The organism is Actinoplanes sp. NPDC051343 (assembly GCF_044455125.1).
GTDB lineage: Bacteria > Actinomycetota > Actinomycetes > Mycobacteriales > Micromonosporaceae > Actinoplanes.
Map to the genome: position 1 here is coordinate 1 of NZ_JBITEL010000009.1, position 56,443 is coordinate 56,443.

Sequence of the window (56,443 nt, forward strand, 5' to 3'; positions counted from 1 at the left end):
GGTCAACCTGGCGCCGACGGCATCAATACCGAGCCAAAATCAGCCACTACCAGCACCAACATCCATAACCATCACGATCTACGGCTGGAGTACTAGACGCCTGGAGATCAGGCGTCGTCGTCCCGCCGGCCGTCGGCCTAGCGAGGCAGTACCGCCGGTCCAGGCGGGGTTTGATCCGGCCGGCCCGGCGCGGTCCCGTGCTCATCGGCCGCGCCCGGGCTGGGCTTGCGCAGCTTGCCACCCCGGATCGCCGTCACCAACGCCGCCAGAGCCTTGATGCTCTCGGCAGTCGGTCCCGCCTTGGGGTCCTTGGCCTGATCGAGGACGAGTTTCTTGATTTCCTCGGCGTCGACCTTGAAGATTTTGCAGACGGTCGCGAGAAGAAGTATGCGGACGGGCTGAGCAAAAACAGACGCTGCCAGCAGAGCCGCCAAGGCGAACTCAATCCATCCCTTAGAGGGAGTAGCCACGTCGACCCCTCAGGTCCTGGAAACCAGATCAACGCTGAAGACTCGGCACCATGAATCTTCAGCCAATGGCTCAAGGTAGGTCGCACCGCGGTCGGCGTCCCCGCCTCAGAACGCCTTTTGACAATTTTTGACAACAAGCTCAGGCGGACGGCGGCTCGATGTCGAGGAACATTCTTGATCCATCGGCCACGCGCCTCACCAGGAGGTGGCCGGGGCCGAATCGCCGGCGCAGAGTGGACAGAATGTGGTCAACGGTCGGCGCCCCGCCGTCCTCCTCGTGCCGTGCCACCCGGTCGGCCGCAAATCCGGCCGCGGCGAACAGCGTGTCGAGATGGCCCTCGCCGAACAACTCGCGAGCGTCCGAATAGGCGCGACCCGACCACGACCACGCGGACACCGGATTGGACATGGCGGCCGCCGACGCGCGATTCACCGCCGCCACGACGGTGAACGGATGCCGGTCCCCCACCTGTTCGGCCAGCCGTTCGTGAGCGGAGCCGAGGATCTCCTCGGCCGCCTTCGCCTGCCCCTTGGCCAGGTGGACCGCGGCCGCATTGACGCGCGCCGCCTGCACGAGCGGGTTGTCCTCGCCGATCGCCCTCGCGTAGTCGTCGGCCACCTTCTCGCAGTAGTGCAGGGCGGTGTCGAACTGGCCGAGTTCGCGCAGCGCGTTGGCGTAACTCAGGCCGACCGCCAGAGTCAGTTCCCGGCGTTCGCCCAGCTGATTCAGGCACGCCTGGTAGCAAACACCCAACTGCTCCACCGCCGGGACGAGATGGCCCGTACGGCGGAAAGCGACGCCGGTCATCCGGCGCGCCCGATGCAGTTCCCGGCCGATCTCCTCGTCCAGGAGCGGGGCCAGCAGGTCCACCATCTCCTCGTAACGGCCGAGGCCGTACAGATCTTCGGCCAGTGCGTTCTTCAGACGCGACGCCCGATGGTTGCCGCCCAGGTCGCCCTGCAGGCGGTCGAGGCCGGCCCGGTCGGCCTCGGCCGACTCCCGGTAGCGGCCGAGGAAGCGCGCGCTGACCGACAGGTTGTAACGGCTGGCCAGGCGGCGCAGGTCGTTCTCGGCGAACACCGCCTCGTGCCGCCGATGCGTCACCTGATCGACGTCGTACGCCTCCTGGTACTTCCCGGCGATGCGCACGTCGTGCCCGCGGCTGCGCGCGAGGTCGAGCGCGATCGCATGGTCGGGGCGGTAGACCGGGTCGGCGCCGATCCGCTCCATCGCCTGCTCGGTCAGCCGGTACGCCTCGGCGTACTCACCGTCGGCGCGCAGGGCGTTGGCGAGGTCGCGTCTGATCTGGAGTACCAGTTCGTCGGTGCGGCCCAGCACGTTCTGCCCGCCCAGTGCCGTCTCGGCATCGCGGCCGAGCTGCTGGGCCCCCTTCAGGTCGCCGGACAGGAACAGGTAGCGGATCTGGTGGTGGACCGTGCGGTAGACCGACGCGCGGAAGAAGTCCATGAGGCCGGCCGGCCGCAGATGCGGAGCGATCGCCCGGTGCCGGTCGCGGGTGCGCCACTCCTCCGGATGGGCCGGATCGGCCATGACCAGGATGTCCGCCACGTCCCGGCGGTTGGCCGCCGCGCGTGCCTCGGGCACCAGTTCGCGCAGCGCGAGCCGGACGATCGCCGATATCTCGACCCACTCGCCACCGACGTGCCCGCGGGCCACGCCGGTGGCGACGAGCGTGTTCAGCCCCCGGCTCAGGCCACCCGGGTCACCGAGGACGCGGCGTACGCCGGCCGAGACGTCGCCGGCCGCGCCGGCCTGCAGCATCCACCGCCAGATCGGGCTCGGCCCGAATCCGAGCAGGAGCGTGAGCAGCGGCATCAGGCCGGGGCCGACGGTCAGCCAGGCACGCACGATCGCGCGCACATTCTCGATCGCCGGGGACGCCGACCCGGCGGGACCGGTCAGGAGACGGTTCGCCGGGTCGGTGAGACGGTCCGGCAGGTCCTCCCACGACAGAGCGCGTTCCGCCAAAAGGCGGCATGCCTCGGTGAGGCCGAGCGGGGACCGCCCGACGACCGCGATCAGGCGCGCCACCTGGTCCGGGTTCATGTCCGGGTGCTGCTTGCGCAGCAGCTGCGACGACTCTGACTCGTCGAGGTCGACGATCTCCAGCGCGTCGTGCGGGCTCTCCCGCGCCCACCCGGAGTTGCGGGTGGCGACCAGGACGTTGCCGCCCTGCGTACGGATCAGGGTGCGGATGTCGCCGCTGATCACACCGTCGAAGACGAGCAGGTAGGGGCCGGAGCGGGCGAGAAGCTCGAAGAGCTCCTCGAACGGATGCCGCCCGTTGTCGGCGGTGCCCACGCCGAGCTCGTGCGCGAGCCGGAGCAACGACCGGCGAGCCGATTCCACGTCGTCGGCCTGCACCCACCAGGTGATCGCGTAGTCGTCGCGGTGCTGACGGAGGTATTCGGCCGCCACCTGCGTCTTTCCGGAGCCGATCGGGCCGTACAGGATCAGAGGCGTCTCCGGTGAACGCCTCAACCGGGCCTCGATCTCGTCGAGGACGCCCTCGCGCCCGGTGAACAGTGCCGGCCGCTCGGGCAGTTCACCGTGGACGCGGGAGGTGACCCGCGGCGCCACCGCCGGTCGTCTCGGCGACTCGATCCGCGGCAACGGCGGCTCGTGCGGCGGTTCCTGCGGCTGGGAGGGCAGTTCGGGGCGGCCGGACTCCCGCCAGTCGATGCGGACCCAGATCGTGTTGAAGTCGACGAGTTCCCGCTGCTCGTCGGTCGGCTGCTCGGAATGGCGGCACAGCATCACGACGATCGACCTGAGTTTGGACCAGCTGCGGACCGGCCGGCCGCGGAGCGTGGCATTGATCGTCTCGTGCGAGACCGTGTCCAGCAGGCCCGACCGATCGGCGTTGATCCATTTACTGATCGTGCGGGTCGCGGGGCGTCCCGCCTGCCCGTACAGCTCGTGCAGCTTTACCAGGAGGTCACGATGGGGGCCCGCCGGCACCACGTTTGGGCCTGGCAAGGCGATGGGCACTCCGCACGCTCCGAGCCGCGTCGCAGATCCAATGTGTCAGACCACCAAGGATCGCATGTGGCCACCCCCCGGACAACTGACCGGACGCGCCGCGTGCCGGATCTTGGAATGGCGTTCGGAAACGGCGATCGACAGATCCTGTCAGACCGTGTGCGACCGATCGGGAAATGTTGTCAGACGAGCACCATAAGGGGTCAAGTATTCCCAGTTCAGAAGGGTCCCGGAGGGATGATTTCTTATCGCAGCCCACCCAACCGGTAATGCCGAGGGGAACTCCCGTCATGAACCAGCTGGACCCCACAATGATCGGAATTGCCATCATCATCTGGCCCTGTGCCAAATCGCTCATCCTCATGAGCGCCGCCGCGACCAGCATGTGGTCCCGCAACGAGCGCCGGCGCCGGGCAGCCGAACGCATTCTGCGCGCCTTCGGGAACTACGAGGATCCCAAGGAATAGCGACCCCCGGCCTCCCGGCCTGAAGTTGACCGGTCAGTGACCGCTGTGCTCGTAGATCTCCCAGGCGATCCCGTCGGGATCGCGGAAGTTGACCACGCCCGGTTCCCGGACGCCTTGGGTACGCACGCCCGAGCCGCGCAACACGGTGACCATCCGCTCGAGCTCGGCCCGCGTGCGCACGCCGAGGGAGAGGTGGTCGAGCCCGATACGCCGCTCGCTGAACCGGTCCTCGGACGGCGTGCCCGGCAACGGCGGATGCAGCACCAGCCGGGTGTAGGGGCCGAGCCGGAACCGCAGCTTCTCGCCCGGAAAGTCCTGGTCGGCGGCGAGGCCGAGCACGCCGGCGTAGAACGACCGTGACCGTTCCAGGTCGCTGACCCGGAGCGTGATGTGATGAACCCCGTCGATCTCGATGCCCACGGGACGCCATCGTAGGGCCACGCCTGCCTTCGGTCGCACCGCTTCACTCCTTCGCGCATTGTCAACGAAGCATTGACATTCTCCCGGCCGTGCGGTCTCCTCACCGGGTGACCGATGACGTCCTCGACTCGCTGCGCGGCATCCCGGCCTCGCGGGCCCGGCTCGACGCGACCGAGCTCGACCTGATCGACCGGGCCCGGCGAACCGGTGCGACCTGGGCCGACATCGCGTCAGCACTCGGTCTGGCCAGCCGCCAGGCGGCCGAGCAGCGACGCCTGCGGCTCGCCACCTCGGTCGGCCGACTGCGTCAACAGGCACTTGACGACGGGCTCTCGGCCGCGATCGCCGATCTCCGCGACGCGGTCGCCGAACTGGACCGCCGCATCGGCGCCGACCGCCGCTGGGACACCCGGTTCCCCCGGGCCGAACTCGTCCGCATGACTCTCGGCGCGGCTCTCACGGCGCCGCCCGGAGGGCTGTTTTCGCTGGCCAGCGACGCTGTGGGCGATCTGTCGGCGAGCGCCGCCACGTTTACCCGCCCGACCCAGGCGGCCGTGGACCGCCTGCTCGCCGCGCTGGAGGCCGCCACACCAACAGGTTGACAACTCGACACTCAACTTCCGAGGATGTGAGTCTCATCGGCTCAACTCGGGAGGCGCAGCGTGCGCAGAAACGCAACCCTGTTCGTTCTGATCTCGCTGCTCGACGGCTTCGGCAGCACCGCCATGGGCATCTCGGCCGGCCTGTGGCTGCTCGAGCTGACCCACTCGGTGCCGCTGGCCGCCCTGGCCGGCATCTGCACCTACGCCCCGGTCTTCCTCGGCCCGTGGATCGGCGCCGCAGTCGACCGCCTGCCCCGGCGCCCGCTGATGGTGACCACCGAGGCAGCGACGGCGATGCTGCTGCTCGCGCTGCTGACGGTCCACTCCGCGGGCACGGCATGGGTGGTCTTCGCCGTCCTCCTCACCAGGGGCATCTTCGCCGCCCTGGTCGACGCCGGAGAAACGGCGATGCTCCCGTCGGCGCTGCCCCCGGCCGCCCTGGGCAGCGTCAACGGATGGCGGTCAAGCGCCCTGGAAGGCACCAAGCTGGTGGCGCCGCTGGCCGGGGCCGGCCTGTACGCCTGGCGGGGCGCTACTCCGGTGATCCTCCTGTGCGCCGCGATCCCCCTGGTCACCGCGCTGTGTTACACCCTGCTCGACCTCCGCCGGCATGCCGCCCCGAGCGGCCTCTCGGCGCCTGTCGCGCGGGAGGAACCCATCGGGTCACAGCACAGCCGTCCACCCATGGCCGCCGCCCGCTCTACTGCCGGCGCTGAGGCGGCCGGCCCGCATCCCCTTCATCCGGCGGTCGCGGGTGTTTATGCCATGGATATCGAGAGCGGCGGCCCCATCGGCCCACGTCCGGTCGACCCCGCCGCCGCGCTGCCGGCGGACGCCCCCTCGTCATTCGTGCCCGCGACGACCGTTGCCTCGACCGGCGGGTCGCCGTCCGCTGCGCCGGCGGCCGATGCAGCGGTCGATTCCGTGGTCGATGACGATTCTGAGGGCGGACGTGGCGCCTGGGCCGGCGTGGCGCTGATGTTCCGGCTGCCGGCGGTTCGGATTCCGGTGCTGGTCGCCGCGGTGGCGATCTGCATGTCCGGCCTGACCAACGCGGCCGTCCTCGCCCACCTCGTCGATGACCTGCACCTGCCCTCGACTCGGCTCGGCATCGTCACCAGTGCGCAGGGCGCCGGTTCGATCCTCAGCGGACTGCTCGTCGGCCGCCTACTCACCCGGCTGGGGCCGACCCGGGTCGCGGTGCTCGGCGCGGCCCTCTTCGGTCTGGGCCGGCTGGCCTGGGCGCTCCCCTGGTTTCCGCCCGCGCTCGCCGGCAGCCTCGTGATCGGGCTCGGCCTGCCCTGGACCCTGATCGCCGGGATCACCGCCATCCAGACCGAAACCCCCGACCACCTGCTCGGACGCGTGGCCGCCAGCTCCAACACGGTGATGTTCGGCCCGGTCGCCCTGGCCATCCCCCTCGGCTCGGCGATGGTCCACCTGGGCGCGCTCATCCCGACCCTGATCGCCTCCGGCCTCGCCTTCGGCGCGGCACTTTTCGGAATCCGCGCCCGCCCACGGGCCAACGAAGGGCTGCCGGCCGCGGCAAGCAGCTGACCGGGCGCCTTGCGCCCGCGCAACATCCGCATTCCTCCACCACGGCCGGACCGATGCCGGGCCGGCAAGGGATGTCGGCCAAGGCCACAGCCCCTTACCGGCCTCGGCTGCGACGGATCGGTTGCGGGCCCGGCCCGCGGGCGGCTTCGGCCAATGTGGCCAGGGCCGTGGCGAAGGCGTCCGGGTCGCTGACTTCGGCCAGGGCGGAGGCGTGGATGCGGTCGGCGGTCCGCCGGCCCTCGGCGGCGGCGCGGCGGCCCTCGGCGGTGACCACGATGAGCCTCGCCCGCCGGTCGGTGGGGGACGGCTTTCGCTCGGCCAGGCCGAGACGCTCGAGCTCGTCGACGGTGCTGACCATGGTGGTCTTGTCGAGGTCGGCCAGGGTTGCCAGCTCGATCTGCGTGCGGTCCTCCTCAATCGCGTGGACCAGCACGGACTGCATCCGCGGCGTCAGGCCGACCTCGGCCAGCGCCGCGGCCAAGCGGTTGGACAGGGCGTGGCCGGCCGCGTTGAGCAGGGCGGTGAGATCGAGCACGAAAAATATCGTAGCCTCGGATCATCCGCTACCGGATGATCCGAGGCCAGGACGGTCGGTGGACACGCCCCGTGCCGGTCCACCGACCGCGTCTCAGACCAATGCCCAGGTCGGGGCGTACGGCGTCACCAGAAGCGGCATGCGCGCCTCGGACGGCGTACGGTCGCCCTTCCGGTTGTTGCAGCGACCGCAAGCGGCGACGGTGTTGCGCCATTCGTTGCCGCCGCCGCGTGAGCGCGGCACGACGTGATCGATCGTCGAGGCCGCGCCGCCGCAGTAACCGCACCGGCGCCCGTCGCGCACCAGCACACCGGCCCGCGACCACGCCGGCCCGCGGCTGTGCCGCCAACGGGTCACGACGTAGCTGACCAGCCGCACCACCGTCGGAATCGGATAGATGCCCATGCGGGCGTCCGGCTCGGCCTCATGCACCACCGCCACCTCGCGGAACAGCATCCGGATCGCGTGCCGGAGGCTGACCCGGTGCAGCGGCCCGCAGTCGGCGTTCAGAACGAGAACCGCGCTCATCGTGGCTCACCTCCCCCACCAAAACCGCCCGATCCCAGGCAGGAACGGACGGCCGGCGGCGGGACCAGTCACCCGCGTCGGCAGCCCTGCCCAGGCTCGCGACTCATTCCGTCTCCTCTCCGGCCGAGGACGCCCCTCGCCGGTGACACCACGGTAGAAGCGGCCTCCACCCCGGACAACCGAATAACGATCATCGATTGGGGGCGCCCGCGAGCAGCGGATCAGTCAAGAGAGCGCCGGATCGCGACCGCCAGCTGGGCGAGCCCGATCACGGCGAGCCCGAGCCACACGGCGGCGGCCACGGTCAGTACGAGCGGGGCGTGCCCGGCGATGCCCGCACCCAGCAAGCCGAACACGGCGATCAGGACCCGGGTCGGCCGCTCCCCCACCGTCACGGCGCCGATCTCGCTCATGCCGGCGGCGGTCGCGCGGGCTCGCGCGTACTCGTGAAGCCAGCTCGCGGCACCGGCCGCGACCACCACCCAGGCTTGCGCCCCGCCCACCCAGAAAGCCGTGAGCCAGGCGGCCTCGCCGACCCGGTCAGCCACCGAGTCGAGCACGTAGCCGGCCCGAGTCGCCCGGTCGCTGAGCACCGCGACCGCGCCGTCGAGCGTGTCGGCGAGGGCCGCCAGGAGCACCAGAGCCGCGCCGGGTACGAGCCCGGCGAAGGGTACGGCGAGGCAGATGAGCAGGCCGCACAGGGTGACCCAGCTCGGGCCGGCCCACGCCAGGCGGGACCCCAGGGTGAACGCCAGCCGCACCCACCCGCGCACGAAGACCGACCCGGTGCGGGGATCGAAACCCCCATGCAGCCGGGACCAGGCCGACGCGTACTCGTCCCAGGTCACGCGGCCGCGGCGCCGACGCCCGGGGCCAGCAGCTGCCAGACCTCGCGGGTCGCGGTCGAACGGTTGAGCGTGATGAAGTGCACGCCCGGCACACCCTCGTCGATCAGCCGCGCACACATCTCGGCACACACTTCGATGCCCAGCTCACGCACGGCGGCCTCGTCACCGGCGACCCGCTCGAAGCGGGATCGGAGCGCCGGCGGGAACGGCGCCCCCGACAGCTGGGTGGACCGCTCGATGGTCGCCATGCGGGTCACCGGCATGACACCCGGCACGATCGGCGTGTCGCCGCCCGCCGCCACGACCCGGTCACGCAGACGCAGGTAGTCGTCGGCGTCGAAGAACATCTGAGTGACCGCGAAGTCGGCCCCGGCGCGACATTTCCGGATGAAGTTCGTCGTGTCGGTCTCGATGTCGGGCGAGCGGGGGTGCTTGTAGGGGAACGCGGCCACCCCGACGCTGAAGTCGCCGGCCTCCTTGACCAGGCGCACCAGGTCGGCGGCGTAGAGCACGCCCATCGGGTGCTGCACCCACTCGCCCATCGGGTCGCCGGGCGGGTCGCCGCGCACCGCGAGCACGTTGCGGATGCCCGCCCCGGCCAGCCGCCCGATCACGTTGCGCAGCTCGGCGATCGAATGGTCGATCGCGGTCAGATGAGCCATCGGCAGCAGCGTCGTCTCGGCCGCCACGCGCTCGGTGACCGCGACCGTGGTGTCACGGGTGGTGCCGCCCGCGCCGTAGGTGATCGAGACGAAGTCGGGCCGCAACGACTCGAGCTCGCGGATCGCCTGCCAGAGCAGCCGCTCGCCCTCGGGGGTCTTCGGCGGGAAGAACTCGAACGAGAACGTCGGCGCGGCGCCCCGGATGAGCTCGCCGATGGCCGGCGTGCCGGGAAGACGCGAAGGGAGTCCGAGAGCCACGCAAAGACTCTACCGGGTGGTCGGCTAGCGTTTTCACCTGTGAACTGCACCGACCATGCCGGGCTGCGATCCCGGGTCGACAAGGCGCTCGCCACCTTCCTGGGTGGTCAGCGCGCGCTGCTGCTCGGCATCGACCCGGCGCTGGCCGAACTCTCCGACACCCTCGAGATCCTGGTGCTCGGCGGAGGCAAGCGGCTGCGGCCCTCCTTCGCGTACTGGGGGTACCGCGGCGCCGGCGGCTCCGACACCGACTCGGTGGTGACCGCGGTCTCCGCGCTCGAGCTGGTGCAGGCCAGCGCACTCATCCACGACGACCTGATCGACCGCTCGGACACCCGCCGCGGCGAGCCGTCGGTGCACCGGCGGTTCGAGACCCGGCACACGGCGGCCGGCTGGCGGGGCGGCTCGGCCGGCTTCGGCGACAGCGCGGCGGTGCTGCTCGGCGACCTGGCCATGGTGTGGTCGGACGAGATGCTGCACACCTCCGGCGTCGGCGCGGCCGAGTTGTCGCGGGCCCGGCTGGTCTTCGACGAGATGCGCACCGAGGTGACGGTCGGGCAATATCTCGACCTGCTCACCCAGGTCACGGCCGACACGTCGGTCGAGCGGGCGGGCAAAGTGGCCCGGTACAAGTCGGCGAAATATACGGTCGAGCGGCCTCTCCTGCTCGGCGCGGCCCTGGCGGGCGCGCCCGATGCCGTACGCCTGTCGTATTCGTCTTTCGGCCTGCCGCTCGGCGAAGCGTTCCAGCTCCGCGACGACGTGCTCGGCGTCTTCGGCGACCCGGCCCAAACCGGCAAACCGGCCGGTGACGACCTGCGCGAAGGCAAGCGGACCTACCTGGTGGCGGCCGCGTTCACGGCGCTCGGCGGCGACGGCCGGGCCACGCTCGACGCCGGCCTCGGCAACCAGGGCCTCGACGACGGGGGCGTGGCCGAGCTGCGGGCGCTGATCCGCGATTCGGGTGCGCTCGCCGCCACCGAGCGCCGCATCGACGAGCTGATGACGGCCGCGCTGGCCGCACTGGCCGAGGCCCCGATCGACGAGCCGGCCCGCGACGTACTCCGCGAACTCGCCGACGCCGCCATCCGCCGCACCGTCTGACCGACCCGCCGCGCCGACACCGCCACCCCGCCCGAGCGCGTCAGCGGAGCCCGCCGCGCCGCTGCCCATCAGCCGAGCGACCAGTCGACCTGGCGCAGGCTCAGGTGGGCCCAGCCTGGCCGGAGCCCGCCGCGCCGCTGCCTATCCGCCGAGCGCCTGGTCCGGGCCCGCTGCGCCGTCGGCTCCGAACCGGGCCGTGACCTCTTCCGGGGTGGCTCACCGCACCGCCATCACGGTCGGGGACGGATGGTGGCCACCCGCTCGTAGGTCACTGGATGCCGCGGCGGGCGATCGAGGCGGCGGTGCGGTCGAAGATCTCGGCGGCCAGGGTGGGGCGGGCCGCGGCCTCGGCGAGTGGGAGTTCGGTCTGCGGGTCGTAGCCGATCAGGCCGGTGTGCTGCTCGATGATGCGGCCGAGGTCGTAGATCTGGCGGACGATCGCGGTGGCCTCGGCGCCGCTGTACCGGTGCGGGACCGTGATGGCGGCGCTGTGCCGGTAGAGGTTGACCTGGATGCCGGTGGGCGCGTGGTCGAGCTCGCAGTAGAGCTCTCCTTCGTGGACGGTGATCTCGCCCAGGATGTCCCGCACGGCGGCCGTGACGGCGGCCCTGACGTCGGCGTCCAGCGCCTGCGCACCGTCGTCCCCGGTGGCCAGACTCTCCTCGGCGGCCTTCCGGAGGAACTCCAGGTCGTAGCTCATGGATCGGCACTTTATCGGCGCAACCACTCACTCACGTCGCCCGGGCGGGGTGAGCGTTCTGGGCGCGCCAGCGCCCTGCTCGCCCCGGCCGGGCCCTCGGCGGGAGCGACGGTCCGCACCCCGCAGCTGCCTACGACCGGTCTATGCCTTTGCGTCCCCAGAAATCCCAGAGGGAGAGGGTCAGGAGGACCAGCGCGAAGCCGAAGAGGAGATCTTCGACCGGGGCGTGGGCGATGCGCAGGCCGAGGATGTCATGCGGGTTGTAGAGGACTATGCCGCGGCCGGTCAGGATGCCGTTGGAGAGCAGCTGGAAGACGATGACGATCGGGTAGGTGGCCCAGAAGACCAGCCGGGTGATCAGGCGGGTGTGCAGGACGAACAGGTCGACCGCGACCGAAAGAAGGACGCCCACGGACGCGGCGACGGTGTAGGTCACTTGCGGAGAACCTTCCGGACCGCCTCGAAGCCGAGGATCGCGCAGAGTGGCACGACGAGGAAGAACAGCACCTCGTCGATGGGCAGCCGGCCGGGCAGGAAGACGCCGGTGACCTGGGTGCGGTCGAAGTGCCAATGGTCGGCGGCGATCGCGGCCAGGTCCCAGGCCGTGAAGATCGCCGCCACCGGCAGCACGGTCAGCAGGAGCCGGCGCCATCGACGGAGGACGCCGACCTTCAGGACCGGCTCGAGCCAGAGGGCCGCGACCAGGCACCCGGTCAGGACGCTCAGGTAGGCCAGATGGCGCACGGCGTCAGAAGCCGAGGGCCTGGGCCCGCCGCTTCACCTCGCGGGCCATCGGGCCGCCGAGACCGACCGCCGCGCTGCCCTGGAGTGCCTCGTCGGGCTGGTAGAGCCACCGGACTGCTTCTTCGTCGTTATACCCGGCGTCGCGCAGCAAGTTGAGCACGCCGGGGAGGTGCTTGAGCACGGTGTCGTTCGCCACCAGCTCGGCGGGCACCACGCGCACCCCGTCGCGCCTGACGGCGAGCAGGTGGCCGTCGCGGACCATCTGGTTCACCTTGCTGATCGACAGGTCGAGTTTCTCGGCCACGTCCGGCAGGGGCACCCAGCCGGCCGGACCGGCGGTAACGGAATCACTCACACGTACAGCCTGCCAGATCGAAGGAGTGTCAGCCCGATGAGTGTGTGGCGCAGGACCCGTACGGAGGTGGCCGGTGCGTGGCGGTCGGTGCGCTACGACATGGACCGGCGCCCGTCCGAGCCGCCTGCCGACGGCCCGGACGTGACGTCGACGGGGATGAACACTTTCACCGGAGCGGCGTGGGACTGCGGTCCGGAGCCGGTCGACATGCCGGTCGCCGGTCGCATGCCGGAGCCGAGGAGGGGTTCAACGCGCCGGTCGGTCGCCGTGTCGGCGTTCGGGGTGATGACGGTGGTCGGGGCGGCCGGGGCCTATCTGGTGGCGGTGAACGGGCTGGTGCCGATGCGGGATGCGGGTCCGGCGGCGGCCGGGACGGTGCCGCCGGCGACGACTGCGGAGTCGGGGATCGGGCGCTCGCCGCGGACGCCGGGCAAACCGGTGATCGACCCGGCACGGCCGCCGGAGCCGACCGTGCCGACGGGTCGATACACGCGGAAGGCGCAGGAACCGGCACGGCGTCCGCCGCAAAAAGCGAGTCCGATTCGGACGACAAAGCCGACAAATATAATTTGTTGCGCGAACCCGCCGGCCCCTACGCCGACCGCCCCGACGACGTCACCGTCGCCCACACCATCGGCATCGCCGGCACCGTCCACGAGCGCGTCCAACTCCGGCAACCCTGGCGAATCCCCCGAACCCCGCCAGAGCGTGCAACCCGGCCATCGCCGACGCCACCACTGAATGCGGGGCAGAAAACCACGGAGGGCAAGCAGCCGCGTACCCGTTTGGACTCAGCTATGACATCCTGGTCTGCCTCCGCACGAAAGACACATACACTTCACGCCGATGGACACCACAGTCGCCGACACGTTGATCGGCACGACGATTGACAGCCGCTACCGGATCACCGGTCGAGTGGCCCGTGGTGGCATGGCGACCGTTTACACGGCTATCGACGAGAGGCTCGAGCGCACCGTCGCTCTGAAAATCATTCATCCGTCGCAGGCCACGAATGTCCACTTCGTCGACCGTTTCACCGACGAGGCCAAGACGATCGCCCGGCTCACCCACCCCAACGTCGTCGCCGTTTACGATCAGGGCCGCCACCTCGGCCTGCCCTATCTGGTCATGGAGTACGTGCACGGCAAGACCCTGCGCGACGTGCTCACCCAGCGCCGCAAGCTGAGCCCGGTCGAGGCCTGCGCGATCCTCGAGCAGATGCTCGCCGCGATCGCCGCCGCGCACCGGGCGGGCCTGGTCCACCGGGATGTGAAGCCGGAGAACGTGCTGGTCGCCGAGGCGCCCAGCGGCGGCTCCGGCAACCTGGTCGACGCGGTGGTCAAGGTGGCCGACTTCGGGCTCGCCCGCGCGGTCGAGGCCAGCAGCGCCGACAATCCGGGCCAGCTGATGGCGACTGTGGCCTATGTCGCACCCGAACTCGTGACCGACGGCCACGCCGACGCCCGCACCGACGTCTACTCGGCCGGCATCGTGCTGTTCGAGATGCTGACCGGCAAGGTCCCGTTCGACGGCGACGACCCGGTCGAAGTGGCTTGGCAGCACGTCGACAACGACGTGCCGTCCCCGTCGCGGGTCGTGCCCGGGCTGCCGGCGGCCCTCGACGACCTGGTCGCCCGTGCGACCCGCCGCGAGCCGGGCGGCCGCCCGACCGACGCCGGCGCACTGCTGGCCGAGGTGCAGACGGTCAAGGACGATCTCGGCGTACAGAACGCCGAGACCGCGCTGCTGCGCGCGGTGCCCGCGATGCAGCCGACCCGGCACGGGGCGATGGACGCGACCGCGCTGGTCCCGGCGGTCAACGCGACCTCGGTCGAGCAGCGGCCGCCCTGGGCCCGGCTGCCCGAGCAGACGCCCCGACCGCCGCGCCGGGCCGGTTCGACCTTCACCTCGACCGGCAAGCCGCCGGGCGGCGGCCCCAAATACGATCGGCGCCGCATCCTGCTGATGTCGGCGGTCGCGTTGATGGTGCTGGTCGTCATCGGCAGCACCTGGTGGGTCACGATGGGCCGCTACACCGACGCGCCCAACCTGGTCAACATGACCAAGGCCCAGGCCGAGCTCTACGCGCAACAGCACCACTTCGAGCTCTTCTACGCGCAACCGGCCTACAGCGACACGGCGGCCAAGGACTCGGTCATCGACCAGAAACCGAAGGCCGACGACAAGATCGTCAAGGGCGGCACGCTGACCCTCACGCTGTCGCTCGGCCCGGAGCAGTTCCCGGTGCCCAACGACCTGGTCGGTCACGAGCTGTCGGCCGTGCAGGGCGAGCTCGACGGGCTCGGCCTCAAGCTCAAGCAGGGCAAGGCCCAGTACAGCGACACGATCCCCGAGGGCTCGGTCGTGTCGACCGACCCCAAGGCGGGCACCCGGCTCAAGCGCGGCGACACGGTCACGGTCGTGGTCAGTCAGGGCCGGGCGCCGATCAGCGTGCCCGACGAGACCGGCCACAACATCAACCAGGCTCGCGGCGAACTGCAGAACCTGGGGCTCGAGGTCAACGAGAAGTACGTCGACAGCGACCAGCCGGCCGACCAGGTCGTCAGCCAGTCACCCAAGGCCGGCACCGGCGCGTCGCAGAACGACACGATCACCCTCAACGTGAGCAAGGGGCCGCCGCAGGTCGGCATCCCGGACGTACAGAACCAGCCCTGTCAGCAGGCCCAGCAGGTGCTGCAGCAGGCCGGCCTGTCGCCGCAGATCGCCGGCAACCCCAACGCGTTCGCCCACGGCACCAACCCGCCGGCCGGCACCCAGGTGCCCGGGCAGACCCAGGTGCAGCTGCTGTGCTTCTAGACGAGAGGCGCATCGGCTCGCACACCAAGACGGCAGGCGGCCTGGCCAAGGCCGCCCTGCCGTACGTGGACGCGGCCGGCTCCGAGTCGCTGCAGGTCTACGTCTCCAACTCGCGCGGCTGGGCGCTGCCGCCCGGCGACCCCCAGCAGGACACGCTCTTCCGCGACGGCTGCGGCGAGCGGGGCCTGCCGGCCTACGTGCACGCGTCGCTGCTGGTCAACCTGGGGTCGCCGACCGAACTGACGGTCGAGCGGTCGCTGGCCACGCTGGCACATGCGCTGGAGCGCGGCCAGGCGATCGGCGCCACCGCGGTCGTCTTTCACGCCGGCAGTTCGGTCGACGAGGCGCACGCCCCCAAAGCAATGCACCAGCTTCACGAGGGGCTGCTGCCGCTGCTCGACGCGGCGGCCGCCCGCGGGCTGCCCCGGCTGCTGGTCGAGCCGAGCGCCGGTGGCGGCCGCAGCCTCGCCTCCAAAGTTCAAGATCTCGGCCCCTACCTGGCCGCGGTCGAGCAGCACCCCTGGCTGGGCGTCTGCTTCGACACCTGCCACGCCTGGGCGGCCGGCCACGACCTGGCCACGCCCGGCGGCATGACGGCGACGCTCGACGCGCTTATCGAAACGGTCGGGCCGGGCCGGCTCCAGCTGATCCACGCCAACGACTCGAAGGACGACTGCGGCTCGACCCGCGACCGGCACGAGACGATCGGCCAGGGCAAGATCGGCGAGGCGCCGTTCGCCGAGTTGCTGGCCCATCCGGCGACCGCCGGCGTCCCGGTGATCGTCGAGACGCCGACCGAGGAACACGTCGGGCACGCGGCCGACATCGCCCTGCTCAAATCGCTGCGCCGGCCGTAACGCAACTTGCCTCGCCAGATCATGGTCACCACAATGGCGGCGTGCCAGATGTCCCCGCGGACCAGCCCGCCGCCGAACCCGCAGCCCAGCCGCCGGTAGCCCCCGCAGCCCCGGCCGAGGGGGCCACGCCGGTCACTGAGACGCCGGTCACTGCGGTGCCTCCTGCGGAGGCCCCTCCGACGAACGCTCAACCCGCGGTTCCTCCGGCGCCGGGTCCTTTCCCGTACGCGTACGCTCCGCCCCCAACCGCAGCGGGAACGCCCGGCGTGCCGCCCGGGGGTTATGCCCCGCCACCCGGGGGCTATCCGGCACCGCCCGGGGGCTACGCCCCGCCCGTGGGCCATCCGGCCCCGCCCGCCGGCAGCTATCCCCCGCCCGGGAGTTACGCGCCGCCCGAGGGCTATCAGGCACCGCCCGCCGGCAGCTATCCGCCGCCGAGCGGATGGCCCGGCAACCCGGGGGCCTGGCCCGCCGGGCCGGTACCGCCGCAGAAGCCGAAGGTCTCCCGCGCCGCCCTGATCGTCACCATCGTCGCGATCGTCGTGGTGCTCGCCTGCCTCGGGTTCGGCACCGCCGTCTTCTTCGCGCTCCGCCACGACGACAGCCTCGACCGCGCCGAGGGCGGCCCCGGCACCTCACCGACCGCCGGCCCGGCCGGCCGGGCGACCGACGAGCCGGGCTCCCCGAACGACACCCACGACGGCGCCATCGCGGACTACATCATCGACGCTCCGGCCGGGACCCACCCGTGGGCCGGCGCCCGGGCCGACGAGGCCCTCGACCTGACCGGGGCCGCGGCCAACTTCGCCGACCCGTCCGACGGCAAGCTGGTGCTGGAGCGCTACCACTTCAAGGACGGCTACGCCCGGCGCTGGGTCGACGACCACGGCAACTACATCACCGTGCGGGTCCTCCGCTTCGCGAGCCCGGGCGACGGCGACAACTTCACCAACTTCTACATCGACGCCAACCAGGGCACCGGCTGGGGCGATCCGCAGCCGGTGCCGGGCCTCGACACGGCGGCCGGTTTCGTGCAGCCCAAGCCGGCCAAGAGCGGTTTCCAGCGTTCGCTGGCCGTGGGCGACGCGGGTGACATCGTGGCGGTCGTGCTCGCCGACCAGGCGCCGCCGGCCAGCGCGACGGTGCCGGACACTCAGCTGGTCGACGAGTTCGACCTGTTGTAGAAGAGGCCGATCACGCGGGAGCGAGGCATCGGCTGGGCCATGCCGCATCCCCTCCCGGTCGGCAGACGGGACCTAGAACGGGCGGCGCGGGCGGAAGGTCGGCCGGTCGCCCTCGCGGGTCAGGGTCGGGAACAGGCTCGAGTTGATCTGCCAGGACGGCGCCTGGCTGGTCTGCACCTGGGTCAGGATGCGGGTCAGCGTCTGCAGCATGTCGCCCAGCGCCTGGTGCAGCTGCGCGTCGCTGACCATGCCCTGGCCGTCGACCGCGTGCGGCATCAGCGGGATGCGCTGGCAGGCCGCGTGCAGCAGCCGGGCGTTGCAGTGGGCGAGCACGGTCTCGAGCGCGACCCGGGCGCTCTCGTCCTGGCCGGGGGTCGCGACCGACAGCCAGGCGACCGGTTTGCCGCCCAGGTCGCCGCCGGCCACGACGTGGTCGAGCAGGTTTTTGAGGCTGCCCGGTAGCGACCCGGCGTATTCGGGGGTGCAGAACAGCACCGCGTCGGCGGCCGCGATCCGTTCGCGTACGGCCAGGGCGGCCGCCGGTGCGGCCTCGCCCGGTACGAAGGCGGGCAGGTGCCGGAGCCCGTCGTAGACCTCGGCCACGACCCCGGGCGGCGCCAGCCGGACCGCCGTACGCAGAGCGGAGGTCTGCAGCGACGACTCGGCGGTGCTGCCCGAGATCATGAGAAGGCGTGTCATGGCCTAGGAAAGTAGCCGAACGAGGACCTCGATCGCCCTGTCGACCGCCGCGTCGTCGAGGTCGAGGTGCGTGACCAGGCGGGCGACCTGCGGCAGCATCGGCGAGATGTAGACGCCCTCGGCGGCCGCCGCCGCGGTCAGCCCGGCCGCGTCGAACGAGGTCTTGGAGAGGTCGAGGGGCACGAGGTTGGTGCGTACGAGCGAGGGGTCGACGACGCCGAGCGGCGCCAGCGACGAAGCGATCCGGTGGGCGCGGGCGTGGTCCTCGGCCAGTCGCTCGATGTTGTGGTCGAGCGCGTAGAGGCCGGCCGCGGCCAGGATGCCGACCTGGCGCATGCCGCCGCCCATGCGTTTGCGCAGGATGCGGGCCCGGGCGATCTTTTCCGCGCTGCCGATCACCAGCGAGCCGACCGGCGCGCCGAGGCCCTTGGAGAGGCAGACCGACATGGTGTCGAACAGCCCGCCGTACTCGTTGAACGGCACGCCGTCGGCGACGTGCGCGTGCCAGATGCGGGCGCCGTCGCAGTGCAGGGCCACCCCGGCGGCCCGGGTGACGTCGCGCAGGGCCTGCAGCGTGGCCAGCGGCACCACGCCGCCGCCGCCCAGGTTGTGGGTCTGCTCGACCGCGACCGCATGGGTGGCCACCGTGTAGCCGCCGGGGCCGCGGAACATCGCGCCGATCGCCTCGGGGTCGAGGTCGGCGCCGACCGAGCCCCACGTGCGGGACGAGATGCCGCCGATCGCCGCGGCCGCGCCCATCTCGTACACCAGGACGTGCGCGTCGGCGCCGGCCAGCAGCTCGCCGCCCGGCTGCACCACCAGCTGGAGCGCGATCTGGTTGGCCATCGTGCCGGACGGGGCGAACAGCGCCGCCTCGTGCCCGAACATCTCGGCCACGCGGGTTTCCAAGGCGAGAACGGTCGGGTCGTCGCCGAAGACGTCGTCGCCGACTTCCGCTTCAGCGATCGCCTGGCGCATCCCCTTGGAGGGGCGGGTGACGGTGTCGGAACGAAGGTCGGCCAGGTAGGAACGGGGGTCAGCCACGAAGCATCTCCGCAACGAGGAACGCGAGCTCGAGGCTCTGCTGGGTGTTGAGGCGCGGGTCGCAGGCGGTCTCGTAGCGGCCCGGGAGATCGAGGTCGGCGATGCCCTGGGCGCCGCCGAGGCACTCGGTGACGTCCTCGCCGGTGAGCTCGATGTGGATGCCGCCGGGGTGGGTGCCGAGGTTGCGGTGCACCTCGAAGTAGCCCAGCACCTCGTCGACGATGCGGTCGAAGTGCCGGGTCTTGTAGCCGTTGGACGACTCGTGGGTGTTGCCGTGCATCGGGTCGCACTGCCAGACGACCTTGGCGCCGGAGGCGTGCACCTTTTCGACCAGGGGCGGTAGGGCGTCGCGGACCTTGCCGTTGCCCATCCGGCTGATCAGGGTGAGCCGGCCCGGGATGTTCTGCGGGTTGAGCTTCTCGCACAGCTCGAGCGCGGTCTCGGGTGAGGTGCCGGGTCCTAGTTTGACCCCGATCGGGTTGGCGATCCGGCTGATGAAGTCGATGTGCGCGCTGTCCAGCTGGCGGGTGCGTTCGCCCACCCAGAGGAAGTGGCCGCTCAGGCCGTACGCCTTGCCGTCGCTCACCCGGGTGAGCGCGCGGTCGTATTCGAGCGCGAGCGCCTCGTGCGAGCAGTAGAGGCTGACCGTCCGCAATGCCTCGCTGTCGGTCATGCCGCAGGCCCGGATGAAGTCGAGGGCCCGGTCGATCTCGCGGGCGATCGCCTCGTAGCGCTCGCCGGCCGGCGAGGCCCGCACGAAGTCCTTGTTCCAGTCGTGCAGCCCGTTCAGGTCGGCCAGGCCACCCGCCAGGTAGGCCCGCAGCATGTTCATCGCGGCGGCCGAGTTGGCGTACGCCCGGATCATGCGCTGCGGGTCGGCGACGCGGGCCGTCTCGTCGGCGTCCAGCGAGTTGATCATGTCGCCGCGGTAGGCCGGCAGGCCCAGCGAGTCGAGCGGCGCCGAACGGGGCTTCGTGTACTGCCCCGCGGCCCGGGCGACCTTGATCACCGGCATCGAGGCGCCGTACGTCAGGACGACCGCCATCTGCAGCAGCGTGCGCGCGTTGGCCAGCAGGTGGGCCTCGGTGTTGTCGGCGAAGGTCTCGGCGCAGTCGCCGCCCTGGAGCAGGAACGCGCGGCCCTCGCACACCTCGGCCAGCCGCACCCGCAGCTGGTCGACCTCGTAGGGCGCGACGATCGACGGGACGCTGTCGAGGACTTTGCAGACCGAGGCGACCTCGTCCATGTCGGGCCACGGGGGCATCTGCACCCGTGGCAGGTCACGCCACCGGTCGAGGCCGAGCGCAGCGTCCTCGGCCGAGTCGGTGGACGGTCGGGAGGTCTGCAACGCCGGATTTGCGACACCCGGGTAGCTGAGCTGATGCCACTCTCGCATGCTTACGAGCGTACGGAAGGGGGCACCGGCCCTGATGGCCGGTGCCCCCGCGTCCCAGAATTTTCTACAGGTTGTTCTTGATCGCGGAGATCAGCTCGCCGTTGCTGGTGTCGCCGGAGAACTCCCAGAAGAAGGCGCCGCCGAGCCCCTGCTGCTTCACGTAGCTCATCTTGCCGGCGACCGTCGACGGGGTGTCGTAGCTCCACCAGTTGTTGCCGCAGAACGCGTACGCCGTCCCGCCGACCGTGCCGGTGGCCGGGCAGGTGTTCTTGAGGACCTTGTAGTCCTCGATGCCCGCCTCGTAGGTGCCCGGTGCCGCACCGGTCGCCGACCCTCCGGGCGCCGACTGCGTGACGCCGGTCCAGCCCCGGCCGTAGAAGCCGATGCCGAGCAGCATCTTGCTGGCGGGTACGCCCTTGCTCTTCAGCTTCTGGATCGCCGCGTCGGAGTAGAACCCGGCGGTCGGGATGCCGCTGTAGGAGTTGAGGGGCGAGTGCGGGGCGGTCGGGCCCTGCGGGGCGAAGGCGCCGAAGTAGTCGTACGTCATCGGGAAGACCAGGTTGAGCTTCTGGATGCCCGAGGCGTAGTCGGCCACGTCGAGCTTGCCGCCGTTGGAGCCGTCGGCCGAGATCGCCGAGGTGATCAGGAACGACGAGCCGAACTTGTTGCGCAGCGCCGTGATCACGTTGTTGTACGCGTTCGGGCCCGAGCTGTCGCACTGCAGGCCGCAGGCGTTCGGGTACTCCCAGTCGATGTCGATGCCGTCGAAGACGTCCGACCAGCGCGGGTCTTTGATCAGGTTGTAGCAGCTGTTGGCGAACGCGGTCGGGTTGGCCGCCGCCTGGGTGAACCCGGACGACCACGTCCAGCCGCCGAACGACCAGATGACCTTGATGTTGGGGTACTGCTTCTTGAGTTTGCGCAGCTGGTTGAAGCTGCCGCGCAGGGCGCCCGCGTCCCACGAGTCGGCGACGCCGTCCACGCTGTTGGCGGTCGTGTAGGCCTGGTCGTAGTCGGCGTACGAGTCACCGATCGAGCACTGCCCGCCGGTGGTGTTGCCGAACGCGTACAGGATGTGCGTGAGCTTGCTCGCCGAACCGGACGTGACCAGGTTCTTCACGAAGTACTGACGGGCGTAGACGCCCCACTCCGCGAAGTAACCGACCACATTTTTGCCGGAGCTACCACTGGTGGGAGGAGTGGTGGTCGGAGCTGTCGTGGGGGGCGTCGTGGTAGGAGGCGTCGTGGTTCCGCCGCCGCAGGTACCGGCGTCGGTCCATACGTCCCATTGGGCGCTGTGGGTGGCGGGCGGCTCGTTCTGGGTCCACCACTTGGCGGTGTAGTTGTGTCCGTTCTGGGAGGCACTGTTGCCCTGCACATAGGTGGCAGTCGAAGACCACGCTGGGGCACAGGCCGTCGCGGCCGATGCCTGGACCGCGGGGATCATGGCGGTGGAGGCCACCACGACCGCCCCGGCCCAGAGGGCGCGCCGGAGGGATTTCTGCACGTCAGTCTCCTCGTGAACAGTTAGGAAAGTTTCCAAAAAGTTCGTGAGAGAGACGGTAGTCACATGTATTCACAGTCGTCAAGATGTTCATGACTGCGGCGACCGAACGTGACGGGGTGCACACGAACGGACACAGCGCGTAGGCTGCCGTCATGACCGTCTTCGACGTCGACATTGACGCTCTCACCGGTGGCTCGGCTCGGCTCGACCAGCACCGCGGCACCGCCGTGCTGGTCGTCAACGTGGCCAGCAAGTGCGGCATGACCCCCCAATACGCCGGTCTGCAGGCCCTCTGGGCGGCCCGTCGCGACCGTGGACTGACGGTGCTCGGCGTGCCCTGCAACCAGTTCGGCGATCAGGAACCGGGGTCGTCCATCGAGATCGGCGAGTTCTGCGCAGTCAGCTACGGCGTCACATTTCCCCTGACAGCCAAGGTCGAGGTCAACGGACCCGGCCGGCACCCGCTCTATCGTGAACTCGTCGGCGACGGCGGCGACATCCAGTGGAACTTCGAGAAGTTCCTGGTCGCGCCGGACGGTCAGGTGGCCTACCGGTTCGAGCCGGGGGTGTCACCGGACGATCCGGAACTGGTCGCGGCCGTCGAGAAGCTGCTCCCCCGCTGAGCCAGCGATGAGCATCCACGTGATCGGGGTCGATGCGTACGCGCTCGGCTGGGTCGGGGTCGAACTGCGGGACGGCGTGTTCGGGCGGGCGGTGCTCGCCTCCTCGCTCTACGAGATCGTCGCCGGAGGTTCCGGGGCCGCCGTGATCGGCGTGGACATTCCCCTCGGGATGCTGCCGGACAAGTGGCGCGCCGCCGACACGCTGGCCGCCGACCAACTCGGACCCCGCCGCGGCAGCGTCTTCCGGGTGCCGCCGCGCGCGGTCTGGCAGGAGGCCGACTTCGCCGCCGCCAACCGCGTCTGCCGCGAACTCACCGGGGCCGGCCTCAGCCGGCAGTCGTGGGCCCTACGGCCCAAACTGCTCGAGGCCAACGCGATCTGGGAACGTCACCCCGGCCTCCTCTTCGAAGCACACCCCGAGGTCAGCTTCCGCACGATGGCGGGCGAGCCGCTGGCGTACGCGAAGAAGACGTGGACCGGTCAGGCCAGGCGCCGTGAACTGCTCGCCAAGAACGGCATCGTGCTGCCCGACCACATCGGACCGGCCGGGCAGGCCCCGCCCGACGACATCCTGGACGCGGCCGCGGTCGCCTGGACGGCCCACCGGATGGCGACCGGGGCGGCGCTGAGCCACCCCGACCCGCCCGAGGAGGACAACGGGGCGAAGATCGCGATCTGGTATTAGCCCATCAGACCGCCCGTTCTTACTTGAGTTCGGAAGCGATCTGGCGCGCCCGGTCGCGGGCCGCCTCGAGGGCGGTCATCATCGCGCCGCGCACGCCGTGGTTTTCCAGCTCGCGGATCGCCGAGACGGTGGTGCCGCCGGGCGAGGACACCGCCTGCCGCAGCGTGACCGGCTCGTCGCCGGAGTCGCGCAGCATCGCCGCCGCGCCGGCCGCGGTCTGCACGACCAGCTCCCGGGCCACCGCGTGGGGCAGGCCGAGCAGAACGCCCGCGTCGATCATCGCCTCGGCCAGGAAGTAGAAGTAGGCCGGGCCGGAACCGGAGAGCGCGGTGACCGCGTCCTGCTGCGACTCGGGCACCCGCATCGTGGCGCCCAGCGGCCGGAAGATCTCCTCGGTCAGCGCCAGGTGCTCCTCGGTCACGTACGGCCCGGGCGAGATCACGGTCATCGCCTGGTCGACCTTGGCCGGGGTGTTGGTCATGACCCGGACGACCGGGATGCCACCGGGCAGCCGCTCGGTGAAGAAGCTGGTCGGCAGCCCGGCACAGAGCGAGACCACGAGCTTGTCCGGCGGCACCTTCATGCCGAAGTCGTCGAGCAGCGCGCCCGCGTCCTGCGGCTTGACCGCGATCAGCAGCACGTCGGCCTGGGTGACCGCGGTCAGGTTGAGCACCGGGCGGATGCCGTAGCGCTCGGCCAGCTCGGTCGCCCGCTCGGTGCGCCGGGTGGTGGCCAGAACCGCCTGGGGCGGCCAGCCGGCCCGCAACAGGCCGGAGAGGACGAGCTCGCCGAGCTTGCCCGCGCCGATCACGGCGACACTGCTCTTGGTCATCTCGCCCCTTCGAAAAAAATGAGGGCGGCCGTCGGCCGCCCTCAAAGAAACGTCGCCTCAGCTCCCACTGAGTCAGCTACCGAAGAAAACCTCGGCCTCTTCGTAGCGGGAGAGCGGAACGGTCTTCAGCTCGCCGGTGCCCTCGATCAGCGGCACGCGCACGATGTCGGTGCCCCGCAGCGCCATCATCTTACCGAAATCGCCCTCGTGGACGGCGTCAATCGCCTGGAGGCCGAAGCGGGTGGCGAGCACCCGGTCGAATGCGGTCGGGGTGCCACCGCGCTGGATGTGGCCGAGCACGACCGTGCGGGCCTCCTTGCCGGTCTTGTCCTCCAGCTGCTCGGCCAGCCACTGGCCGATGCCGCCCAGGCGGACGTGACCGAACGAGTCGAGCTCCTGGTTGCGCGTGACCATCTGGCCCTCGAGCGGCTGCGCGCCCTCGGCAACCACGACGATCGGCGCGTACTCGACCTGGAAGCGCTTGGTCACGTACGTCGCGACCTGCTCGACGTCGAAGTTGCGCTCCGGCAGCAGGATCACGTTGGCGCCACCGGCCAGGCCGGCGTGCAGGGCGATCCAGCCGGCGTGCCGGCCCATGACCTCGACGACCAGCGTGCGGTGGTGCGACTCGGCGGTGGTGTGCAGCCGGTCGATGGCCTCCATCGCGATGTTGACCGCGGTGTCGAAGCCGAACGTGAAGTCGGTGGCGTTGAGGTCGTTGTCGATCGTCTTCGGCACGCCGACCACGTTGACGCCGAGGTCGTTGAGCTTGGTGGCGACACCCAGGGTGTCCTCGCCGCCGATCGCGACCAGCGCGTCGACGCCCTGCTCGGCCAGGTTGGCCTTGATGCGGTCGACACCCCCGTCGATCTTGAACGGGTTGGTCCGCGAGGAGCCGAGGATGGTGCCGCCGCGCGGCAGGATGCCGCGAACCTCCGCGATGCCGAGCGGCTTCGACAGACCCTCGAGCGGGCCCTTCCAGCCGTCGCGGAAGCCGACGAACTCGTGACCGTACGCGGCGACGCCCTTGCGGACCACCGCCCGGATCACCGCGTTGAGACCGGGGCAGTCGCCGCCGCCGGTGAGCACGCCGATGCGCATGTTTGCTCGTCCTCCCTGATCGGGTTGCGAGAGAAGCAGAAAGCCCGTCGAGCCCCAGGGAGTGCCTGAGTTTCTTCGAACCCGGTCGGCAGCGCTGCCGGGCCCGGGGCGGGCGCACGCCGCACTTTAGTCGGCGGCGCGGGCGCGGACGAAAGCACCTCCCCCTACCGGGTCAGCCTAAACGCACCGCCTACGCCCTGTTCGGCGAAAGCACGTTCCAGCGGGCCAGGTTGTGCCGGGCGTCGACCAGCGCGTCGTGCCGGCCGGCCATGGTGGGCAGCTTGGGGCGGCCGCGGTCGTCCCACAGCTGGCGCAGGTCCTTGGTGAAACGCGGGATCTCGCGGGGCAGCGCCGGCATCGCGCCCCACAGCTGGGCGAGCGCGACGTGGTCGTACGCCGCGTACCAGGCCCAGAGCTCGATCTCCTCGTTGCGCCCGCGGACCGGCTCCATGAGGAAGTCGTACAGGTCGTTGCGGATGCGCTCACGGGAACGCCACGCCTTGTCACCGGGCGACGGCAGCTTCTCGAGCACGTTGCGGCGGACCCACGGGATCGCCCGGGAGTCGTCGAACTCGGTGCTGATCGCGTAGAACTCGCGACCGTTCTCGTCGACCACGCCGATCGACACGAGGTCGACCAGGCGGCCGTCCTCGATGAACTCGCAGTCGTAGAAATAGCGGTATGGCATCGCCCTAGAACCTACCCATGGTCAACCGGCCGCCGACTCCAGGGCCCGCCGCGCGGTCCTCAGCGCCTCCTCGCAGCCGTGCCGGGCGGCGTGGAAGGCCCGCACCGCCCAGCCGAGCCGCAGCAGCACCGGCAGGGCCGCCTCGAGCTCGTCCGCGCCGACCGGGCCGGCGGCCAGGTAGCCGTCGATCAGCTCGGCCGCCCGCTCGGTGCCGCCGGCGTAGACGATCGCCGCCGCCACGTCGTAGACCAGCGGGCCGGTGCCGCTCGCCCCGCAGTCGAGCAGTCCCGCCTTCCCGGTCGCCGGGTCGACCACGAAGGTGCCCGGCGCCGGGTCACCGAGCAGTACGCCGTACGTCAGCCGGTCGGTGACGGTCAGCCGCGTCGTGGCGGTCATCGCGCCGGTCACCGCCTCGCGCAGCCAGGGTTCCCGGGCCAGGTGCGGCGCATCGACGTCGAGCGCCTCCCACCGCCGCAGCCCGGCGTGGTGGAAACCCTGCAGCGCCCGGTGCACCGCGCCCAGCCGGTCGCCCCACCACTGCTGGTCGACCGGGTCGCCGCCGTCGAGCCGCCGGCCGGGCACCCGGCGCAGCACCGCCAGCAGGCCCTCCTCGGTCCCTACGGTCAGCTTGCCGTCGAGTGTCCGCACCGGATCTCCGGCCGCGATGCCCCGGCCGCGCAGGTGACCGGCGGCGGCCAGGCCGGCCTCGACCGGACGGCGCATCCCCCGGTCGCGGAGCCGGCAGACGTACCGGTCGTCGCCGACGGTCACCTCCCAGGCACGGGAGAGCAGGGTGCCCCGCAGGGCGGTGATCTCCTGCGGGACGAGATGCCACTCATCGCGCAGAGTCGATCGAACGAGGTCGTCATCCGGCACGAGCCGGATTATCGCGGGCCTTCAGGCCAAATGCGACGGACAGTCTGGGTGACAATCACGCAAGGCGATGGAACGGTTTACAGATAGCCACGATCGCGACATGATCGTACGAGCCGTTCCGGTTACCGGGCCTGGAAAATAGCGCCCGGAGCTTGCTTCGTGCTAATAGTGATCGTTCGCGTCGTGGGGCCGGCGCCGGCTGGGTCGTCGACGCGAGTCCCCACCGGGGGAGGGATAGCGGCCGTGGACCATCGTCTGCCGAACGACGGCGACGCGCTCAACGGCGTGGAGATGTTCGCCGGGCTGGAGCCCGACGTCCGGCAGCGGGTCATCGCCACGGCCGTTCCGCGTAACTACCGCAAGGGTCAGATCCTCTTCGTCGAACATGACCCCGGCGAGTCACTCATCATCCTCAAGCGGGGCGCGGTCGCGATCTTCCGCACCGCACCGACCGGCGAGCGAGCCGTGCTCACCGTCGTGCGGCCACCGGACGTGCTCGGCGAGGTGTCCCTGTTGGACGCCTCGACCCGGAGCACCTCGGCCGAGGCCATCGAGGACTGCCAGGCCCTCACACTGTCGCGGGCCGCGTTCATGGATCTCGTGCATTCCAATCCGCGGATCCTCGACGCGGTGATGCGCTCGGTCGGCGCGCTGATCCGGCGGCTCACCGAGCAGAACACCGATCACGTCTTCCTCGACCTGCCCGGCCGGGTCGCCAAGACGCTGGTGCGCCTGGCCGGCGAGAGCCAGGCCCCGATGATCACGATCGAGCTCAATCAGAGTCAGCTGGCCGAGATGGCCGGCGGCTCCCGGCAGAGCGTCAACCAGGCGATCGGCTCGTTCGCCAGCCGGGGCTGGCTGCGCACCGAGGGCCGCCGGATCGTGGTCACCGACCTGCAGGCGCTACGCCGACGGGCGGGGATGGCTGTTTCCTGACCTCCGGCTTCTTGACGGCATAGACGTCGACATATGGACGTCCGGTCATCGTCATCAGCTCGTACATGATCTCGTCGGTGATGGTGCGTTCGACGAACCGGTCGCCGCGCGATCCCTCTTGTCGCCCTTCGGGTTGTGGCCGGGCAGCGTAGCGGGAGAAGTCCAGCGGGGCGCCGAACCGCAGGCGCACCCGCTTGACCTTGGGCACGAGGGTGCCGGTGAGCTGGATCTCGTCGGTGTTGAGCAGCGCGACCGGCACCACTACGGCACCGCTCTCGAGGGCCAGCCGGGCCACACCGGTCTTACCGCGATAGAGGCGGCCGTCGGGCGACCGGGTGCCCTCGGGGTAGATGCCGGCGATGCCGCCCTCGCGCAGCACTCTCAGCAGGGTGTCGAGGGCCGCCTGGGCGGCCTGCCCACCCGAGCGGTCGACCGGGATCGTCCCGGTGGCGAGGAAGAACCGCCGCATCAGACGGCCTTTGATCCCCTGGCCGGTGAAGTACTCCGCTTTCGCGACGAACGTCACCCTGCGGGCGACCAGAAGCGGTGTGAAGATCGAGTCGGAGAACGATAGGTGATTGCAGGCGAGGATCACCGGCCCGGTGGCGGGCACGTTGGCCAGGCCCTGCACGTCGGGGCGGAACAGCAGTCTCAGCAGGGGTCCGAGAACCACGTACTTCAGCAGCCAGTAGAACACGGTGTCCTTTCCGGGACTTCCGGGACATCAGGCGCAAACGGACGGGACATCGGGTGGGAAGGGAAGCGTACGGAGCGGGACGGCGCGCCACAACGCACTCCCGTAACCGGCACCTGTCGTGTCACCATTCAAGGCACGGTTGGCGAGGGAGTGTGCAGGGGTGACAGCGGGTGGTGCCCGTCGCGGGCGGCGGGACAACGGGATCGACGCGGCCGACTACGCGGTCGCGGGTGACGTCGATCCGCGCATCGGCGAGCACCTTCTTGACGTGCTCGGGGCCAGCGGCATCGCGGCCTACCTTCAGCCGACGGCCGATCTCAACCCGATCCTGCGCGCCACCACCCTGCCCGCCCGGCCCACCGACCGGCTCTACGTCGATCGGACCCAGCTCCAGACCGCGCGCGAGTTCCTCCACAAGGCCACCGGCGGCGAGCTGCCGACTCCGCCACCGCCACCGCCACCGGCCGATCCCACCGCCGCCCCCGCGGCCCCCCAGGCCGAGGTCGACGCCGCCTGGGCCGAGATCATCGCCGGCTTCCACACCGCGCCCGACCCGACCGCCGCCACGCCGTGGCCGGCCGCCGAGAGCATCGAGGACGGGCCGGCCAAGCCGCCGCCCGCGCCGCCGCGCCTGCAGTCGGCGGCCGACTTCTCGGGCATCACGCTCAACCGCCGGCGCACCGACCAGCCCGACCCGCCGTCCCTGCTCGACGGCCTCGACGAGCTCGACGGCATCGAGGGCGGCGAGGACGACGAGCGTTATGTCCCGCCGCCACCCCCGCCGCTCCCCCGCATCTCGAAGTACGCGGTGATGGGCCTCCTCGGCGTGGTGGTCGGCTTCGTGCTGTTCCTCTTCCCGGACCTGCTGCCGATCGACCGCGACTACGTGACCCTGCTCGGCTTCGCGGCGATCGTCTCCGGTGCCGTGATGCTGGTCTGGCGACTTCGATCGGGTGACGACGAGGACGACGACTTCGACGACGGTGCGGTCGTATAGATCACCATCTGTATATATCTGGGTAGCTGTGCAGTAACCTTCGGTGATGCGTCAGAGCTCCCTGGTCGTCGTCGCCAACCGGCTCCCGCTCGACGACAATGCCGCGCCCGACGGCGCGTGCGAGTGGCGACGAAGTCCCGGCGGCCTCGCCAGTGCCCTGCACGCGATCCTGCAGAAGACCCCGGCCACCTGGGTCGGCTGGGCCGGAGGCGTCGACCGGGCCCCGCAAATGCCCGACATCGGCACGCTCCGGCTGCGGCCGGTCCCGCTCTCCGAACCCGAGCTGCGCGGCTACTACGAGGGCTTCGCCAACTCGACGCTCTGGCCGCTCTACCACGACGCGGTCGAGCCACCCGTCTTCGACCGCGGCTGGTGGGAGACCTACCGCGCGGTCAACCGGAAGTTCGCCGAGGCGGCGGCCGAGGTCGCCGAACCGGGCGCCGCGGTGTGGATACAGGACTACCACCTCCAGCTCGTGCCCCAGCTGCTGCGGGAACTCCGGCCCGACCTGCTCATCGGATTCTTCATGCACGTGCCGTTCCCGCCGCCCGAACTGTTCATGCAGCTCCCCCGCCGGGTCGAACTGATGCGCGGCATGCTCGGCGCCGACCTGGTCGGCTTCCAGCGCCCGCAGGCCGCCCACAACGCGGCCCAGCTGGCGGCCAAGCTGCTCGGCGCCGAAGGGGCCGACGACGCGATCCACCTCGACGGCCGGGTGGTGCGCACCGGCGCGTTCCCGGTCTCGATCGACGTCGGCGAGATGCGGGCGCTCAGCGCGCGGCCCTCGGTGATCAGCCAGGTCCGGCAGCTCCGGCACGACCTCGGGCCGCACAAGCGGGTGCTGCTCAGCGTCGACCGGCTCGACTACACCAAGGGGATCGAGCATCGGCTCACCGCGTACAGCGAACTGCTGCGCGACGGGCGCATCAAGGTGCGCGACACGGTGATGGTGCAGGTCGCGGTGCCGAGCCGGGAACGGGTCGAAAGCTACCGGATATTGCGCGACCGGATCGAGGGCGAGGTCGGCCGCATCAACGGCGAGTACGGCCGGGTCGGCGAGCCCGCCATCCACTACCTCAACCAGTCGTTCGACCGGGCCGATCTGGCCGCGCTCTACCAGACCGCCGACGTCATGGTCGTGACGCCGCTGCGCGACGGGATGAACCTGGTCGCCAAGGAGTTCGTGGCGGCCCGGCCGGACGACACCGGCGCGCTGGTGCTCAGCGAGTTCGCCGGCGCCGTGGACGAGCTGACGGACGCCTTCCAGGTCAACCCGCACGACGTCGACGGGCTCAAGGAAACCCTGCTGAGCGCGATCGACGCCGACCCGGCCGAACTGGCCCGGCGGATGGCCGCGATGCGCCGATATATCACCCGGCACGACATCCTGGCCTGGGCCCGCGCCTATCTGCGGGCCCTCGACCACACCGGACGCCTGGCCGCCCAGGTGCCCAAGCAGCGCCGCCGCGCAACCCTGAGCGCCCGGCAGTGAGCCGCTGACGCCCGGCCCCCTCACGGGACCGGCGCCAGCTCCTTCTCCAGCCAGTCGAGGATCGCGCCGATCGGCTCGGCCCAGCCCTCGTCGAGCATCAGATCGTGGCCCATGCCCGGGAAGAGCAACGGGGCGCCGCCGTAGCGGGCCGCCGTGCGGTCGAGCGAGGCCCGCGGCACCACCCGGTCGTCGGGGCTGCCCACCACCAGCACCGGCGGCGCGCCCACCGGATCGGGCGCCGGCCGGTGGGTGATCAGCTCGCGCCGGGGGCGTACGCGGTCGAGCCGCTGGACGAACCCGTCGGCCTGCTCGACCGGCAGCCGGTCGCCGAACAGCTGGCGCCGGCTGAGGCCCAGCCGGCCACCGAAGATCGCGGGCAGGGTGCCGGCCGGGTTGGCCCGCAACGCCGTCCCCAGGGTGGTCCAGCCGTCGACGACGGGGGCGGCGAGGACCGCCGCCTTCGCCGGGTAGCGGCCCAGGGCGTACGCGACGGTCAGCGCGCCCGCCCCGTGCCCGACCAGCACCGCCTGCCGGGGCAGCGAGGCCGCCGTCTGCACGACGTCGTGGACGTGGGTGCGAAGGGTGCCGCCCGGGCGCGGCGTCACCGCGTACGCCCGGAAGCCGCGACCCGCGGCGTGGGTGAGCCAATCGGTCCACACCCAGGAGCCGTGGCCGAGGCCGGGCACGAAGAGCAGCGGCGGCTTGGCGGTCGACTCGTCCTCCGGCAGCCGGCTGACGACCTCCCGCTCGAACGGCGGGACCGGGTCCGTCCAGTCCTCGAAGCGGATGATCGCGCTCACGCGGCAGCCTCCATCTCACGCAGGAGAGCCTCGACCGCCCGCAGGTAGGCGACGTGGTCGACCTCGAACCAGTGGCGGCGGGACGGCACCACCCGGCGGCGCGACCAGCTGCGGACCGGCCGGGCCGACTCCTTCTGCTGCACCGCGGTCGCCCGGGCCGGATCGGTGGCCCGCAGCCGCAGCCAGCGGGCCACCGCCACACTCTGCCAGTGCGCCAGCGGCAGCAGACCGGCATCGGGCTGCAGCAGGCCGACCACCGCCAGCGTCGGGTGCTTGCGGGCGAACGCGTGCAGGTGCAGGTCGGGGCGGCCGTCGGCGTCGGTGTCGAGCAGCCCCGGCTCGAGGAACTCGAACCGGGGGGCGTAGCCGGTCGCCGTGATCACCAGGTCGGGTTCGATGCGCCGGCCGCCGGCCAGTTCGACCGTGTGACCGTCGAACCGGGTCACGTCGCCGACCGCGGTGATGCGGCCGTGGCCCAGGTAGTAGGCCAGCTGACTGTTGACGATCGGATGACTCTCGTACGGCCGGTGGTCGGGCTTCTGCACGCCGAACCGTGTCAGGTCGCCGGTGGTGAACGCCAGCGTGCGGCGATAGAGCCACTGCCTCGCCTTCAACGGCAGCCGCCACCTCGTGATCTTCGAAGCGACCTGGTCGGCGGGCCGGCCGAGCACGTATTTCGGGGCATACCAATAGCCGCGCCGGGTCGAATGCCACACCGTGTCGGCGTGCTGCGCCGCCTCCACCGCGATGTCGCAGCCCGAGTTGCCGCCGCCGACCACCAGCACCCGGCGGTGCCGCAGCATCGCCGGATCTTTATATGCCGAGGCGTGGATGACCCGCCCGCCCCGGAACTCGCCCTCGATCGCAGGCTCGGCGGGCGACCAGTTGTGCCCGTTGGCAACCACCACCCCGGCGTAGCGCTGCACCCGCGACGAGCCGCCGCCGGTCGACTGGGTCGTCACGTCCCAGCGGCCGTCCCCGGTCGGCACCACCGAGACCACCTCGGTGCCGAACCAGATGCAGTCGTCGAGGCCGAAATGCTCGGAGTAGCGCTCCAGATAGGACAGCATCTGGCTGTGGTGCGGGTAGTCGGGCCAGGAATCGGGCATCGGGAAGTCGGGGAACTCGGTCATCGGCCGCGACGAGATCAGATGCGTGCTCGCATAGACCGGGCTGCGGTCGTGCCGCCAGTTCCAGGCGCCGCCGACCGAGGTCTCGCGCTCGTAGCAGTCGACGGCGAACCCGCGCTCACGCAGGTTTTTTATCGTGGCCAGTCCGCTGGCGCCCGCGCCGATGACACAGATCGCGTCTCGGCGGTCGGCAAGGTCGGGGGTGTCCTGCACCCGGCGAATCCTGCCAGACCGGTACCCCTACGAGGAAGGGAGGACAAGGTCGGCGACGACCGGCAGATGATCACTCGCCGACAGCGCCCGCTCGTCGTCCACGACCTCGTACTTCTCGATCGTGATGTCGGTCGAGACGAAGATCCCGTCGATGCGCCGGGCGGGCAGCGAAGCCGGGAACGTCGGCGCCGAGTCGGCGGGGCTGGACAGGCCGTCCTCGACCATCCGCCAGGCGCCGCCGCCCGGACCCTCGTTGAGGTCGCCGGCCACGATCAGCGGGCCCTCGACCGCCGAAAGCTGCTCCTTCCAGACCGCGGCCTGCGACGGCCGCTCGGCCGGGTCGGTGGCCAGATGCGAACCGGAAAGCGTGAACCGGCCGCCGCGCACCGACCCGCGGGCGAACGCGGCCCCCCGCATGTGCCGGCCCGGGGTCAACGGGAAACGGGTGCACCACGTCTCGTGCACCGCCACCCGCATGCTCACCAGCAGCAGATTGCCCAGCGCGGGCAGGCCACCGGCGGCGACCACCAGGCCGGAGTCGTCGGCCAGCGCCGCGCACTTGTGCCGCCAGCGGAACCGCCGCGGCGCCTCCTGCACGATCAACACATCCGGCTCGAGGTCCCGGATCAGGGAGACCAGGGCGGCCCGATCATCCGCCAACCCGTGGACGTTGTAGCTCATCACCCGCAGCGGAACCCCGGACACCCTCGACCCCTCGTCGCTCAGATCCGCCGGGCCAGGTCGGCCGCGCCGACCACCCCGGCGGTGTTGCCCATCTGGGCCGCAACCACCTCGGCGATCGGGAACCGCCCGCGCGCGGCGAGCTGATCCCGATAGGTTCGCTGGGTCGGCCCCATCAAAAGGTCCCCCGCGTCGATAACGCCGCCACCCACCACCAGGATCTGGGGGTCGAAGCTCTGCGCCAGGTCGGCCATCGCCACACCGAGCCAGTAGCCGATCTGGGCGAACGCGTCCCGCGCCACGCCGTCGCCGGCCCGGGCCGCCTCGGTGATCTGCCGGCCGGAGATCGCCAGCGGGTCTCCCCCGGCGAGTTCGAGCAGCTGAGCGGCCCTCTCCGGCTCCTGCCGGGCACCGGCCCGGGCGAACCGGACAAGAGCGTTGCCACTGGCGTACTGCTCCAGGCAGCCGAGCCGCCCGCACCCGCACGGATGCCCGTCGGGAACCGACTGGATGTGACCGAGCTCGCCCGCCATGCCGTTGGCCCCGCGCCACAACTTGCCGCCCAGCACGATCCCGCCGCCGATGCCGGTCCCCACCGTGATCATCACCATCGAGTCGTCGGCCTGCCGCGCCGCCCCGAACCGGAACTCGGCCCAGGCAGCCACGTTGGCGTCGTTCTCGAGCACGGTCGGCAGCCCGACCTGCTTGCTGACGTAGTCCCGCAGCGGCTCGTCGCGCCAGGCCAAATTGGGCGCGAACAGCACGGTCGAACCGGCCGCGTCGATCCAGGCCGCGGCGCCGATGCCGATCGAGACCGCCTCCGGGTGCTCACGAGCCAGCTCCGCGGCCACCTCGGCGATCGTGTCGCGGGTGCCGGCCGGATCCTCGGCCGGGGTGCTGCGCCGGTTGGCGGCCAGCACGTTGCCGCGCTCGTCAACCACCCCACCGGCCACCTTCGTGCCGCCGACGTCGACTCCGATGGTCAGCGTCACGCTGTCTCCTCTGCTGCTATTTCACACCGCGTCGTCGCCGCGAGCATCATCGCCCGCCGCACCGCCGCGCTCATCCGGCTTCGTGGCGCCTGAGCCATCATGATCCAACGTCTCTTCGCCGCCTACGGCGGCAACACCCGCATCGGCGGTGGCAGCGGCCCAGACGTCCCGCTTCCGAGGAGTACGCGCCCCACCAGCACCGTGGGCGTCGCGCACCCCACCGGACCCGGTACCGCCGCCGGCCCCTTGACCGGCTCCCTCGCCTCTCTCGTCGGCTCCCTCGCCGTTCCCGAGTTCGCGCGCGGCCTCCGCCAGCCGAACCGCCTCGGCAACCCGCTCGGCCGCCTCCTTGGCCCGCCGCGACGCGGCCCGGGCAGCCTCCCGCTGCGCGGCCTGCTCGGCCGCCCGCCGCGCCGCCCGCGCCTCCACCTCGGCCGCATGCTGCGCCGACACCTCAGCCGCGCTGGCCGTAGTCGCCGCAGCCCACGAGTCACCCCCGCCGCCCCGCCCGGCCGGCCCAGGCGCAGCACCCGACCCGGCGGCCGGCGCAGGCGCAGCGCCGCCGTCCCGCTCCGGCGGTACGGCCGCGTTCGTCGCTGTCGACCAAGGACCGGTGGCCTTGGCTACGCCGGGCCCGCCCCGGTTGGACGTGCCGGACGCCGACGACGAGTCGGGAGCAGTCGCCCGCCCACCCGGCGCGGGCTTGGCCGTCCCGGCATCCGTGGCCTTGGCTTCACCGGGCTCGCCCGGGTCGGACGTGCCGGACGTGCCGGACGCCGCCGCCGACGAGTCGGGAGCGGTTGCCCGCCGACCCGGCGCGGGCTCGGCTGCCTCGGCCTCGGCCGCCGCCGGATTGGTCACCGCGGACCAAGCGTCGGCGGGACGGTTGGTCGTGCGCGTGGCGGTGGACCAGTTCTCGTCGCGGTTTTCCGTGCGGGCGCGCGCGGGCGTCGGCGGCGTGCCGGCTCGGTCGCCGACCATCGAGGAGAAGGCGCGCATCACGCTCGCCACGCCGGTCGCGAGTTCGCCCGCGCCCATGGCCAGTTTGACCGCGGTCTCGGGGCTCGGGTCGCGCATGGTCGAGATCACCCGGCAGATCGGGCAGACGCAACACTCGGCGCTGCCGGTCGCCCAGGCACCGCCCTGGTGCCGACCGCTCCGGCCGCCGCTTCCGGCATGACCGCCGCTCGGGCGACCACCGGTGGCAGCTCGCACGGCGTCCAGAACGCCGCTCAGAACATCGCCGTTTCGCCCCTCGGCATCCCGATTGCCACCGCGGCCTGCGCCACCGCCCGTGCCGCCGCCACCGCCCGTGCCGCCGCCACCGACCGTGCCGCCGCCACCGACCGTGCCGCCGCCACCGACCGTGCCGCCGCCGCTCGGGCTACCGCCGCCCGTCGCGGCGCTGCTCGGGCCGCCGGAGCCGAACGCCCCGCTGGAATCGGTTGCGGCGCTGGAATCGGCCGGGCCGCTGGAATCAGTCGAGCCGGTGGAATCGCCTGCCCGGGCGGAATCGTCGGCGGGGGCGCTCAGGCGGCCGAGGAAGTCGGAGACCGTCTCGCTGAGAGCGCCCAACCCCGCCGCGACCTTCTCGCCGATGTCACCGACCTTGTCGCCGGCGTCACCGTCCTCGTCGCCGGTGCCGGCGCCGGCCGAACCGGCCATCGCCAGGACCGCTGCGACCAGCCGCTCGGCTTCGTCTCGAGCCGTTCCCGCCATGACCCCTCCTCACGCCGCCGCTCACTCTTCAACTATGGCCGCTTGTCGAAAGCGCTCAGGTCAGGCTTTCCACCCGGCGCTTGAGCGTCTTCAGCGCCGTGTCCATGATCATCTTTTCGGCCTTGCGGCGGAACATGCCCAGCATGCCGATGGAGAGCTCGACCTCGAGGCTGTAGGTCACCGTGGTGGTGCCGTCGCCGTTGTCGGCCAGGTCGTAGGAGCCGCGCTGCGACTTCTGGGTCTTGGACGGCGCGACCAGGTGCCACTCGATGCGGGTCAGGTCCTCCGCATATTCGTAGTCGAGGGTGTAGTCGTCGGCCAGCACTCCGGCGTCGATCACGAACCGGACCCGGGCCGCGTAGCCGTCCTCGTACTCCTCGAGGACCTCGACCTGCTTCATGGCGTCGGCCCACTCCGGGTAACGCCGGAAGTCGCTGATCACCGCGGCCACGCGGTCGACGGGCGCATGGACCTGAATCGACTGCGTCGAGGTATCCGCCATGCACGGGAGGCTACCTCGTGCGCCCGACATTCCCGGTGACCGGCCCGGGTACTCGGAATCCGCCGACGGCCGGGGGATCCGCACCCGGCCGACCGGCAGATAGGCTCCTCCGGCCAGGTGCGACTACCATCCGTCAGGTGCCGGTCCTCCCCAGTGTCCCCGCGCGCGCTCAGCCGCTCGCCGCGGTCGCGCGTGCCATCATGCTCGCGCTGGTCGCCGCGCTCACCTGGATCGCCACCAGGGAGGTCTCCGAGCTCCGCTGGATCGCGTTGCTCGTCGTGGCCGCGCTGCCCGCCTTCCTCGCCCCCGACCACCGCGTACTCGGTCCGCTGGGCCGGTTCGCCGAGGTCACGATCACCGGGCTGGCGGCCGGCTCGATCGCCGCCGCGGCCGACCTGAGCAAGACGGTGGACGCCGGCTTCGGCGCCGAGGCAGTGCTGCCCTACCTGGCCGTCCCGCTGCTGACCGCCGCCCTGCGCCGCCGCCCGACCGAGGGCGCCGCGCTGCTCGGGGTGGCCACGGTCGCGCTGGTGGTCGGCGGCACGCTGCTGTCGGGTGGCGATCAGGATCCGATCACCGAGCCCGGCTTCCTGGCCGCCGGGGGCCAGTGGCTGGTGCTCGGCGCGATCGTCACGTTCGCGGCCGACACCATGCGTCAGTTCATGCAGCCGGCCGAGCCCACCCCCCAGCCGTACGCCGAGGCGACCCGCCTGCTCACCCAGCTGCGCAGCGTCGCCCGCTCGCTGCCCGGCGCCACTCTGGACCCAGGCGGCATCTCCGAGCACCTGCTGGAGGAGCTGCGGCTGGTCGCACCGGGCGACCGGGCGGCCGTGCTCTCGGCGAGCGGCGGCGGTCGCCTGGTCGTGCTCGCCCAGACCGGTGCCGACCGGGTCGACTGGGAGACCACGCTCGACGCCGATTCGGCGATCGCCGACGCGTGGGCGACCCAGCAGCCGCAGACGGCCAGCCGGTCGCAGGCCCGTTCGCACTTCGGCGGCGACGTCTCCTCCCTGGTGGTCCCGCTGGTCGCCGGCGTACGGACGATCGGTCTGGTGATCCTCGAGGCGGATGTCTCCAACGCGTACCCGTCAAGCGTGCTGGCCGAAGTGACAGGCGTGACCGGACCGGCCGCCCTGCGGCTGGAAGCCGCCCTGCTCTTCGACGACGTGCGCTCGCTCGCGACCAACGAGGAGCGGCAGCGGCTGGCCCGTGAGATCCACGACGGGGTGGCCCAGGAACTCGTGATGGTCGGCTACGGCATCGACAACGCACAGGCCACGCTGCCCGAGGGCGCCGAGGAGACGGCCGAGGAGCTGCGTACGCTGCGCGGCGAGGTGACGCGGGTGATCACCGAGTTGCGTCTGAGCCTGTTCGAGCTGCGGTCCGAGGTGGACCGCAACGGCGGTCTGGCCGCCGCCATCGCGGAATACGCGCGCACGCTCGGCACCAGTGCCGGGCTGCGGGTGCACTTCACGTTCGACGAATCGACCGCGCGCCTGCCCGCCGCTACCGAGGCGGAGCTGCTGCGGATCGCCCAGGAGGCGATCACCAATGCGCGCAAACACGCCGGTGCCTCTAATCTGTGGGTTACCTGCACCGTCGACCCGCCCTTCGCCGAGATCGAGGTCTCCGACGACGGCAAGGGATTCGCGGACGACCGACCGGACGGTCGTTACGGCTTGACCATCATGGCCGAGCGGGCCGAACGCATCCGGGGAAGACTCAAGATCACGCCGCGACACCCCAGCGGGACAACCGTAGCTGTAGTGCTCGGATCTCCGGCTAGGCGCGATAGCGTGCGGGATAGCGTTTCCGCTCCAGAAGGGGAGTAACCCGAGCATGTCGACCAGTCCGGCGCCGACGACGCGCACCAAGGTCCTCCTGGTGGATGACCACGACCTGATTCGCAAGGGGCTGCGACACGCATTCGAGCGCGACCGTCAGTTCGAGGTCGTCGGCGAGGCCGCCACGGCCGCCGAGGCGGTCCGCCAGGCGGGCGCCCTGCAGCCCGACGTGGTGATCATGGATCTCCGCCTGCCCGACGGCAGCGGTCTCGAAGCCACCAAGGCCCTCCGTAAGAACAACGCCAACATGGGCATCGTGGTCCTCACGATGTACGCGGGCGACGACCAGCTGTTCGGCGCTCTCGAGGCCGGGGCCAGCGCGTTCGTGCCCAAGACGGCCCCGGCCGACGAGGTCGTGGCGGCCGCCCGGCACGCCGCTTCGGCGCCGAGCGCGTTCACCGCGGCCGACCTGGCCGAGGCGATGAAGCGGCGGCTCGCCCCGTCCGGCCCGCAGCTGTCCCCGCGTGAGGGTCAGGTGCTGCGGCTGCTGGCCGACGGCATGAGCGTGGCCGGCATCGCGAAGCAGCTGTTCGTCTCCGAGTCCACGGCCAAGACCCACATCTCGAAGCTCTACGAGAAGCTCGGCGCGGCCAACCGTGCGCAGGCGCTGATGACCGCGCTGCGGCTGGGCCTGCTCGAGGCGCCCGACGCTCCTAAGTTCTGATAGGGCCTGTCCTGCAGGACAGGCCCTACTTGGCCTGCGCCGGACGCAACCGGCGCAGGGCAAGGTAGGCCTCGCAGCCCAGACACAGCCCGAAGGCGGCGTTGAGGAACGCGGCCAGCAGGGCGCAGGCGGCGAAGACGACGCCCAGCGCGGTCACGCCGCTCAGGTAGCCGATCGTCGCGACGGCGGCGAAGGTGAAGCCGACCAGCTGGGCGAAGCGCACCGGCGCGGCCGGCTCGCGCTCGGCCGGAGGCCCGATCCGGGGCAGGACGAGCGCGCGATAGATCAGGCCGTAGGGTCCTTTGCGCGGGTCGTACGCGGTGATCGCGAAGATCAGTGTCTGCGCGAGCGCCAGCCAGCCCCACCCGGTCAGCAGGATGACGACCAGCACCGCGCTGGTCACTGTGGCAGCGAACCGCTGCCCGCGCGGGTCGAGTTCCATGGGTGGAAGCGTCGCATCCGGGGCCGGAAAAAGCGCTGTGCGGGCTATCACCGGAATCCCGGTCAAATTTCGCGGGAAATGAGCACCTTCCGAAGCAAGGCATTGAGCTGCTTCAATTCGTCGGTGCTGAGGGCGCCGAGCATCCGCTGATCGCGGTCCATGCCTTCGAAGATGTGCTTGTTCCAGGCGGCCCGCCCGGCGGTGGTGGGCCGCACCAGCACGCGCCGCCGGTCGGTCTCGTCGACCTGGCGGGTGACCAGTTCGGCCGCGACGAGCCGGTCGAGCCGGCTGGTGACCGCGGCCCGGGTCACGTTGAGGGCGTCGGCAAGCTGGGCCGGCGTCGCCTCGACCGGCCAGGGCTGGATCATCAGCGCGTGCAGCGTCTTGTAGTCCTCCAGAGACAGGTCTTTCGACCCGGCGAAGGCGGCCGCGTCTTCGCGCCGCAGCTCGCGCAGGATGTAGCTCATCCGGACCAGGGCGCCCTCGACCTCGGGGGCGAAGGTCGGATCGTCCTTCCAGAACGCCGCCCAGCGCGCCACATGCTCGTCGACGCTGTCGCGCTGCTCTCCGGTCACGCCCCAATTCTGCCACCATCTGATAATCAGACATCAAAGCGATTCGGTCACGGCCGCGATGAGGTGCGGCTTTTGCGGTACGCCGGTGGCCCGCTTGACGACCCGCCCGGCCGGATCGAGCACGAGCAGCGTGGGGGTACGCCAGATCCCGAGCGCTTTCACCGCGTCGAGGTGCTCATCGGCGTCGACCTCGACGTGCCGCACGCCCGGAACCTCGCGGGCGACCTCGGCGCTGATCCGGCTCACGGCCCGGCAGGGCGCGCAGTAGGCGGACGAGAACTGCAGGAGGGTCGCCCGCTCCCCTGGGCCGACTCCGAGCCCAGCCAGCATCGCCGCGTCGATCCCCACCCCGTCCTGGGTGGGGAGGAGTAAAGCAGCCGGGTCCGACAACTTCCGACCGTTGTCCACAGGCTGGGCCGCCACCACCGCAGCCGGGGCCACGGTGCGGAGCCGGCCGTCCGCGCGCTTCCACCACAGCCCGCCGGCCGCCCCGGCCAGCAGCACCAGAACGACCGCCGCTATCCCTACCGGGTCCATAGGCATACTCTGCCACCGGACCAGCAGCGGGCGCCACACTCCCGCCAGCATCTGACTTTTAGATTGTGAATAGTTAGACGATGAATTAGTTTGTAGTCATGCTTTCCGACTTCCGCCTGCTCGCCACCGGCCAGACGCTCTCCTGGGTCGGCAACGGCTTCCAGACCGTCGCGCTGGCCGTCGCCGTGGTCAAGGCGGGCGGCGGCGCCGGCGACCTCGGCCTCGTGATGGCTTCCTCGGTCGTCGCCATGCTGATCTGCTCGCTGTTCGGCGGGGTGTGGGCCGACCGGCTCCAGCCGCAGCACGTCATGGTCGGCTCCGACGTGGTGCGCCTGTTCGGCGCGGGCGCGCTGGCCGTGATGTTCCTCGGCCACGGCTACCACCTGGCCCTGCTCTGCACGGTCGCCGCGATCTCGGCCGGGGCGGGCTCCTTCTTCAGCCCGGCGATGAGCGCCCTCAAACCTCTGCTGGTGCCGGCCGAGCGGCGTCAGCAGGCCAACGCGACGCTCAGCATGCTGCAGACCGGCAGTTCGGTGGTCGGCCCGGCCCTCGGCGGTGTCACCGTGGCCGCGTTCGGCGCCCCGGCCGGGTTCGCGGTCAACGCGGCCAGCTTCCTCGCCTCGATGGCGGCCGCGCTGCTGCTGCGGGTGCGCGCCGAGCGTGGACCCCACGAGTCGATGCTCACCGAGATGCGGGCCGGCTGGCGCGAGATCAGCAAGCGCGACTGGCTGGTCGGCGGGCTGTTCGCGGCCACGACCTACCACATCGCCAACGGCGTGATCCTCGTCCTCGTGCAGGTGGTGGCCATCCAGCGCCTCGGCGGAGCGTCGGCGGCCGGCTTCATCGCCTCGGCCGAGGGCCTCGGCGGGTTCCTCGGCGCCGGCCTCGGCCTCCGCTTCCGGCCCCGGCACCCGCTCCGGGCCGGCTGGCTCACGCTCACGCTGATGCCGGTCTGGGCTCTGGCGTACGTGTGGCCGGCCGCCCTCACCGCGGTCCTGGCCGGGGCGGTGATCGGCTACGCCGGCCTGTTCTTCTTCGACGTGGCCTGGGAGACCGCGATCCAGGACCACGTGCCGCATCGGGCGCTCGGGCGAGTCGCGTCCTGGGACTATCTGACCTCGTTCCTGGCGATGCCGATCGGGAACGCGCTGGCCGGGCCGCTCTCCCAGGCGTACGGCATCAACCGCGTGCTGGTCGCCTGCGCCGCCGTTCTCCTCCTGTCCGCCCTGTCACAACTGGCGGTTCCGGGCGTACGGAAAATGACCCGGACCGCGACGGAGCCGGCGCCGCCGCACCCGGCCGAAGTGGCCGAGACCGTCGGTTAGCGGCTTTTGCCGCCCGGGTCTTCCGCGGCGCCGGAATTTTGGTTGGATGCCCGGCATGATCAACAGGCGTGGCCGCGCGATCGGCAGCGTGCTCGTCGCGCTGGTCCTGGTCGTGGTCCTCCCGTTCCCGGGGAGCGGTCGCCATTGGGGTGCCGGGCTGGCGGCCGGCGCCCCGCGGCCGTCGCTCTTCGACCGGGCGAGCCTGATGCTGCAGGACCAGGCCCGCGCGCTGACGACCGGCGACGAGAAGGGCTGGGCCGACGCGGTCACCCCCGCCCTGCGGCCGCGGTACCGCACCATGTTCCGGGCGCTGCGCGGTCTCGGCGTCACCGAGTTCGCCTATCGCCCGGAACTGCTCTCGGACCCGTCCGGGACCACGCTGACCGTCGACGCGAACATCGCCTACTGCTTCACCACCTGCGTCATCGGCGGCACCAGCCGCGATGCGCCCGACGCACACCAGCGCCTCACGATCGAGCGGTCCGGCGGCCGGCAGGTGATCACCGAGATGATCCCGCTCGACCAGCCGGACGGGCTCGTGCACCCGCCGTGGGAGGACGGCCCGCTGGTCATCCGGCACGGCCCCCGGGTCACCGTGGCCGGGCCGCCCAGCCAGGCCGGCAACCTCGACCGCGTGCTCAGCATCGCCGAACGGTCGGCGACGCTCAACGACCGGTTCGCCGTCTACCTGGGCACCACCCAGACCCGCTACCACGTCTACCTGGCCGACGACCACGCCTGGAACACCTGGTACGACGGCATGGCCGGGGACAACGCGATCGGCTACGCGATGCCGCTCAACGGCTACGGCGTCGACGTCGTACTGCGGATGAGCCAGATCGGCGACGACCGCGACTGGCTGCCGATCACGGTCCGGCACGAGATGGGTCACGTGGTCACCCTCGACGGTGCCGACCCGCCCCGCTACGACCAGTGGCTCGCCGAGGGCATCGCCGAGTGGATCGGCTCGTGGCCCAACCCGGCCCGCAGCGGCGCGCGGATACGCAGTGTGCGGGTCGTCCTCGCCGTGGAGCCACCGGCGACGATCGCCCTGCCACCCCTGGACCAGGACGCTTCGAGCCTTCGGGTCGACGCCTTCTACGGCCTCGGCCAGCTGGCCGTCGACTGCATGGCCCGGACGTACGGCCAGCCCGCACTCTTCGACTTCGTCAAGGCGGTGCTCCAGCAGGGATACAGCCTCGACGACGCGTCCGAGCGCGCGTTCGACAAGCCGTTCCCGGTCGTCGACCAGGGGTGCGTCAGCTGGATCCGGAAGCAGGCGGTCTAGGCGTACGCGCTCGCCTGGAGCGTGAACAGCTGGGCGTAGATGCCACCCGCCGCCATCAGGGTGTCGTGGTCGCCCTCCTCGGCGACCGCCCCGTGGTCGAACACGTAGATGCGGTCGGCCTCGCGGACGCTGGCCATGCGGTGGGTGATCAGGACGACCGTACGGCCCGCCGCCAGCTCCCGCAGCCGCTGGTAGACGTCGTGCTCGGCCCGCGCGTCGAGGTTGGCGGTCGGCTCGTCGCAAATCAGCAGCGGGGCGTCGCGATAGAAGGCGCGGCTGACCGCCAGGCGCTGCCACTGCCCGCCGGACAGGTCGGCGCCGTCGGTGAAATGGCGGGACAACAGCGTCTCGTACTGCCGGGCCAGCTCCATCACGAAGTCGTGGGCGTCGCCGGCCCGGGCCGCGCCGTGCACGTCGGTCTCGGCCACCGGGCGGGCGTGCCGGCCGATCGTGATGTTGGCACGGGCCGAGAGCGGCCAGCGGGTCGGTTCCTGCATGACCACGGCCACCCGCTCCCGTACGGTTTCGGGGTCCTGCTGCGAAAGATCGACCCCGTCCCAGCGGATCGTGCCCTCCTGCGGCCGATAGAGGCCGGCGAGCAGGGCGGCCATCGTCGACTTGCCGGAACCGTTCTCGCCGACCAGCGCGACCACCTCGCCGCGACGCAGGGTCATGGTCACGTCGCGTACGGCCGGGCGCTCCGCATCCGGATAGCGGAAGGTGACGTTGTCGACCGTGATCTCGCCGAAGGCGGGCGGCGCTTCGGCGCCGGCCTTCGGCTCCGCCCGTTCCTGAGAGAGCTCGCAGAAGCCCTGGAAATCGGCGAAGTAGAGGCCATGCTCAAAAACCCGGTTGGCGGTGAAAGCGATCTCGCTCAGCTTCCCGATTCCCATGTTGATCGCGTACGCGGCGGCGCCGCCCGCGGCCAAGGCCATCCGTCCCGTCCACAACAGCCACAGCAGGGTCGCGTAGGTGACTCCGGTCGCGCCCGAACTGAGCACCGTGCCGACCAGGGTCGTGCGCACCTGCCGCTGAGCGACCCGGATCTCCTCGTCGGTCGAGATCCGCAGCAGCCGGCGCACCTCGCCGAGCAGGAACCCGCGCAGCGTGAACGCCCGCAGCTCGGGCGCCGGCTCGCGGGCCGCCAGTAACTCGGCGAGCATCCGCTGCCGGCGCCAGACCGCGATCAGCCGCAGCACCCGCCGATGCCCGAGCCGCGCCGACCGCACCGCCGCCCAGCCGACCGGCACCACGGTCAGCACCAGCAGCGGCAGCAGGACCGGGTGCAGTGCCGCCAGCACCCCGGCCGCCGCGACCAGCCCGATCACGTTGGTCGCCAGATCGATCGCCTGGTTCACCAGCTGCTCGGCGGCGGCGATGCCCCGGTCGCGGGCGCGCTCCATCGCGTCCCGCCACTGCGGATCGTCGAAGGTGGAGAGGTCGACCTGGGTGGTGAGGTCGAGCAGCCGCATCTCGGCGGCCTGATAGACCAGCGGCGCGAGGCGGCCGTTGGCCGCGGCGGCGGCCGAGGTGAGGGCTCCGCGGACGCCGGCGGCCCCGATGAGCAGCAGCAGCGACGGTACGGCGGCCCGGACGCGCTCGGGGGTCGGCCCCTCCTGGAGCAGCCCGTTGAAGACGCCGACCACGCTGATCAGCCCGACCGCGCTGGCCACCCCGCCGAAAATCTGGGAGACCACGACGAGGACCGTGGTCAGCCGGCTGGCCCGCCAGGCGAGAAGCCAGGCTTCCCGGAGCAGTTTGGGCAGGCGCCGGAGCATCGTGAAGAACGTCGTGTTGGCCGCCTCCTCGGTCGAGGTCAGCCAGTAGGGCAGCGTGAGCTCGGCCCCGTCCTCACCGGTGGACAACGGCCCGGAATTGTCGGACCCGGGTGGTTCACTCTGCCCCACCCAGGACGGGGTGGGGGTGGGCGGCGGGGCGCCTGTGGACGGCGAGGAAAAATTGTCGGACCCGGCTGCTTCACTGACCCCCACCCCAGACGGGGTGGGCGCGGGCGGCGGGCTGGACGGGCTGGGCGGGCGCGGGGTGATTGATTCGGTGGAGGAGGCGTCGGCGGACTGCGGCATCAGCGGCTCCGTCTCGGGGGACCTCGGTGGGAGCTCCTCGCCTCATGCGGGCGTTCGGGCGGCGGTGCCGTTCAGGGGGTCGGGTTGCCCGCGGCGAATCGGCGAATCGGCGCAACCGGCGCAACCGGCCGCGTCGGGCAGCCGGACCAGAAGCTCTGCCGTCTTTCTATGCCTTTGTGGTGCGGCCAGTCTGTCTGCTATCGGACGGTCGCGATTCACTCACGCTGCGGAGCCGGCGAGCAGCGACGCCAGTCGGGCCGCCTGGGTGGGCCACTGCCACTCCTTCTCGACCCAGGCGCGGCCGGCCTCGCCCATCGCCTTGGCGCGCGACTCGTCGGTGAGCAGGTCGATCAGGCGGGCCGACAGGGCCGCCACGTCCCGGCCGCCGACCACGTAGCCCGTCTCGCCCTCGCGGACCGCGTCGGGGGCGCCGCCCGAGTCGCCGCCGACCACCGGCAGGCCGGTCGCCGAGGCCTCCAGGTAGACGATGCCCAGGCCCTCGACGTCGAGGCCCGCGGCCCGGGTGCGGCACGGCATCGCATAGACGTCGCCGGCCGCGTAGTGCTCGGGCAGTTCGGCCCAGGGGACCGAACCGGTGAACACCACATCGGACTCGACGCCCTGCTCGCGCGCCAGGCGCTCGAGCTTCGGCCGGTAGGGTCCGCCGCTGACCAGCAGCAACGCCGCGCCGGGGACCCGGCGGCGCACGGCCGGCAGGGCCCGGATCAGCATGTCCTGGCCCTTGCGCGGCACCAGGCGGGAGACGCAGACGATCACCGGACGGCCGGTGAGGCCGTGGCGCGCACGGACCGCGGAGCCGTCGACGCCCGGATGGAACTTGTCGACGTCGACGCCCGGGGCCAGCCGCTCCAGCGAGGTGCGGCCGCCGAGGGCGCGCTGCAGGCGCACCCGCTGGTAGTCGCCGAGGTAGGTCACCACGTCGTTGCCCCGGGCGATGCGCCGCAGCAGGCTGCGGGCGCCGGGAAGGGCGGCCCAGCCGATCTCGTGGCCGTGGGTGATCGCGACCGCCCGCTCGACCCCGGCCCGCCGCCGCAGGCCGTCGGCGAGCAGCCCGAGCGGGGCCGCCGCCCCGAACCACACCCGGTCGCAGTCATGTGCGCGGGCGAGTTCGGCCGCCCGCTTGGCGACCGCCGGGGTCGGCAGCAGCACCCCGGTCGACTCGCGCACCACCTCGAACGGCTGCTCGGCGTCGAACGCGTCCGACCCCTTCCAGGTCGACGCGTAGACGACGAGCGAACCGGCCGGCTGCCGGACCGCGAGGTTGTGCACGAACTGCTGGATGCCCCCGGGCCGGGGCGGGAAGTCGTTCGTGACGAGCAGGGTGCGCCCCATCAGCGGGTCGCCTTCGGGTGGGCCCGGGCGAAGGCTCGCGCGGCGGCCATGCGTTCCACCGTGGACGGGTGGGAGGCGGACATCAGGTATTCCCAGGCCGGGGGGTCGGGGTCGGAGAGGTTGACCGTGCCGAGGCGGCGCTGCATGGCCTCGAACGTGGCCGGGTCACCGGTCAGCACCAGCGCGTGGGTGTCGGCGCGGGCCTCGATGCGCCGCGAGACGAAGCCCTGTGCCGGGCCGGCGAGCAGGCCGGCCAGCGTGGACACGGCGACCAGCAGGCCGATGCCACGGGGCTCGCCGATCGTGTCGATGCCGGCCAGGCGCAGCAGGCCGCCCCACGAGCCGAGCAGGTAGATCGCGATCACCGCGGCCGCCGTGCCGAGCGCGCCGATCACGGTGCCGGTCAGCACGTCGTTGTCCTTGGCGTGGCCGAGTTCGTGGGCGACCACCGACACCACCTCGTCGGGCGTGGCCTCGGTCAGCATGGTGTCGTAGACGACGATGCGCCGGGTCGGGCCGAGCCCCGAGACGTAGGCGTTGACCGCCCGGGTGCGGCGGGACGCGTCGGCGACCAGCACGTCGCGCACCGGCACCCCGTCGCGGGCGGCCAGCGCGATCAGCTCGGATCGCAGCGGGCCGTCGGCCATCGGCGTGAACTTGTTGAAGATCGGCTCGACCAGCACCGGCAGGATGAACGACATCAGCACGACCAGGGCCGCCGCGCCGACCGCCCCGAACGCCCACCAGAGCCGGGGCGCGAAGTGCACGATCGCGTAGAAGCCGAGCAGCGCCAGGCCGCCGATGACCGCGCCGACCGCGAACGATTTGACCAGGTCGACCGCCCAGGCACCCCACGACTGGGTGGAGATGCCGTAGCGGACGACGATGACGTGCCGCCAGGCCGCGAACGGCAGCGTGACGATCTCGACGACCAGCACCACGGCGAGCCCGCCGAGCACCGCCTCGGCGATCCAGTTGCCCCCGAACGGCCGGCCGGCCAGCGCGACGAGCTTGGCGCCGAGCGGCGTCAGCCCGAGCAGCAGAGCCCCGATGAGGCCGATCGCCATCGAACCGTACGACCCGGGGCGCAGCGCGGAGTGGAACTCCCGGGCCCGGGCCACCTGAGCACGCGGCAGCGACTCGAGCGACGCCACCTGGTCGGCCCGGGGCGCCGGCGCGCGGTGCCACGGAATCGTCACCGCCGCGAAGACGGCGAGCGCGACCAGCAAAACGGCCAGCACCAGGCCGGCCCAGCCCCGCGTCGTCATCGGACCATCTTAGTGAGCGAGTCTCAGGCCACGTCGCGGCGGCGCGGGAACAGCGGGACCGGGACCACCACCGGCGCTTCCGGGGTCTCGAGCAGCTCGACCTCGAAGCCGGCCAGCTCGAAGACCTCGATCGCCTTGAGCTCGCCGGCGGTCAGGTCGGCGATGCCGTCGGGGGTGTCGAGCAGCGTGCCGATCAGACAGCCAGTGCAGTGACCCTGGTCGGGACAACGACCGCAGTCGACGATCATCACTCCTCCTTCGTTGGTAACCACCAAGCTAGGAGGGGGGTATGACAAAAAGCCTCAGGACCTGGCCAGGCGGCGCAAAAGGGAGTCGGCACCCATCGGATAGGCCCCGTGCCGGCGCACCCCGTCGGCCACCTCGCGGTCGGAGGACACGACCACGATCGGCCGGCCGGGCGGCTCGGCCCGGACCAGCTGACGGATCAGCTCATCGGCGGTGTCGCCCTTGTGGGAGAAGAGCACGCGTACGCCCCGGGGAGCCGGCGGCAAGCCGTGCACCCGCTCGGCTCCGTCGAAAACCACGGTGATCTCGTCGCCGGTCTGCGCCGCGATGCCGCCCAGACCCGTGATCAGCCGCTTGCGCTGCTGCTCGAGCGACATCTCGGCGAAGCCGCGCTTGGTCACGTTGTAGCCGTCGACGATCAGGTGGGCGCGGGGCAGCGCGAGCAGCTGGTCGAGCCGGCCCGGGTCGTCGGTGTCCTGAGCGCGGGCGCGGGACCGCTCGGGCGAGCCCGGCCGGTCGGCGGAGGTGTCGGCCACGAAGTCGGCGGGCAGGCGGTCCTGCGGGCCGAGCGCCAGCTCGCGGCGCAGGCCGGAGGCGGCCTGCCCGATCGTCTCGAGCAGCAGCCACAGACGGGCGTCGTCGACCGCCCGCGCGTCCTTGGCCTGCTGCTTCCCGGTCGCGGCGGCGGCCTCCGCGTCGGCCAGTCGCGTCTTCAACCGGCGTACCTCGGCTTCGTGGTCGGCCGCGATGCGCGACGCGCGTCCCTTTTCGGTGGCCAGCAGGTCGCTCGCGCGCTTCTGCGCGGCCTGCGCCTCGCGCAGGGCCTTGCCGGTGGCCCGGTACTCCTCGCGCAGCTGGCCCAGTTCCTCGCGGACCCGGGCCAGCTCATCGCGCAGCTTGTCGGCCTCGACCCGGGCGACCGCCCGGTCGTGCTCGGCCCGCGCCGCCCGGTGCTCGGCGTCGCGCACCTGGCCGGCCACCGCGGCGCTGTCGGCCTCGGCCCGGACCGCCTCACCGGCCTGGTCGATCAGGTCACGCCAGCCCTCGGGACGGCCCAGGTAGGCCAGCGCGGCGACTTCGACCGGGTCGGCGGCGGCCGGGGCCATGCCGTCGGTTACGGCCGCGCCCAGGTCGCCGGCCTCGGTCATCACGCGGGCGCCGATGCGCTGGCGGAACAGCGGGTCGGAGGCGAGCTGGGCGGCGATCTCGCGGCCGCCGAGCCGGGCCCGGCGATTGGGGGCGAAACGGGCCACCCGACGCAGCGCGACCGGGATCTCGTCGGCCGGCAGGCCGGGCAGCGAGGCCGCGGCCAGCGCGGTGATCCGCTGGCGGACCGGCTCGGGCAGAACCGGCTCGGGAACGAAGTCCGCGTCGACGGCCGCCTCCTCGTCAGGGCGGTCGTCGAACGGAAGCGGCGCGGACATCTACCTATTCTCCCACCGTGGGCTGCCGAAATGCTTGCGGAAGCAAGTGATCTTTTCCGGGCACGCCGCAGTTCTTGTCATACCCCCGCTTTAATCTGCCCGCCGTGGCACAACCCGCATACGTCCAGGGCACTCTGGACACGTTCCTGAGTGCCGACGGCAGTGTCGAACCGGCCGCCCTGTCGCTCGCCGACACGACCTTCGTGGTCCTCGACCTGGAGACCACCGGCGGCGCGGCCGACGGCGCCGGCATCACCGAGATCGGCGCGGTCAAGGTGCGGTCCGGCGAGCAGCTCGGCGAGTTCGGCACCCTGGTCAACCCCGGCGAGCCGATCCCGCCGTTCATCACCGTCCTGACCGGCATCACCGAGGCGATGCTGGCGCCCGCCCCGCCGATCGAGTCGGTGCTGCCGACCCTGCTGGAGTTCCTGCGCGGCTCGGTCCTGGTCGCCCACAACGCGCCCTATGACGTCGGCTTCCTCAAGGCGGCCTGCGCCCGGCACGGCTACCCGTGGCCCCAGCCGCGGGTCCTCGACACGGCGGCGCTGGCCCGGCGGGCGCTGACCCGCGACGAGGTGCCCAACCGCAAGCTGGCGACCCTGGCCCACTTCTTCCACGCCCGGGTGCAGCCCACCCACCGGGCGCTCGACGACGCCAAGGCGACCGTCGACGTGCTGCACGGGCTGATCGAGCGGCTGGGCAGCTTCCGGGTGCACACGCTGGGCGACGCGATCGAGTTCGCCAAGGCGGTCACGCCCAACCAGCGCCGCCAGAAGCACCTGGCCGAGGGCCTGCCGCACGTGCCCGGGGTTTACGTGTTCCGGGCCGCCGACGACCGGCCGCTCTACGTCGGCACGTCCAAGGACATCGCGACCCGCGTGCGCAGCTACTTCACGGCCAGCGAGAAGCGGGCCCGCATCTCCGAGATGCTCGGCGCGGCGGCCAAGGTCGAGGCGGTGGAGTGCGCCCATTCGCTGGAGGCCGAGGTCCGCGAGTTGCGGCTGATCGCGGCCCACTCGCCGCCGTACAACCGCCGGTCCAAATACCCGGAGCGGGTGGTCTGGCTCAAGCTGACCGAGGAGGCCTATCCGCGGTTGTCGGTGGTGCGCCGGCTGGCCGACGACGGCGCGGCCTATCTGGGGCCGTTCTCGTCCCGGCGCACGGCCGAACTGGCGGCCGCCGGGGTCTACGACGCCGTCCCGTTGCGGCAGTGCACCCACACCCTGTCCGTACGCACGATCACCCCGGCCTGCGCGCTGGCCGAACTCGGCCGATGCCCCGCCCCGTGCGAACACAAGATCACCCCGGAGGACTACGCGCTGCGCGCCGCCCTGCCGTTCAGCACGGCCACCACCGGCGACCCCGAGCCGGTGGTGTCGGCCCTGATGGACCGCATCGAGGTGCTGGCCGACCGGCAGCGCTACGAGGAGGCGGCGGTGATCCGGTCGCGGCTGATCGCACTGCTCCGGGCGACCGTCCGCATGCAGCGGCTGAGCGCCGTGACCCGGCTGGCCGAAGTGGTCGCGGCCCGGCGCGATCAGATCGGCGGATGGGAGATCGCGGTGGTCCGGCACGGCCGGCTCGCCGCGGCGGCCACCTCGCCGCCCTATCAGCACCCCCGGCCGACCCTCGACATGGTCCGGCTGACCGCCGAGACGGTCCTACCCGGACCGGGCCCGGTGCCGGCCGCCTCGGCCGAGGAGACCGAGCGGATCCTCGCGTGGCTGGAACGCCCCGACACCCGGTTGGTGGAAACCTCTGGCGACTGGGTGTCACCGGTTCGTGGCGCCGCGCGGTTTACTAGCCTGCTCAGCAAGGCTGAAGGGGCGGCGTCGGGCAAAGACTCGTCCGTTCGCTCATCCGTAACTGACCGTTCGGATGACGCTCGCTCGCTTAGGCTGTAAGGCAAGTGGATTGCCCGGGCGGATTCGGGGCAGTTCACAACGATTTGCCAGGTGGTCCACAAGCGGTGACTCGCCGTGACGGGTGGACAATCGGTGAGGGGGTGTCCAGTGGACGTCGACGCCGGCCACGGCGCCGCCCTTGGACGTGCCTTTCCGGCCTCACCCGGCGATCAGACGCTCACGCAGCGTCTCCGGTCGTTCCTGAGCTTTCAGGGCAACGACGACGATCCCGTCACCGTCCTGACGCGCACCCACCGCAGCATCCACCCGTCGGCCGACGCGGGCGTGCTCCGCCGGAGCTACGTGATCGCGGAAAACATGCACCGCGGTCAGATGCGCAAGTCCGGCGATCCCTACATCACGCACCCGGTCGCGGTCGCGCAGATCTGTGCCGAGCTCGGCATGGACACGACAACCCTGGTCGCCGCCCTGCTCCACGACACGGTGGAAGACACGCAATACACGCTGGAGGCGCTGAACAGCGACTTCGGACCCGAGGTGACCCACCTGGTCGACGGCGTGACCAAGTTCGACAAGGCGTTCTACGGCAAGGTTGCCGAGGCCGAGACGATCCGCAAGATGATCGTGGCGGCCGGCAAGGACGTCCGCGTCCTGGTGATCAAGCTGGCCGACCGGCTGCACAACATGCGCACGCTCGACGCCCGCTCCCCCGCCTCCCGCGCCCGCATCGCCACCGCCACGCTCGACGTGCTCGTCCCGCTCTGTGACCGGCTCGGCATCCAGGCCCTCAAGCGCGACCTCGACGACGTGGTGCTCTACCACCTCGAGCCGGACTCCTACGCGCGCATCGACGACCACGTGCAGAACCGGCCCGGCTGGAACGAATACCTCAACGAGGTCAGCGCCAAGGCCCGCACCGCCCTGCGCCGGTCCCGGGTCGACGCCGAGGTGACCCCGCGTCCCCGGCACTACTACTCGATCTGGAAGGACACGGTCGCCGGCGGCCACGCCGTCCCGCTCGACCTGCCCCGCATCGCGGTCGTGGTCGACGGCCCCGAAACCGACTGTTACGCCGCGCTCGGGGCGATCCACGGCCAGTGGCGCCCGGTGGCCGGCCGCTTCAAGGACTTCATCGCCTCCCCCAAGAACAACCTCTACCGTTCGCTGCACACCACGGTGACCGGTCCCGACGGCCGCCTGGTCGAGGTGCTGATCCGCACCCAGCAGATGCACCGCTACTCCGAATACGGTGTGGCCACGACCTACCGCTACCCGAAGTACGCGGAGACCGCCGAGGCGTCCGGGGCCGACCAGCTGACCTGGCTGCGCCGGGTGCTCGACTGGCAGCAGGACACCGACGCCGGCCAGTTCCTCGCCTCGCTGCGCTGCGACCTGGCCGAGGGCCAGATCATCGTCTTCGCCCACGGCCACTCGGTCGAACTGCCGGGCGGCTCGACCCCGGTGGACCTGGCCTACGAGTTGAGCACCCAGAAGGGCGACCAGTGCCTGGCCGCCACGATCAACGGCCGGCTGGCCCCGCTCAGCTCGCAGCTGCGCGACGGCGACGTCGTCGAGATCTTCGCCGACGGCGACGGGCATTACGCGGCCGAGACCAACGCGCCCCGCGGCCCGCGGCGCGAATGGCTCGGGTTCGTGAAATCCAGCCAGGCGCAAATGCAGATCAACCGCTACTTCGACGACAAGAACGAACCCGGCATGAGCATCGCCGACAAGGTGCGGCTCGGCCGGGCGACGATCGGGCTGACCCTGCGCAAGCACGACCGCGGCCTGGCCAGCGAGGTGCCGCTGCGCCGGCTGGCCGAGGAACTGGGCTACCCCGACCTCGAGACCATGCTGGTCGCGGTCTGCGAGCGCACGCTCGACCCGGACGCGGTGGTCGAGCAGCTGATCGCCCTCGTCGATCATCCCGACTGAGTCCTCGGTAGCCTGGGGAAGTGAATTTTCCTCGGCAGGTCCGCGCCGTCGCCTACCGGACGTTCTACCGGCTGCCGGGTTCCGCGCGCCGGCGCATCGTCCGGCTGATCGCCCCCCGCTACGTGGTCGGTGCGGTCACCATCGTGCGGGACTCCGAGGCGAGCGACCCGGGCCGCCTGCTGCTGTTGCGTCAGCCGGCCGGCCCCGGCTGGGGTCTACCGGCCGGCCTCCTCAAGCACCGCGAGCGCCCGGCCGCCGGAGCGGCCCGCGAGCTGTTCGAGGAGTCCGGCATCCGCCTCGACCCGGAAGACCTGTCCCCCGGCGTACCCAACGCGATCGTGCACACCGTGGGGGTCGTCGACACGATCTGGTTCGCCGAGGTGCCCGCCTCGACCACGCCGCTGAAGGTGGACGGCGGCGAGGTGCTGGAGGCGGCCTGGTTCCCGATCGACGAACTCCCCCGCCTGGCCTACGGCACCGCCGCCCTGCTCGGCCGCTTCGGCATGGGCCCGCACGCGTCATGATCAACGAGGTCTGCGGCGTTCTGCTGGCGGCCGGCGAGGGCGTACGCCTGCGCCCGCTCACCGAGGTGCTGCCCAAGGCACTGTGCCCGGTCGGCAACGTGGCCCTGCTCGATCGCGGCCTGGCGCGCTTCGACGGGCTCGGATTGCCGGTCGCGGTCAACGCCGCGTACCTCAAGGAACAGATCGTGCGGCACGTGGGTGACCGGGCCCACCTGTCGGTGGAGCCGGCGGGGCCGTTAGGCACCTCCGGCGGCGTCGCCCGCCTGCGCGGCTGGATCGACGGGCGCGGCGCCCTGGTCGGCAACGCCGACGGCTACCTCGCCGACCCGGCGCGCGAGCCGGGCAAGGACGTCGCGGTGATGCTCGACGGCTGGCGCGGCGACTCGGTGCGGATGCTGACCAGGCCGGTGCCGCCGGGCGACACCGGCGGCTTCTCCGGCCGGCGCTTCGCCGGCCTGTCGCTGATCCCCTGGCGCTACCTCCTGCGCCTCGAGGAGGCGAAGGCCGATCTCGTACGCACGGTCTGGCGCCCGGCGGAGGCGGCCGGAGATCTGGAGCTGATCGCGTACGACGGGGTCTACATCGACACCGGCACACCCGCCGACTACCTGGCGGCCAACCGGCACGCGGCGGGCGACGGCAACCTGATCGCCGCCGACGCCGAGATCACCGCCCCGGTCGCGTCGTCGGTGGTCGGCGCGGGCGCCCGCGTGACCGCGCCGATCACCCGGTGCGTCGTCTGGCCCGGCGCCGAGGTCACCGCACCGGCCGAGGACACGATCTTCGCCCCCGGATTGGCGCCCGTACCCGCCTTCGGTTGAGTGCCGGTCTATAGCATGGTCAGCATCCATCCGCCCCGCACAGCCGAGGAGCCCGCCAGGTGAACACCGCGATCGTGCACATCGACTGTGCCACCGACTCGATCCCCGAGGTCGCCGAGGCCCTCGCCGCCCTGGACGGGGTCAGCGAGGTCTATTCCGTGGCCGGCAACGTCGACCTCATCGCGATCGTCCGGGTCGCCCGCTTCGAGGAGATCGCCGACGTGATCGCCGGCCGCATCTCGAAGACGCCCGGCGTGGTCGGCACCGAGTCCCACATCGCCTTCCGCGCCTACTCCAAGCACGACCTCGAGGACGCCTTCGCGATCGGCCTGCCCGACGCCGACTGAGTCCGGACACGAGAAAGGCCCCGCTCTCGGCAGAGCGGGGCCTTCTTCGTGCTGGCTCTCTAGTGGCCGGAGGTGATCTCTTCGCGCTCCTCGCGCGCGGAGACCGGCGGCATGCCGGGCGAGACCGGGGCCTCGGCCGGCTTCTCGACCGGGAAGAAGAAGCCCTTGACCGCCGGCGCCAGGGCACCGATGCGGTTCATCTTCTTCGGGACGACCCAGCCGCCGTACTCGATCGGCAGCGGGTGCCCGTGGTCGTCGACCGGGCCGAGCGGCTGGTGGACCTCGACGAACTGGCCGTTGGGCAGGCGCCGGATGATGCCGGTCTCCACCCCGTGGGCCAGCACCTCGCGGTCGTGCTGCTGCAGGCCGAGACAGATCCGCACCGAGACGTAGAAGGCCAGCGGCGGCAGGATCAGCAGGCCGATGCGGCCGGCCCAGGTCATCGCGTTGAGGCTGATGTGGAACTTGTCGGCGATCACGTCGTTGCCGCCGGAAACGGTGGCGACCAGGAAGAACGTGAACGCCATCGCGCCGATGCCGGTGCGCTCCGGGTTGTCCCGGGGACGCTGCAGCAGGTTGTGGATCCGCTTGTCCTTGGTGCGCCGGGCCTCGATGAACGGATAGAACATCGGGACCGTGGTGAGCGCGCCCAGGCCGACCACCGCCGGCCAGAACAGCGGCGGAATGCTGTAGCCCTGTCCGATCGGGATGTAGATCTGCCAGTTCGGCATCAGACGGACCAGGCCGTCCATGAACATCACGTACCAGTCGGGCTGTGACGCCGAGGAGACCTCGGACGCCCGGTACGGCCCGAACAGCCAGATCGGGTTGATCTGGAACAGGCCCGCCATCAGCGCGACCACGCCGAAGACGCTCATGAAGAAGCCGCCCTGCTTGAGCGCGTACCGCGGGAACATGCGCTCGCCGACGACGTTGGTGTTGGTCCGCATCGGGCCCGGCCACTGGGTGTGCTTCTGCTTGAAGACCAGACCCAGGTGGACGCTGATCAGCGCGAGCAGGCCGCCCGGAATCAGCAGGACGTGCGCGATGTAGAACCGCCCGATGATCAGGTGGCCCGGGAACTCGCCGCCGAACACCGAGGCCGAGATCCACGTGCCGGCCACCGGGATCGACAGCATGATCGCCGAGGCGATGCGCAGGCCGGTGCCGGAGAGGCCG

General features: G+C 71.4%; 57 protein-coding genes (1 of these 57 cut by a window edge). 21 read left to right on the top strand and 36 right to left on the bottom strand.

Translation table 11 applies throughout. The features are described from left to right. Positions 1 to 137: 137 nt before the first annotated feature. Both ACIA5C_RS27890 and fxsT read right to left on the bottom strand, forming a co-directional pair. The gene (locus tag ACIA5C_RS27890) at positions 138 to 434 is read right to left on the bottom strand and encodes a hypothetical protein (RefSeq protein ID WP_396059687.1); all 297 of its coding nucleotides are present in this window, start codon (positions 432 to 434) and stop codon (positions 138 to 140) included. 175 nt (positions 435 to 609) lie between these two features. Further along, positions 610 to 3,471 carry an FxSxx-COOH system tetratricopeptide repeat protein gene (gene fxsT / locus ACIA5C_RS27895; protein ID WP_396059689.1) on the bottom strand — a complete coding sequence of 954 codons (2,862 nt, stop codon included), beginning with the start codon at positions 3,469 to 3,471 and terminating at the stop codon, positions 610 to 612. A 293-nt stretch (positions 3,472 to 3,764) separates the two neighbouring features. Between fxsT and ACIA5C_RS27900 the strand changes: the two genes are divergently transcribed. Continuing rightward, positions 3,765 to 3,941: a hypothetical protein gene (locus ACIA5C_RS27900; protein WP_396059691.1), complete on the top strand. Its 177-nt coding sequence runs from the start codon at positions 3,765 to 3,767 to the stop codon at positions 3,939 to 3,941. Positions 3,942 to 3,974: 33 nt separating this feature from the next. Here ACIA5C_RS27900 and ACIA5C_RS27905 read toward each other — a convergent pair whose 3' ends face one another. Further along, the gene (locus ACIA5C_RS27905; protein ID WP_396059693.1) at positions 3,975 to 4,361 is read right to left on the bottom strand and encodes a VOC family protein; all 387 of its coding nucleotides are present in this window, start codon (positions 4,359 to 4,361) and stop codon (positions 3,975 to 3,977) included. Positions 4,362 to 4,468: 107 nt separating this feature from the next. Here ACIA5C_RS27905 and ACIA5C_RS27910 point away from each other — a divergent pair, with 107 nt between their 5' ends. Both ACIA5C_RS27910 and ACIA5C_RS27915 read left to right on the top strand, forming a co-directional pair. Next, on the top strand, positions 4,469 to 4,963 hold the full coding sequence (locus tag ACIA5C_RS27910; RefSeq protein ID WP_396059695.1) for a hypothetical protein: 495 nt from the start codon (positions 4,469 to 4,471) through the stop codon (positions 4,961 to 4,963). Between the two features lie 60 nt (positions 4,964 to 5,023). Continuing rightward, entirely contained in the window at positions 5,024 to 6,520 is a 1,497-nt protein-coding gene (locus ACIA5C_RS27915) for an MFS transporter (protein WP_396059697.1), read from the top strand. Positions 6,521 to 6,614: 94 nt separating this feature from the next. Here ACIA5C_RS27915 and ACIA5C_RS27920 read toward each other — a convergent pair whose 3' ends face one another. The 4 genes from ACIA5C_RS27920 to metF all read right to left on the bottom strand — a co-directional run bounded on the left by ACIA5C_RS27920 (position 6,615) and on the right by metF (position 9,351). After that, positions 6,615 to 7,055, bottom strand: coding sequence for a MarR family winged helix-turn-helix transcriptional regulator (locus ACIA5C_RS27920; protein WP_396059699.1), 441 nt, complete (start codon positions 7,053 to 7,055; stop codon positions 6,615 to 6,617). 93 nt (positions 7,056 to 7,148) lie between these two features. Next, a complete protein-coding gene (locus tag ACIA5C_RS27925; protein WP_396059701.1) occupies positions 7,149 to 7,583 on the bottom strand; it encodes an HNH endonuclease in 435 nt (144 codons plus the stop codon). Between the two features lie 221 nt (positions 7,584 to 7,804). Continuing rightward, complete coding sequence (locus tag ACIA5C_RS27930; RefSeq protein ID WP_396059703.1) at positions 7,805 to 8,431, bottom strand: CDP-alcohol phosphatidyltransferase family protein; 627 nt, start codon at positions 8,429 to 8,431, stop codon at positions 7,805 to 7,807. After that, entirely contained in the window at positions 8,428 to 9,351 is a 924-nt protein-coding gene (gene metF, locus ACIA5C_RS27935) for a methylenetetrahydrofolate reductase [NAD(P)H] (protein ID WP_396059705.1), read from the bottom strand. The genes ACIA5C_RS27930 and metF overlap by 4 nt, the downstream gene beginning before the upstream one ends. A 39-nt stretch (positions 9,352 to 9,390) precedes the next feature. Here metF and ACIA5C_RS27940 point away from each other — a divergent pair, with 39 nt between their 5' ends. Next, positions 9,391 to 10,455, top strand: coding sequence for a polyprenyl synthetase family protein (locus ACIA5C_RS27940; protein WP_396059707.1), 1,065 nt, complete (start codon positions 9,391 to 9,393; stop codon positions 10,453 to 10,455). A 268-nt stretch (positions 10,456 to 10,723) separates the two neighbouring features. Here ACIA5C_RS27940 and ACIA5C_RS27945 read toward each other — a convergent pair whose 3' ends face one another. The 5 genes from ACIA5C_RS27945 to ACIA5C_RS27965 form a co-directional block, all read right to left on the bottom strand. Beyond that, positions 10,724 to 11,155, bottom strand: coding sequence for a hypothetical protein (locus ACIA5C_RS27945; RefSeq protein ID WP_396059709.1), 432 nt, complete (start codon positions 11,153 to 11,155; stop codon positions 10,724 to 10,726). Positions 11,156 to 11,285: 130 nt separating this feature from the next. Then, positions 11,286 to 11,591 carry a lycopene cyclase domain-containing protein gene (locus tag ACIA5C_RS27950; protein ID WP_396059711.1) on the bottom strand — a complete coding sequence of 102 codons (306 nt, stop codon included), beginning with the start codon at positions 11,589 to 11,591 and terminating at the stop codon, positions 11,286 to 11,288. Then, on the bottom strand, positions 11,588 to 11,899 hold the full coding sequence (locus tag ACIA5C_RS27955) for a lycopene cyclase domain-containing protein (RefSeq protein WP_396059713.1): 312 nt from the start codon (positions 11,897 to 11,899) through the stop codon (positions 11,588 to 11,590). The genes ACIA5C_RS27950 and ACIA5C_RS27955 overlap by 4 nt, the downstream gene beginning before the upstream one ends. Before the next feature lie 4 nt (positions 11,900 to 11,903). After that, positions 11,904 to 12,254 carry an Rv2175c family DNA-binding protein gene (locus ACIA5C_RS27960; RefSeq protein ID WP_396059715.1) on the bottom strand — a complete coding sequence of 117 codons (351 nt, stop codon included), beginning with the start codon at positions 12,252 to 12,254 and terminating at the stop codon, positions 11,904 to 11,906. A gap of 311 nt (positions 12,255 to 12,565) precedes the next feature. Next, positions 12,566 to 12,922 (bottom strand): hypothetical protein, encoded by a 357-nt coding sequence (locus ACIA5C_RS27965; protein ID WP_396059717.1) that lies wholly within the window; start codon positions 12,920 to 12,922, stop codon positions 12,566 to 12,568. A 178-nt stretch (positions 12,923 to 13,100) separates the two neighbouring features. Between ACIA5C_RS27965 and pknB the strand changes: the two genes are divergently transcribed. The 3 genes from pknB to ACIA5C_RS27980 all read left to right on the top strand — a co-directional run bounded on the left by pknB (position 13,101) and on the right by ACIA5C_RS27980 (position 17,112). After that, positions 13,101 to 15,071 (top strand): Stk1 family PASTA domain-containing Ser/Thr kinase, encoded by a 1,971-nt coding sequence (gene pknB / locus ACIA5C_RS27970; protein WP_396059719.1) that lies wholly within the window; start codon positions 13,101 to 13,103, stop codon positions 15,069 to 15,071. Continuing rightward, positions 15,062 to 15,928 (top strand): deoxyribonuclease IV, encoded by an 867-nt coding sequence (locus ACIA5C_RS27975; protein WP_396059721.1) that lies wholly within the window; start codon positions 15,062 to 15,064, stop codon positions 15,926 to 15,928. Before pknB ends, ACIA5C_RS27975 begins: the two co-directional genes overlap by 10 nt. 335 nt (positions 15,929 to 16,263) lie before the next feature. Beyond that, positions 16,264 to 17,112: a hypothetical protein gene (locus tag ACIA5C_RS27980; RefSeq protein WP_396059723.1), complete on the top strand. Its 849-nt coding sequence runs from the start codon at positions 16,264 to 16,266 to the stop codon at positions 17,110 to 17,112. 72 nt (positions 17,113 to 17,184) lie between these two features. Here the strand turns inward: ACIA5C_RS27980 and ACIA5C_RS27985 are convergent, their stop codons facing one another. The 4 genes from ACIA5C_RS27985 to ACIA5C_RS28000 form a co-directional block, all read right to left on the bottom strand. Next, on the bottom strand, positions 17,185 to 17,811 hold the full coding sequence (locus tag ACIA5C_RS27985; protein WP_396059725.1) for an NADPH-dependent FMN reductase: 627 nt from the start codon (positions 17,809 to 17,811) through the stop codon (positions 17,185 to 17,187). A 3-nt stretch (positions 17,812 to 17,814) separates the two neighbouring features. Then, on the bottom strand, positions 17,815 to 18,834 hold the full coding sequence (locus ACIA5C_RS27990; RefSeq protein WP_396060601.1) for a threonine aldolase family protein: 1,020 nt from the start codon (positions 18,832 to 18,834) through the stop codon (positions 17,815 to 17,817). A gap of 13 nt (positions 18,835 to 18,847) precedes the next feature. Next, a complete protein-coding gene (locus tag ACIA5C_RS27995) occupies positions 18,848 to 20,251 on the bottom strand; it encodes a class II 3-deoxy-7-phosphoheptulonate synthase (protein WP_396059727.1) in 1,404 nt (467 codons plus the stop codon). A 64-nt stretch (positions 20,252 to 20,315) separates the two neighbouring features. Continuing rightward, positions 20,316 to 21,758 carry a glycosyl hydrolase family 18 protein gene (locus tag ACIA5C_RS28000; RefSeq protein ID WP_396059729.1) on the bottom strand — a complete coding sequence of 481 codons (1,443 nt, stop codon included), beginning with the start codon at positions 21,756 to 21,758 and terminating at the stop codon, positions 20,316 to 20,318. A 152-nt stretch (positions 21,759 to 21,910) separates the two neighbouring features. Between ACIA5C_RS28000 and ACIA5C_RS28005 the strand changes: the two genes are divergently transcribed. Beyond that, a complete protein-coding gene (locus ACIA5C_RS28005) occupies positions 21,911 to 22,381 on the top strand; it encodes a glutathione peroxidase (RefSeq protein WP_396059731.1) in 471 nt (156 codons plus the stop codon). Positions 22,382 to 22,388: 7 nt separating this feature from the next. Continuing rightward, the gene (locus tag ACIA5C_RS28010) at positions 22,389 to 23,066 is read left to right on the top strand and encodes a DUF429 domain-containing protein (RefSeq protein ID WP_396059733.1); all 678 of its coding nucleotides are present in this window, start codon (positions 22,389 to 22,391) and stop codon (positions 23,064 to 23,066) included. Positions 23,067 to 23,085: 19 nt separating this feature from the next. On the opposite strand, the gene proC is transcribed toward ACIA5C_RS28010, so the two are convergent. The 4 genes from proC to ACIA5C_RS28030 all read right to left on the bottom strand — a co-directional run bounded on the left by proC (position 23,086) and on the right by ACIA5C_RS28030 (position 26,563). Next, positions 23,086 to 23,898 (bottom strand): pyrroline-5-carboxylate reductase, encoded by an 813-nt coding sequence (proC, locus tag ACIA5C_RS28015; RefSeq protein ID WP_396059735.1) that lies wholly within the window; start codon positions 23,896 to 23,898, stop codon positions 23,086 to 23,088. Between the two features lie 72 nt (positions 23,899 to 23,970). Beyond that, the gene (locus ACIA5C_RS28020) at positions 23,971 to 24,999 is read right to left on the bottom strand and encodes a 6-phosphofructokinase (RefSeq protein WP_396059737.1); all 1,029 of its coding nucleotides are present in this window, start codon (positions 24,997 to 24,999) and stop codon (positions 23,971 to 23,973) included. A gap of 190 nt (positions 25,000 to 25,189) precedes the next feature. After that, entirely contained in the window at positions 25,190 to 25,687 is a 498-nt protein-coding gene (locus tag ACIA5C_RS28025; protein WP_396059739.1) for a polyadenylate-specific 3'-exoribonuclease AS, read from the bottom strand. A gap of 21 nt (positions 25,688 to 25,708) precedes the next feature. Further along, complete coding sequence (locus ACIA5C_RS28030; RefSeq protein ID WP_396059741.1) at positions 25,709 to 26,563, bottom strand: phosphotransferase enzyme family protein; 855 nt, start codon at positions 26,561 to 26,563, stop codon at positions 25,709 to 25,711. A 243-nt stretch (positions 26,564 to 26,806) separates the two neighbouring features. On the opposite strand from ACIA5C_RS28030, the gene ACIA5C_RS28035 reads away from it, so the two are divergent. Further along, positions 26,807 to 27,499 (top strand): Crp/Fnr family transcriptional regulator, encoded by a 693-nt coding sequence (locus ACIA5C_RS28035; RefSeq protein WP_396059743.1) that lies wholly within the window; start codon positions 26,807 to 26,809, stop codon positions 27,497 to 27,499. Here ACIA5C_RS28035 and ACIA5C_RS28040 read toward each other — a convergent pair. After that, the gene (locus ACIA5C_RS28040) at positions 27,450 to 28,196 is read right to left on the bottom strand and encodes a lysophospholipid acyltransferase family protein (protein ID WP_396059745.1); all 747 of its coding nucleotides are present in this window, start codon (positions 28,194 to 28,196) and stop codon (positions 27,450 to 27,452) included. The genes ACIA5C_RS28035 and ACIA5C_RS28040 overlap by 50 nt on opposite strands. Before the next feature lie 160 nt (positions 28,197 to 28,356). On the opposite strand from ACIA5C_RS28040, the gene ACIA5C_RS28045 reads away from it, so the two are divergent. Next, complete coding sequence (locus ACIA5C_RS28045) at positions 28,357 to 29,193, top strand: DUF308 domain-containing protein (protein WP_396059747.1); 837 nt, start codon at positions 28,357 to 28,359, stop codon at positions 29,191 to 29,193. Between the two features lie 46 nt (positions 29,194 to 29,239). Next, positions 29,240 to 30,685, top strand: a complete 1,446-nt coding sequence (locus ACIA5C_RS28050; RefSeq protein ID WP_396059749.1) for a trehalose-6-phosphate synthase — start codon at positions 29,240 to 29,242, stop codon at positions 30,683 to 30,685. 20 nt (positions 30,686 to 30,705) lie between these two features. Here the strand turns inward: ACIA5C_RS28050 and ACIA5C_RS28055 are convergent, their stop codons facing one another. The 6 genes from ACIA5C_RS28055 to ACIA5C_RS28080 are packed head-to-tail and all read right to left on the bottom strand — an operon-like array spanning position 30,706 to position 36,722. After that, positions 30,706 to 31,485, bottom strand: coding sequence for an alpha/beta hydrolase (locus ACIA5C_RS28055; RefSeq protein ID WP_396059751.1), 780 nt, complete (start codon positions 31,483 to 31,485; stop codon positions 30,706 to 30,708). Beyond that, a complete protein-coding gene (locus ACIA5C_RS28060; RefSeq protein ID WP_396059753.1) occupies positions 31,482 to 32,828 on the bottom strand; it encodes a flavin-containing monooxygenase in 1,347 nt (448 codons plus the stop codon). Before ACIA5C_RS28060 ends, ACIA5C_RS28055 begins: the two co-directional genes overlap by 4 nt. A 27-nt stretch (positions 32,829 to 32,855) precedes the next feature. After that, a complete protein-coding gene (locus ACIA5C_RS28065) occupies positions 32,856 to 33,509 on the bottom strand; it encodes an endonuclease/exonuclease/phosphatase family protein (protein WP_396060603.1) in 654 nt (217 codons plus the stop codon). Between the two features lie 41 nt (positions 33,510 to 33,550). Continuing rightward, positions 33,551 to 34,501 carry an ROK family glucokinase gene (locus ACIA5C_RS28070; RefSeq protein ID WP_396059755.1) on the bottom strand — a complete coding sequence of 317 codons (951 nt, stop codon included), beginning with the start codon at positions 34,499 to 34,501 and terminating at the stop codon, positions 33,551 to 33,553. Positions 34,502 to 34,522: 21 nt separating this feature from the next. After that, positions 34,523 to 36,220: a hypothetical protein gene (locus ACIA5C_RS28075; RefSeq protein ID WP_396059757.1), complete on the bottom strand. Its 1,698-nt coding sequence runs from the start codon at positions 36,218 to 36,220 to the stop codon at positions 34,523 to 34,525. Between the two features lie 55 nt (positions 36,221 to 36,275). Continuing rightward, on the bottom strand, positions 36,276 to 36,722 hold the full coding sequence (locus ACIA5C_RS28080; RefSeq protein ID WP_396059759.1) for an SRPBCC family protein: 447 nt from the start codon (positions 36,720 to 36,722) through the stop codon (positions 36,276 to 36,278). Positions 36,723 to 36,859: 137 nt separating this feature from the next. Between ACIA5C_RS28080 and ACIA5C_RS28085 the strand changes: the two genes are divergently transcribed. Beyond that, positions 36,860 to 38,554 carry a GAF domain-containing sensor histidine kinase gene (locus ACIA5C_RS28085; RefSeq protein WP_396059761.1) on the top strand — a complete coding sequence of 565 codons (1,695 nt, stop codon included), beginning with the start codon at positions 36,860 to 36,862 and terminating at the stop codon, positions 38,552 to 38,554. Positions 38,555 to 38,561: 7 nt separating this feature from the next. Then, complete coding sequence (locus ACIA5C_RS28090) at positions 38,562 to 39,230, top strand: response regulator (protein ID WP_020512124.1); 669 nt, start codon at positions 38,562 to 38,564, stop codon at positions 39,228 to 39,230. A gap of 25 nt (positions 39,231 to 39,255) precedes the next feature. Here the strand turns inward: ACIA5C_RS28090 and ACIA5C_RS28095 are convergent, their stop codons facing one another. From ACIA5C_RS28095 to ACIA5C_RS28105, 3 genes are all read right to left on the bottom strand, one after another. Next, on the bottom strand, positions 39,256 to 39,672 hold the full coding sequence (locus tag ACIA5C_RS28095; protein WP_396059763.1) for a DUF4395 domain-containing protein: 417 nt from the start codon (positions 39,670 to 39,672) through the stop codon (positions 39,256 to 39,258). Between the two features lie 62 nt (positions 39,673 to 39,734). Then, positions 39,735 to 40,247: a MarR family winged helix-turn-helix transcriptional regulator gene (locus ACIA5C_RS28100; RefSeq protein WP_396059765.1), complete on the bottom strand. Its 513-nt coding sequence runs from the start codon at positions 40,245 to 40,247 to the stop codon at positions 39,735 to 39,737. A 33-nt stretch (positions 40,248 to 40,280) separates the two neighbouring features. Next, positions 40,281 to 40,784, bottom strand: a complete 504-nt coding sequence (locus ACIA5C_RS28105) for a TlpA family protein disulfide reductase (RefSeq protein ID WP_396059767.1) — start codon at positions 40,782 to 40,784, stop codon at positions 40,281 to 40,283. Positions 40,785 to 40,882: 98 nt separating this feature from the next. Between ACIA5C_RS28105 and ACIA5C_RS28110 the strand changes: the two genes are divergently transcribed. Both ACIA5C_RS28110 and ACIA5C_RS28115 read left to right on the top strand, forming a co-directional pair. After that, a complete protein-coding gene (locus ACIA5C_RS28110) occupies positions 40,883 to 42,109 on the top strand; it encodes an MFS transporter (RefSeq protein WP_396059769.1) in 1,227 nt (408 codons plus the stop codon). Between the two features lie 55 nt (positions 42,110 to 42,164). Continuing rightward, positions 42,165 to 43,397 (top strand): hypothetical protein, encoded by a 1,233-nt coding sequence (locus ACIA5C_RS28115; protein WP_396059771.1) that lies wholly within the window; start codon positions 42,165 to 42,167, stop codon positions 43,395 to 43,397. On the opposite strand, the gene ACIA5C_RS28120 is transcribed toward ACIA5C_RS28115, so the two are convergent. From ACIA5C_RS28120 to ACIA5C_RS28140, 5 genes are all read right to left on the bottom strand, one after another. Then, positions 43,394 to 45,262, bottom strand: a complete 1,869-nt coding sequence (locus ACIA5C_RS28120) for an ABC transporter ATP-binding protein (protein ID WP_396059773.1) — start codon at positions 45,260 to 45,262, stop codon at positions 43,394 to 43,396. The two genes, ACIA5C_RS28115 and ACIA5C_RS28120, sit on opposite strands and share 4 nt — an antisense overlap. Before the next feature lie 438 nt (positions 45,263 to 45,700). Beyond that, positions 45,701 to 46,834: a glycosyltransferase family 4 protein gene (locus ACIA5C_RS28125; RefSeq protein ID WP_396059775.1), complete on the bottom strand. Its 1,134-nt coding sequence runs from the start codon at positions 46,832 to 46,834 to the stop codon at positions 45,701 to 45,703. Then, positions 46,834 to 48,102, bottom strand: a complete 1,269-nt coding sequence (locus ACIA5C_RS28130) for a M48 family metallopeptidase (RefSeq protein WP_396059777.1) — start codon at positions 48,100 to 48,102, stop codon at positions 46,834 to 46,836. Before ACIA5C_RS28130 ends, ACIA5C_RS28125 begins: the two co-directional genes overlap by 1 nt. A gap of 23 nt (positions 48,103 to 48,125) precedes the next feature. Further along, positions 48,126 to 48,350, bottom strand: coding sequence for a hypothetical protein (locus ACIA5C_RS28135; RefSeq protein WP_396059779.1), 225 nt, complete (start codon positions 48,348 to 48,350; stop codon positions 48,126 to 48,128). 54 nt (positions 48,351 to 48,404) lie between these two features. Next, a complete protein-coding gene (locus tag ACIA5C_RS28140) occupies positions 48,405 to 49,772 on the bottom strand; it encodes an NYN domain-containing protein (protein ID WP_396059781.1) in 1,368 nt (455 codons plus the stop codon). A gap of 104 nt (positions 49,773 to 49,876) precedes the next feature. Here ACIA5C_RS28140 and ACIA5C_RS28145 point away from each other — a divergent pair, with 104 nt between their 5' ends. The 5 genes from ACIA5C_RS28145 (at position 49,877) to ACIA5C_RS28165 (ending at position 55,264) form a co-directional block, all read left to right on the top strand. Next, complete coding sequence (locus ACIA5C_RS28145; RefSeq protein ID WP_396059783.1) at positions 49,877 to 51,676, top strand: DEDD exonuclease domain-containing protein; 1,800 nt, start codon at positions 49,877 to 49,879, stop codon at positions 51,674 to 51,676. 108 nt (positions 51,677 to 51,784) lie between these two features. Continuing rightward, a complete protein-coding gene (locus tag ACIA5C_RS28150) occupies positions 51,785 to 53,572 on the top strand; it encodes a RelA/SpoT family protein (protein ID WP_396059785.1) in 1,788 nt (595 codons plus the stop codon). A gap of 20 nt (positions 53,573 to 53,592) precedes the next feature. After that, entirely contained in the window at positions 53,593 to 54,096 is a 504-nt protein-coding gene (locus ACIA5C_RS28155) for an NUDIX hydrolase (RefSeq protein WP_396059787.1), read from the top strand. Then, positions 54,093 to 54,917, top strand: a complete 825-nt coding sequence (locus ACIA5C_RS28160) for a sugar phosphate nucleotidyltransferase (RefSeq protein ID WP_396059789.1) — start codon at positions 54,093 to 54,095, stop codon at positions 54,915 to 54,917. The genes ACIA5C_RS28155 and ACIA5C_RS28160 overlap by 4 nt, the downstream gene beginning before the upstream one ends. A gap of 59 nt (positions 54,918 to 54,976) precedes the next feature. Further along, the gene (locus ACIA5C_RS28165) at positions 54,977 to 55,264 is read left to right on the top strand and encodes an Lrp/AsnC family transcriptional regulator (protein WP_396059791.1); all 288 of its coding nucleotides are present in this window, start codon (positions 54,977 to 54,979) and stop codon (positions 55,262 to 55,264) included. Positions 55,265 to 55,323: 59 nt separating this feature from the next. Here ACIA5C_RS28165 and ACIA5C_RS28170 read toward each other — a convergent pair whose 3' ends face one another. Further along, positions 55,324 to 56,443: the 3' portion of a cytochrome bc complex cytochrome b subunit gene (locus ACIA5C_RS28170; protein ID WP_396059793.1), read on the bottom strand. It continues 500 nt past the right edge of the window; 1,120 of the gene's 1,620 nt are visible here — the last part of the coding sequence; its start codon lies off the right edge, out of view; its stop codon occupies positions 55,324 to 55,326.

Bases quoted from the DNA above. Each gene is read 5' to 3' on its own strand.
- ACIA5C_RS27900 (WP_396059691.1), top strand. From the start codon at position 3,765: ATGAACCAGCTGGACCCCACAATGATCGGAATTGCCATCATCATCTGG.
- ACIA5C_RS27925 (WP_396059701.1), bottom strand. From the start codon at position 7,583: ATGAGCGCGGTTCTCGTTCTGAACGCCGACTGCGGGCCGCTGCACCGG.
- ACIA5C_RS27945 (WP_396059709.1), bottom strand. From the start codon at position 11,155: ATGAGCTACGACCTGGAGTTCCTCCGGAAGGCCGCCGAGGAGAGTCTG.
- pknB (WP_396059719.1), top strand. From the start codon at position 13,101: ATGGACACCACAGTCGCCGACACGTTGATCGGCACGACGATTGACAGC.
- ACIA5C_RS27985 (WP_396059725.1), bottom strand. From the start codon at position 17,811: ATGACACGCCTTCTCATGATCTCGGGCAGCACCGCCGAGTCGTCGCTG.
- ACIA5C_RS27995 (WP_396059727.1), bottom strand. From the start codon at position 20,251: ATGCGAGAGTGGCATCAGCTCAGCTACCCGGGTGTCGCAAATCCGGCG.
- ACIA5C_RS28005 (WP_396059731.1), top strand. From the start codon at position 21,911: ATGACCGTCTTCGACGTCGACATTGACGCTCTCACCGGTGGCTCGGCT.
- ACIA5C_RS28010 (WP_396059733.1), top strand. From the start codon at position 22,389: ATGAGCATCCACGTGATCGGGGTCGATGCGTACGCGCTCGGCTGGGTC.
- proC (WP_396059735.1), bottom strand. From the start codon at position 23,898: ATGACCAAGAGCAGTGTCGCCGTGATCGGCGCGGGCAAGCTCGGCGAG.
- ACIA5C_RS28020 (WP_396059737.1), bottom strand. From the start codon at position 24,999: ATGCGCATCGGCGTGCTCACCGGCGGCGGCGACTGCCCCGGTCTCAAC.
- ACIA5C_RS28025 (WP_396059739.1), bottom strand. From the start codon at position 25,687: ATGCCATACCGCTATTTCTACGACTGCGAGTTCATCGAGGACGGCCGC.
- ACIA5C_RS28050 (WP_396059749.1), top strand. From the start codon at position 29,240: ATGCGTCAGAGCTCCCTGGTCGTCGTCGCCAACCGGCTCCCGCTCGAC.
- ACIA5C_RS28065 (WP_396060603.1), bottom strand. From the start codon at position 33,509: ATGAGCTACAACGTCCACGGGTTGGCGGATGATCGGGCCGCCCTGGTC.
- ACIA5C_RS28075 (WP_396059757.1), bottom strand. From the start codon at position 36,220: ATGGCGGGAACGGCTCGAGACGAAGCCGAGCGGCTGGTCGCAGCGGTC.
- ACIA5C_RS28080 (WP_396059759.1), bottom strand. From the start codon at position 36,722: ATGGCGGATACCTCGACGCAGTCGATTCAGGTCCATGCGCCCGTCGAC.
- ACIA5C_RS28090 (WP_020512124.1), top strand. From the start codon at position 38,562: ATGTCGACCAGTCCGGCGCCGACGACGCGCACCAAGGTCCTCCTGGTG.
- ACIA5C_RS28095 (WP_396059763.1), bottom strand. From the start codon at position 39,672: ATGGAACTCGACCCGCGCGGGCAGCGGTTCGCTGCCACAGTGACCAGC.
- ACIA5C_RS28105 (WP_396059767.1), bottom strand. From the start codon at position 40,784: ATGGACCCGGTAGGGATAGCGGCGGTCGTTCTGGTGCTGCTGGCCGGG.
- ACIA5C_RS28110 (WP_396059769.1), top strand. From the start codon at position 40,883: ATGCTTTCCGACTTCCGCCTGCTCGCCACCGGCCAGACGCTCTCCTGG.
- ACIA5C_RS28115 (WP_396059771.1), top strand. From the start codon at position 42,165: ATGATCAACAGGCGTGGCCGCGCGATCGGCAGCGTGCTCGTCGCGCTG.
- ACIA5C_RS28125 (WP_396059775.1), bottom strand. From the start codon at position 46,834: ATGGGGCGCACCCTGCTCGTCACGAACGACTTCCCGCCCCGGCCCGGG.
- ACIA5C_RS28130 (WP_396059777.1), bottom strand. From the start codon at position 48,102: ATGACGACGCGGGGCTGGGCCGGCCTGGTGCTGGCCGTTTTGCTGGTC.
- ACIA5C_RS28135 (WP_396059779.1), bottom strand. From the start codon at position 48,350: ATGATCGTCGACTGCGGTCGTTGTCCCGACCAGGGTCACTGCACTGGC.
- ACIA5C_RS28140 (WP_396059781.1), bottom strand. From the start codon at position 49,772: ATGTCCGCGCCGCTTCCGTTCGACGACCGCCCTGACGAGGAGGCGGCC.
- ACIA5C_RS28160 (WP_396059789.1), top strand. From the start codon at position 54,093: ATGATCAACGAGGTCTGCGGCGTTCTGCTGGCGGCCGGCGAGGGCGTA.